Annotated in this window: 49 protein-coding genes and 3 tRNA genes (2 of these 52 only partly in view); 33 read left to right on the top strand and 19 right to left on the bottom strand. The window is 41.2% G+C overall.

The features are described from left to right. The 4 genes from ACH11B_RS07730 to ACH11B_RS07715 form a co-directional block, all read right to left on the bottom strand. On the bottom strand, positions 1 to 530 hold the 5' portion of the coding sequence (locus ACH11B_RS07730) for a helix-turn-helix domain-containing protein (RefSeq protein WP_377613205.1). The gene continues 283 nt to the left of window position 1, outside the view; only the first 530 of its 813 coding nucleotides appear in the window; the start codon lies at positions 528 to 530; its stop codon lies off the left edge, out of view. A 76-nt stretch (positions 531 to 606) separates the two neighbouring features. Then, positions 607 to 1,497, bottom strand: coding sequence for an oxidoreductase (locus ACH11B_RS07725; RefSeq protein ID WP_377613204.1), 891 nt, complete (start codon positions 1,495 to 1,497; stop codon positions 607 to 609). A 168-nt stretch (positions 1,498 to 1,665) separates the two neighbouring features. Continuing rightward, positions 1,666 to 1,737 (bottom strand) — tRNA-Arg (locus ACH11B_RS07720). 1 nt (position 1,738) lies between these two features. Beyond that, positions 1,739 to 1,987 (bottom strand): GIY-YIG nuclease family protein, encoded by a 249-nt coding sequence (locus tag ACH11B_RS07715; protein ID WP_377613203.1) that lies wholly within the window; start codon positions 1,985 to 1,987, stop codon positions 1,739 to 1,741. A 354-nt stretch (positions 1,988 to 2,341) separates the two neighbouring features. Here ACH11B_RS07715 and ACH11B_RS07710 point away from each other — a divergent pair, with 354 nt between their 5' ends. The 10 genes from ACH11B_RS07710 (at position 2,342) to ACH11B_RS07665 (ending at position 12,201) form a co-directional block, all read left to right on the top strand. Then, positions 2,342 to 2,980: a peroxiredoxin gene (locus tag ACH11B_RS07710; RefSeq protein ID WP_013664770.1), complete on the top strand. Its 639-nt coding sequence runs from the start codon at positions 2,342 to 2,344 to the stop codon at positions 2,978 to 2,980. A gap of 6 nt (positions 2,981 to 2,986) precedes the next feature. After that, positions 2,987 to 3,301: a thioredoxin family protein gene (locus tag ACH11B_RS07705; protein WP_013664769.1), complete on the top strand. Its 315-nt coding sequence runs from the start codon at positions 2,987 to 2,989 to the stop codon at positions 3,299 to 3,301. After that, entirely contained in the window at positions 3,282 to 3,542 is a 261-nt protein-coding gene (locus tag ACH11B_RS07700; protein WP_013664768.1) for a DUF6952 family protein, read from the top strand. The genes ACH11B_RS07705 and ACH11B_RS07700 overlap by 20 nt, the downstream gene beginning before the upstream one ends. Before the next feature lie 406 nt (positions 3,543 to 3,948). Next, positions 3,949 to 4,971, top strand: coding sequence for a low specificity L-threonine aldolase (locus tag ACH11B_RS07695; protein ID WP_013664766.1), 1,023 nt, complete (start codon positions 3,949 to 3,951; stop codon positions 4,969 to 4,971). Between the two features lie 30 nt (positions 4,972 to 5,001). Beyond that, positions 5,002 to 6,864, top strand: a complete 1,863-nt coding sequence (gene mutL / locus ACH11B_RS07690; RefSeq protein ID WP_377613202.1) for a DNA mismatch repair endonuclease MutL — start codon at positions 5,002 to 5,004, stop codon at positions 6,862 to 6,864. Positions 6,865 to 6,872: 8 nt separating this feature from the next. Next, positions 6,873 to 7,628, top strand: coding sequence for a rhomboid family intramembrane serine protease (locus ACH11B_RS07685; RefSeq protein ID WP_013664764.1), 756 nt, complete (start codon positions 6,873 to 6,875; stop codon positions 7,626 to 7,628). 32 nt (positions 7,629 to 7,660) lie between these two features. Continuing rightward, positions 7,661 to 8,512, top strand: coding sequence for a rhomboid family intramembrane serine protease (locus ACH11B_RS07680; RefSeq protein ID WP_013664763.1), 852 nt, complete (start codon positions 7,661 to 7,663; stop codon positions 8,510 to 8,512). Positions 8,513 to 8,521: 9 nt separating this feature from the next. Beyond that, entirely contained in the window at positions 8,522 to 9,658 is a 1,137-nt protein-coding gene (locus ACH11B_RS07675) for an endonuclease/exonuclease/phosphatase family protein (RefSeq protein WP_377613201.1), read from the top strand. Between the two features lie 147 nt (positions 9,659 to 9,805). Further along, on the top strand, positions 9,806 to 11,269 hold the full coding sequence (gene cysS, locus ACH11B_RS07670; protein ID WP_013664761.1) for a cysteine--tRNA ligase: 1,464 nt from the start codon (positions 9,806 to 9,808) through the stop codon (positions 11,267 to 11,269). A gap of 65 nt (positions 11,270 to 11,334) precedes the next feature. Further along, entirely contained in the window at positions 11,335 to 12,201 is an 867-nt protein-coding gene (locus tag ACH11B_RS07665) for a hypothetical protein (RefSeq protein WP_130854536.1), read from the top strand. Between the two features lie 70 nt (positions 12,202 to 12,271). Here the strand turns inward: ACH11B_RS07665 and ACH11B_RS07660 are convergent, their stop codons facing one another. Then, positions 12,272 to 13,666, bottom strand: a complete 1,395-nt coding sequence (locus ACH11B_RS07660) for a peptidylprolyl isomerase (RefSeq protein ID WP_377613200.1) — start codon at positions 13,664 to 13,666, stop codon at positions 12,272 to 12,274. A 699-nt stretch (positions 13,667 to 14,365) separates the two neighbouring features. Here ACH11B_RS07660 and ACH11B_RS07655 point away from each other — a divergent pair. The 6 genes from ACH11B_RS07655 (at position 14,366) to ACH11B_RS07630 (ending at position 20,749) form a co-directional block, all read left to right on the top strand. After that, positions 14,366 to 15,064: a phosphatase PAP2 family protein gene (locus ACH11B_RS07655; RefSeq protein WP_013664758.1), complete on the top strand. Its 699-nt coding sequence runs from the start codon at positions 14,366 to 14,368 to the stop codon at positions 15,062 to 15,064. A 74-nt stretch (positions 15,065 to 15,138) separates the two neighbouring features. Next, complete coding sequence (locus ACH11B_RS07650; RefSeq protein ID WP_130854537.1) at positions 15,139 to 15,639, top strand: hypothetical protein; 501 nt, start codon at positions 15,139 to 15,141, stop codon at positions 15,637 to 15,639. Between the two features lie 28 nt (positions 15,640 to 15,667). Beyond that, a complete protein-coding gene (locus tag ACH11B_RS07645) occupies positions 15,668 to 16,243 on the top strand; it encodes a non-canonical purine NTP diphosphatase (protein ID WP_377613360.1) in 576 nt (191 codons plus the stop codon). Between the two features lie 10 nt (positions 16,244 to 16,253). Further along, a complete protein-coding gene (locus ACH11B_RS07640) occupies positions 16,254 to 18,746 on the top strand; it encodes a PIG-L family deacetylase (protein WP_377613199.1) in 2,493 nt (830 codons plus the stop codon). A 2-nt stretch (positions 18,747 to 18,748) separates the two neighbouring features. Continuing rightward, positions 18,749 to 18,943 (top strand): hypothetical protein, encoded by a 195-nt coding sequence (locus tag ACH11B_RS07635; protein WP_013664754.1) that lies wholly within the window; start codon positions 18,749 to 18,751, stop codon positions 18,941 to 18,943. A 111-nt stretch (positions 18,944 to 19,054) separates the two neighbouring features. Further along, complete coding sequence (locus ACH11B_RS07630; protein WP_130854539.1) at positions 19,055 to 20,749, top strand: sodium:solute symporter; 1,695 nt, start codon at positions 19,055 to 19,057, stop codon at positions 20,747 to 20,749. A 46-nt stretch (positions 20,750 to 20,795) separates the two neighbouring features. On the opposite strand, the gene ACH11B_RS07625 is transcribed toward ACH11B_RS07630, so the two are convergent. The 4 genes from ACH11B_RS07625 to kbl form a co-directional block, all read right to left on the bottom strand. Beyond that, a complete protein-coding gene (locus ACH11B_RS07625; RefSeq protein ID WP_013664752.1) occupies positions 20,796 to 21,371 on the bottom strand; it encodes a TetR/AcrR family transcriptional regulator in 576 nt (191 codons plus the stop codon). Next, a complete protein-coding gene (locus ACH11B_RS07620) occupies positions 21,372 to 21,803 on the bottom strand; it encodes a hypothetical protein (protein WP_013664751.1) in 432 nt (143 codons plus the stop codon). It abuts the gene before it with no gap. After that, positions 21,784 to 22,827, bottom strand: a complete 1,044-nt coding sequence (gene pheS, locus ACH11B_RS07615; RefSeq protein ID WP_041387171.1) for a phenylalanine--tRNA ligase subunit alpha — start codon at positions 22,825 to 22,827, stop codon at positions 21,784 to 21,786. Before pheS ends, ACH11B_RS07620 begins: the two co-directional genes overlap by 20 nt. Before the next feature lie 152 nt (positions 22,828 to 22,979). Beyond that, positions 22,980 to 24,170 carry a glycine C-acetyltransferase gene (kbl, locus tag ACH11B_RS07610; protein WP_013664749.1) on the bottom strand — a complete coding sequence of 397 codons (1,191 nt, stop codon included), beginning with the start codon at positions 24,168 to 24,170 and terminating at the stop codon, positions 22,980 to 22,982. A gap of 181 nt (positions 24,171 to 24,351) precedes the next feature. On the opposite strand from kbl, the gene ACH11B_RS07605 reads away from it, so the two are divergent. The 5 genes from ACH11B_RS07605 (at position 24,352) to ACH11B_RS07585 (ending at position 30,202) form a co-directional block, all read left to right on the top strand. Further along, positions 24,352 to 24,837, top strand: a complete 486-nt coding sequence (locus ACH11B_RS07605; RefSeq protein ID WP_377613198.1) for a DinB family protein — start codon at positions 24,352 to 24,354, stop codon at positions 24,835 to 24,837. Positions 24,838 to 24,959: 122 nt separating this feature from the next. Continuing rightward, positions 24,960 to 27,419, top strand: a complete 2,460-nt coding sequence (locus tag ACH11B_RS07600) for a DUF5686 and carboxypeptidase regulatory-like domain-containing protein (protein ID WP_377613197.1) — start codon at positions 24,960 to 24,962, stop codon at positions 27,417 to 27,419. Positions 27,420 to 27,566: 147 nt separating this feature from the next. Further along, positions 27,567 to 29,099 (top strand): exodeoxyribonuclease VII large subunit, encoded by a 1,533-nt coding sequence (gene xseA / locus ACH11B_RS07595; protein WP_130854543.1) that lies wholly within the window; start codon positions 27,567 to 27,569, stop codon positions 29,097 to 29,099. 1 nt (position 29,100) lies between these two features. Beyond that, complete coding sequence (xseB, locus tag ACH11B_RS07590) at positions 29,101 to 29,319, top strand: exodeoxyribonuclease VII small subunit (RefSeq protein WP_013664745.1); 219 nt, start codon at positions 29,101 to 29,103, stop codon at positions 29,317 to 29,319. 22 nt (positions 29,320 to 29,341) lie between these two features. Next, a complete protein-coding gene (locus ACH11B_RS07585; protein ID WP_377613196.1) occupies positions 29,342 to 30,202 on the top strand; it encodes a TraB/GumN family protein in 861 nt (286 codons plus the stop codon). 67 nt (positions 30,203 to 30,269) lie between these two features. Here ACH11B_RS07585 and ACH11B_RS07580 read toward each other — a convergent pair whose 3' ends face one another. Further along, positions 30,270 to 32,414: a prolyl oligopeptidase family protein gene (locus ACH11B_RS07580; protein WP_130854545.1), complete on the bottom strand. Its 2,145-nt coding sequence runs from the start codon at positions 32,412 to 32,414 to the stop codon at positions 30,270 to 30,272. A 160-nt stretch (positions 32,415 to 32,574) separates the two neighbouring features. On the opposite strand from ACH11B_RS07580, the gene ACH11B_RS07575 reads away from it, so the two are divergent. Next, positions 32,575 to 35,250, top strand: coding sequence for a glycosyl hydrolase 2 galactose-binding domain-containing protein (locus tag ACH11B_RS07575; RefSeq protein WP_377613194.1), 2,676 nt, complete (start codon positions 32,575 to 32,577; stop codon positions 35,248 to 35,250). A 190-nt stretch (positions 35,251 to 35,440) separates the two neighbouring features. Then, the gene (locus ACH11B_RS07570; protein ID WP_130854547.1) at positions 35,441 to 36,190 is read left to right on the top strand and encodes a UDP-2,3-diacylglucosamine diphosphatase; all 750 of its coding nucleotides are present in this window, start codon (positions 35,441 to 35,443) and stop codon (positions 36,188 to 36,190) included. A 117-nt stretch (positions 36,191 to 36,307) separates the two neighbouring features. On the opposite strand, the gene ACH11B_RS07565 is transcribed toward ACH11B_RS07570, so the two are convergent. After that, positions 36,308 to 37,594, bottom strand: coding sequence for a sugar MFS transporter (locus ACH11B_RS07565; protein ID WP_130854548.1), 1,287 nt, complete (start codon positions 37,592 to 37,594; stop codon positions 36,308 to 36,310). A gap of 133 nt (positions 37,595 to 37,727) precedes the next feature. Here ACH11B_RS07565 and prfA point away from each other — a divergent pair, with 133 nt between their 5' ends. From prfA to tsf, 8 genes are all read left to right on the top strand, one after another. After that, entirely contained in the window at positions 37,728 to 38,801 is a 1,074-nt protein-coding gene (gene prfA / locus ACH11B_RS07560; protein WP_013664739.1) for a peptide chain release factor 1, read from the top strand. Between the two features lie 70 nt (positions 38,802 to 38,871). Next, a tRNA-Asp gene (locus ACH11B_RS07555) sits at positions 38,872 to 38,945 on the top strand. Positions 38,946 to 38,996: 51 nt separating this feature from the next. Next, positions 38,997 to 39,070, top strand: a tRNA-Asp gene (locus tag ACH11B_RS07550). Positions 39,071 to 39,225: 155 nt separating this feature from the next. Next, a complete protein-coding gene (locus ACH11B_RS07545; protein WP_130854549.1) occupies positions 39,226 to 40,590 on the top strand; it encodes an MATE family efflux transporter in 1,365 nt (454 codons plus the stop codon). 131 nt (positions 40,591 to 40,721) lie between these two features. Beyond that, positions 40,722 to 41,165 (top strand): 50S ribosomal protein L13, encoded by a 444-nt coding sequence (gene rplM, locus ACH11B_RS07540; protein ID WP_013664737.1) that lies wholly within the window; start codon positions 40,722 to 40,724, stop codon positions 41,163 to 41,165. 11 nt (positions 41,166 to 41,176) lie between these two features. After that, the gene (gene rpsI, locus ACH11B_RS07535) at positions 41,177 to 41,563 is read left to right on the top strand and encodes a 30S ribosomal protein S9 (protein WP_013664736.1); all 387 of its coding nucleotides are present in this window, start codon (positions 41,177 to 41,179) and stop codon (positions 41,561 to 41,563) included. An 18-nt stretch (positions 41,564 to 41,581) separates the two neighbouring features. Then, the gene (gene rpsB / locus ACH11B_RS07530; protein WP_013664735.1) at positions 41,582 to 42,406 is read left to right on the top strand and encodes a 30S ribosomal protein S2; all 825 of its coding nucleotides are present in this window, start codon (positions 41,582 to 41,584) and stop codon (positions 42,404 to 42,406) included. Positions 42,407 to 42,522: 116 nt separating this feature from the next. Further along, the gene (gene tsf, locus ACH11B_RS07525; protein ID WP_013664734.1) at positions 42,523 to 43,362 is read left to right on the top strand and encodes a translation elongation factor Ts; all 840 of its coding nucleotides are present in this window, start codon (positions 42,523 to 42,525) and stop codon (positions 43,360 to 43,362) included. A gap of 174 nt (positions 43,363 to 43,536) precedes the next feature. On the opposite strand, the gene ACH11B_RS07520 is transcribed toward tsf, so the two are convergent. The 7 genes from ACH11B_RS07520 to ACH11B_RS07490 form a co-directional block, all read right to left on the bottom strand. Then, positions 43,537 to 45,075 carry a YifB family Mg chelatase-like AAA ATPase gene (locus ACH11B_RS07520; protein WP_013664733.1) on the bottom strand — a complete coding sequence of 513 codons (1,539 nt, stop codon included), beginning with the start codon at positions 45,073 to 45,075 and terminating at the stop codon, positions 43,537 to 43,539. Positions 45,076 to 45,173: 98 nt separating this feature from the next. Next, on the bottom strand, positions 45,174 to 46,514 hold the full coding sequence (gene ffh, locus ACH11B_RS07515) for a signal recognition particle protein (protein WP_013664732.1): 1,341 nt from the start codon (positions 46,512 to 46,514) through the stop codon (positions 45,174 to 45,176). 134 nt (positions 46,515 to 46,648) lie between these two features. Then, a complete protein-coding gene (locus ACH11B_RS07510; RefSeq protein WP_377613193.1) occupies positions 46,649 to 47,500 on the bottom strand; it encodes a DUF2911 domain-containing protein in 852 nt (283 codons plus the stop codon). 152 nt (positions 47,501 to 47,652) lie between these two features. Further along, positions 47,653 to 49,395 (bottom strand): glycoside hydrolase domain-containing protein, encoded by a 1,743-nt coding sequence (locus ACH11B_RS07505; protein WP_377613192.1) that lies wholly within the window; start codon positions 49,393 to 49,395, stop codon positions 47,653 to 47,655. Between the two features lie 63 nt (positions 49,396 to 49,458). Beyond that, entirely contained in the window at positions 49,459 to 50,730 is a 1,272-nt protein-coding gene (locus ACH11B_RS07500) for a sugar MFS transporter (RefSeq protein ID WP_377613191.1), read from the bottom strand. A 323-nt stretch (positions 50,731 to 51,053) separates the two neighbouring features. Next, the gene (locus tag ACH11B_RS07495) at positions 51,054 to 51,572 is read right to left on the bottom strand and encodes a DinB family protein (protein WP_013664728.1); all 519 of its coding nucleotides are present in this window, start codon (positions 51,570 to 51,572) and stop codon (positions 51,054 to 51,056) included. Continuing rightward, positions 51,553 to 52,782 carry a HAMP domain-containing sensor histidine kinase gene (locus ACH11B_RS07490; RefSeq protein WP_013664727.1) on the bottom strand — a complete coding sequence of 410 codons (1,230 nt, stop codon included), beginning with the start codon at positions 52,780 to 52,782 and terminating at the stop codon, positions 51,553 to 51,555. Before ACH11B_RS07490 ends, ACH11B_RS07495 begins: the two co-directional genes overlap by 20 nt. A gap of 214 nt (positions 52,783 to 52,996) precedes the next feature. Here ACH11B_RS07490 and gltX point away from each other — a divergent pair, with 214 nt between their 5' ends. Both gltX and rsgA read left to right on the top strand, forming a co-directional pair. After that, positions 52,997 to 54,520, top strand: coding sequence for a glutamate--tRNA ligase (gltX, locus tag ACH11B_RS07485; RefSeq protein ID WP_013664726.1), 1,524 nt, complete (start codon positions 52,997 to 52,999; stop codon positions 54,518 to 54,520). Continuing rightward, positions 54,521 to 55,438 (top strand): ribosome small subunit-dependent GTPase A, encoded by a 918-nt coding sequence (gene rsgA, locus ACH11B_RS07480; protein WP_377613190.1) that lies wholly within the window; start codon positions 54,521 to 54,523, stop codon positions 55,436 to 55,438. A 17-nt stretch (positions 55,439 to 55,455) separates the two neighbouring features. Here rsgA and ACH11B_RS07475 read toward each other — a convergent pair whose 3' ends face one another. Further along, positions 55,456 to 57,671, bottom strand: the 3' portion of a protein-coding gene (locus ACH11B_RS07475; RefSeq protein ID WP_377613189.1) for a hypothetical protein. The gene runs 214 nt beyond the window's last position; only the last 2,216 of its 2,430 coding nucleotides appear in the window; the start codon falls outside the window, past its right edge; its stop codon occupies positions 55,456 to 55,458.

Genomic DNA, 57,671 nt, shown 5'->3' with positions numbered 1-57,671 from the left:
TCCAAATCGATCTTACCCGGTTCCGTGAAATCAAATAATATATTCTGCAATTCAGGTTTGGATTGTAGTAAAATCATAACCGCCTCATGTTGTTTCAAAACTTGAAGCTGTTGAGGGATCGCTTGATCGCTTCCGGTGTAAGGCATCAATGAATTCATGAAACTTTTACATAACGCTCCTCCGTTTAACCGCATCACTGCTTCTCCTCTGAACGGCTCTTCTATGGCTTTATACCCATATACTATACTAAAGTCCCTTAACATGGGCTGATCAAGGTAAATTGAGATCGATTTAAAAACACCTCCGACTGGCGGTTGTTTAACAAACTTCAAAAGTTGATTCCTTTTGATAAATCGAAAATCGCCTTCATTGAAAACATGTTCACTGTCTCCTGTATTTATTAGCAGTGTACCCGATAATTGATAACTGAATACGTGTTCCGGTGCAAACTGTTCGCCCTCACGGTTACGATTGAAGTAGCATGAATACGCAATTGGTGACGATCTTCCATTTGTTTTTGGTTCGGACATAGGCAATTTGTAAAATAGGCAGATAGTCGTCAACATAGCCGTAGCGATGAAACTAGCCGCCTATATATATACAATATTAATGTTTTCTTTGCAGATTACCGGTATACCACTGACCTTGAGGTGTATCAAGAAAGTTCTCAGAAGTGTCATGATCGGTAGATAAACTAACCTCCATCCATTCTTCCATTTCGGCCTGCCTGGTCTCATTTGCAATTTTCAGCATGCCGACAGCCTCACTGCCCAATACCAAATGTATAGGCGGCGTTGGATGAGAAGCCAATTCCACCATAGCTTTGGCAGCCTTTACAGGGTCGCCCATGGCAATGAATTTTCCACTTTTAAAAAAATCTGTCCGCTGCTTCACCATTAGGTAATCTTCGATCTCCCGCGCATAGGTCATAGAAGCACCGGCCCAATCCGTGCGGAAGCCGCCTGGTTCTACGCTGGTAACGTAAATGCCCAATGGGGCTACCTCTTTTGCCAATGCCTCTGTGAAGCCACTTAAGCCAAATTTAGCCGCTTGGTACATCGTTAAACCGGCATTACCTACTCGGCCGCCGATGGAACTAATTTGCAGGATACGGCCTCCTCCTTGACTGCGCATATAGGGCAACACGGCTCGAGTGATTTCTATCGGAGCATATAGATTCGTTTCTAGCTGACTCCGTACCTGTTCATCGGTATAGGCTTCCGCCGCACCAATGATACCGAAACCGGCATTGTTAACCAGCACATCAATACGACCAAAATGTTTTACCGCCTCAGCCATCGACTGTGAAACCTGCTTATAATCGGTCACATCTAAAGCTATTGGCAGTACCTGATCGGCATATTGCTTTAACAAATCATTTAGTTGATTAATATTACGGGCCGTTGCGACTACTTTATCGCCGCTAGCCAGCACTGCTTCCGTCAGGCTACGTCCCAATCCCCTGGAACTTCCTGTTATAAACCATACTTTTTCCATTGTCTTATATATTTAATACAATACAAAAGTAGGCTCTTAGTAGACGGTAGATTTTGTTTAAAAGTTCAATATGCTTTGTTCAAAAGCTCATTAACACGCATTTATTGAAGAGCGGGCATCAGCTTCAAACAAAAAAGCGGCTTATTTTGCAATAAGCCGCTTTTTTCGTAGCCCCGACGGGAATCGAACCCATATCTAAAGTTTAGGAAACTTCTATTCTATCCGTTGAACTACAGGGCCATTATTCAATTTGCAAAGATTTTAAAAATTCTTTACCTATACCAGATTTATAATATTTTTCTCTTTTTCTTGCCGTCAGTCGATTACCGACCTCCTCTTTATAAATCAATTGCCAAGGGATATATCCCTTCGTTGATTTAGTCCTTCCCTCGTTGTGCTCATTCAAACGTTTTTCAACATTCTGACTTAAACCAACATATATTCGCCCGTCCCTCTCACTTCTAATGGCGTATACATAGTATATCTCCATAGCTAAAGTTTAATAAACCTATCTTCGGTAGCTAAACTTCTATTCCCTGCCTGCCGGCAGGCAGGTATCCGTTGAACTACAGGGCCATTTTGGAACGCAAACTTAGATAAATTTCCGCTTATATGCAATTTACAAGACAATTAGCAGTAATACGATTGCACTTTGACATGCCTGCTCTTGGCGGGGCTTCTGACATTGCTTTTTGATTAACGTTTAAAAGATTTGACTATTTTATTTTGCAATACCATCGCGCTCTAAGTATAGTTTTTATTTATAACCCCATAAGAAAATAAGATACTTTAACCTAGCAGAAAGCCTTATCTTTGTGGCATCAAAAACGAAAAAAAATTTAATATGAGCTTAGTAGGTAAAAAATTCCCGAACATTACTGTTGACGCCATGGATCACATGGGCGATGATTTAAGAATTAACGTATTAGAAGAGGCTACTAAAAAAGGAAAGAAGGTATTGTTATTCTGGTATCCAAAAGATTTCACCTTCGTTTGCCCTACCGAATTGCATGCATTTCAGGAAGCTTTACCTGAATTTGAAAAAAGAAATACTATTGTAATTGGCGCATCTTGCGACACCAACGAAGTACACTTCGCATGGTTAAACACCGCAAAAGATAATGGCGGTATCGAAGGAGTAACTTACCCAATCTTAGCAGACACTACACGTAATTTAGCGAACGTATTGGGCATTTTGGATATACAAAAAGCAGCTTATGACGAAGAATTGGATTCGTTGATTATTGAAGGATCTAATGTTACGTTCAGAGCTACTTATCTAGTAGATGAAGATGGTAAAGTATTCCACGAGAGTGTAAATGATATGCCTGTTGGCCGTAATGTAAAAGAATACTTACGTTTGATTGATGCTTATTCTCATGTTCAACAATTTGGAGAAGTATGCCCTGCCAACTGGGAAGAAGGAAAGCAAGCGATGAATGCTAATCGTGAGGGTGTGGCTAGCTACTTATCCGCAAATTAATTTATTATGTTACAAGAATTAGAACAAGATAATTTGGTAGATATCGTTAACCAGAATGATGTCGTATTGGTTCAATACGCTGCAACCTGGTGCGGTAACTGCAAAATTATGAAACCAAAGTTTAAAAAATTGGCTTCAGAAAACGAAAATATACCGTTTGTTATTGTTGATGCCGAGAAGTTGCCGGAATCAAGAAAGCTCGCTAATGTGACTAATTTACCTACATTCGCGGCTTTTAAAGGCGGCAAACTGCTCAATCAAGTGCAGACAAATAAACTGGATGCCTTAACGCAATTAGTAAATGAAGTTACCAGTAATTAAGCATTTAACTCAATTCATTGAGGAAAATGATGAGGATTTTGTGATTGAAGCAATTGAAACGCTTGAATCTCTTACCGAAGTCTCCTCATTGAAAGATGAAGAGTTAGACGTTATCGGTGAGCTAATATCCAACATGTATGGTGCTATTGAAGTGAATAAATTAGTTCAAGAGCAAGGCATGGACAAAAAAGAGGCCCTGAACACTTTTATGAAACGTGTGTTGGGCTCTATCGATAAATAGCGTTTCATCTGCTAACGCAAAAAGCGGTACTGTAGTAGCAGTACCGTTTTTTTTTATGATACAAGCTGTCGCAAACGCGTTCCCGATTTCTCCAACAGCAATAAGTCTCAGGATATCAAACTTTTCCACAGAAATATGTTGAAAACCTGCTTTTCTGTTGAAAACTAATTTACATGAACGGTTTAATTTTCGTAAATTTACTAGTGTTAAAGGTTAATGCTTTAAGTCGCTTTTATACACCTCATAGTATTTTTGATTCACGCAGTGATGTGTCATTCAGTTAAGCCAACTTAAAGAACAAGATTTTTTAATTGTTAATTTCAAAGACCGCCGAGTAGTGTTCACTCGGCGGTCTTTGTGTTACGACACATTTAATTACCTTTGGCCTGAAAAACGCATTTCGAAAATGAAATCACTGGCAAGCGACAATTATGCAGGAGCTATTACGGAAGTAATGCAGGCGCTCCTGCATGAAAATCAAGATCATGCTGTCGCATATGGAAATGACAAAACGACAGAAAGGTTAAAAGACGAATTACGACTACTCATTAATTATCAGTTCAAATTGCACTTGGTATTTAATGGAACAGGAGCCAATCTATTGGCCTTAAGCCTATTGACCAAACCATACGATGCGATTCTTTGTGCAGAAACCGCGCATATATATGTCGATGAATCAACGGCGCCCGAAGGCCTGACCGGTTGCCGGCTTATACCGCTACCTATCGATGAAACAGGCAAGTTAACACCCGCTACCATACAACGGGCTGTGAAGCGTCGTGGTGATTTACATCACCCGCAAATTAAAGTACTGAGTATCACACAACCTACTGAATACGGAACGCTTTATACCTTAGACGAATTGAGAGGAATTCATCGCGTAGCAAATGAAAACGATCTTTTAATCCATATGGATGGCTCCCGTCTATTTACGGCCATCACAGCTTTGAATTGTACGCTACAAGATGTTGTACAGGCTAGTGGAGTTGATGCTTTATCATTGGGCGGAACAAAGTCGGGCATGCTTTATGGCGAGGCCGTGCTTGTTTTTAATGAACATATTCACGACAGTCCTTTTTTTCATAAACGCAGTATGCAATTAGCGTCTAAAAGTCGCTTCATCTCTGCCCAGTTTTTAGCCCTATTAAATCACGACACCTATAGAAAGTATGCCAACATTGTTTTGGAACGAACGCAACAGTTAGCTACCGTCTTAAGGAAATATCCCCAGATCATCATTACCAAACCGGTGGAAGTCAATGCCATTTTCGCCAAAATACCCCCTAATTGGATCAAGCCTCTACAAGAGACGCTTTTTTTCTACCTTTGGGACGAGCATATGCATGAAGTTCGGCTAATGTGTTCGTTTGACACCAGCGAAGAAGAAATCAGTTTGTTTGACAGAAAGCTTGCGGAGCTAACAAGGTAGTCTCATATCTAATTTGTAAATTCGCAGGGTATGTCAGATATCATTCAATTACTACCAGATGCAGTAGCCAATCAGATTGCGGCAGGGGAGGTAGTACAACGTCCGGCATCGGCAGTAAAGGAGCTGATAGAAAATGCTATTGATGCAGGTGCAGATAAAATTCAATTAATCGTAAAAGACGCAGGTAAATCCCTTATCCAGGTAATCGATAACGGTTGCGGCATGAGTGTTACAGATGCACGCCTTTGTTTCGAGCGCCATGCGACCTCAAAATTAAGAAAGGCTGAAGATCTCTTCGCTATCAGAACCATGGGATTTCGGGGTGAAGCCATGGCTTCTATCGCCGCCATCGCTCACGTTGAGCTTAAAACAAGACGACATGAAGACGAGCTGGGGACCTGCATTATGATAGAGGGATCCGAAATAATAAATCAAGAACCAACAGCAACGCCTGCCGGCACAAGTATTTGCGTTAAAAATTTATTTTTCAACACGCCTGCACGACGTAATTTCCTGAAAAGTAATCCGGTTGAAATGCGCCATATCATTGAAGAATTTCAACGGATTGCCCTAGCTCACCCTAAGATCTTCTTTAGCCTGCACAGCGATGGAAACGAGGTCTTTCACCTTCCTTCAGAAGGTCTAAAACAGCGCATCATACACATCTTCGGAAGTAATTACAACCAGCGTTTAGTACCTGTTGAAGAGTCCACAACGATCATTAATCTAAATGGTTTTATCGGAAAACCGGAATATGCGAAAAAAACCCGGGGCGAACAGTATTTTTTTGTCAATAACCGTTTTATAAAAGATCCTTACCTGAATCATGCGGTACTCAATGCTTACGAAGAGATCCTTCCTTCCGAAAACTATCCGCTATATGTATTGTTCATCGAGATTGATCCGGCGCAAATTGATGTTAACGTCCATCCCACAAAAACAGAAATCAAGTATCAGGATGAACGATCGATATACGCCATTATCCGTTCGGCCGTTAAGCGATCCCTAGGGAAGTACAACATTACGCCAACTTTGGATTTCAACCAGGAAACGGGTTTCAGCCATATGATTTCGCACAAGAAAACGGAAGATATTGTCCCGCCGACCATTAGTTTTAATCCGCAATTCAATCCCTTTGACACAGGCTCTCAGCAAAAGGAACGACAAGACAATTACTCTCGCTCTTTTGAGAAAAAGAGTGGCATTCCGCAGAATTGGGAAACACTCTATGAGATTACGCAGAAAGCCCACCATCAGCAGTTAAGTATTGATTCGGAAGATAAACAGCAGGAATCGGCAATAGAAAAAACCCAAGAGAAACCAGCCGGTAAGCTCATCTTTCAAATTCATAACCGCTTTATTTTGTCGCAGATCCGATCCGGTTTTATCCTTATCGACCAACAAGCGGCTCATGAGCGAATTTTATTTGAAAGGTTCTTACAACAACTGGAGACACACCAAGGAGCCAGTCAGCAAAGCCTCTTTCCGCAAACAGTTGATTTGAGCGTAGCGGATTTTGAACTTATCACCGACTTACTACCTGATATCCATGCATTGGGATTTCAAATTAGGGCTTTTGGACGGAACACCTTTATTGTAGAAGGAATCCCGGCTGATTTAGGCAGTGGACTCAGTGAATCACAAGTACTTGAGCAATTACTGGAAGCCTATAAAAATAATCAATCAACTTTAAAGTTAACCAAAAGGGAGAACCTGGCAAGGAGCCTGGCCCGCAATGCGGCTATTAAAAGCGGTACAGCCCTAAACATTGATGAAATGAATGACATTATCGATAAGCTCTTTGCCTGTTCAACACCTAATGTTTCTTTGAGTGGTAAACCCATAATTATTACCTTTACCCTCAAGGAACTGTTAGAAAAATTTGAAAAATAAACGAGAACATGTTTAATAACTCATCCGCTCAATTTGGTGGGATTCCGCCAGTGGTAAAGAACTTACTGATCGCAAACATCATCTGTTTCATTGGCGCAAATTTTGTATTTAAATATGCATATACAATCTTTCCCGTCTATTATTTTGATTCGCCCATGTTTCATTGGTGGCAGCCAATCACCTATATGTTCATGCATGGGAATATCAATGCCGGAGGTTTAGCGCACATCTTTTTTAACATGTTCGCCTTATACATGTTCGGCCCCATATTGGAACGGATCATGGGCTCTAAACGATTTGTTTACTTTTACCTTATTACCGGACTCGGGGCACTTGCACTTCAATTTGGCGTACAAGCTTTTGAGGTCTTCAATATTACCGGATCGCCTTCTGCTAAAAGCGTGTTGGATTTTAATTTTGAAACGGGGATGGTCTCAAGTAAAATAGACGGTATTTCAAAAGCTAACTTTGATACCCTCGCTTCCGTATACTTTACCCCTATGGTAGGCGCTTCCGGTGCTATATTCGGCTTATTGGTTGCATTCGGCTATTTGTTTCCAAATACCGAATTATACCTGATGTTTATTCCTATCCCAATAAAAGCGAAAATATTTATTCCGATTTATATTGTATTGGAATTATTTTTGGGTGTATCAAAATTCTCAGGCGATTCTGTGGCCCATTTTGCACATTTAGGAGGAGCCTTGTTCGGCTTTATTCTCATTAAGATCTGGGGAATCAAACGTCCGGGATTATGGGGTTAGCTTTAATATAAAGATCAACGAGATAGAAAATTATGAAGAGATCATTTTTTGGCGAACTTTACTATAAGGCATTTCGATCGGGAAATACGCTTAACTTCTTTATAGCCATCAACACGATTGTTTTCATTGTGATGGGACTTTTTTCGGTAATAGATTTCTTCGCAAAAACGCCCGTAAGTTCTTTTTTGGTTGAACAGCTCTCCTTGCCTGCCAATTTGAACAGGTTATTGTACCGGCCATGGTCTATCGCCACGTATATGTTTACGCAAGTGGATTTTTTTCACTTCTTATTTAATATGCTTTGGCTTTATTGGATTGGTCTTATCTTTCTTGATTTTCTAAATACTAGACAATTTACTTTTACCTATCTCGCGGGTGGTTTAGTTGGTGGCATTTTATTCTTAATCCTTTATAATCTGTTTCCTTCTTTAGGTGCCGGCTTTGCTGTGCTAATAGGATCTTCCGGAGCTGTATATGCGGTCGTCGTTGCTACCGCAACCTTGGTGCCTGATTATACCATTCGTCTGTTGTTTTTCGGAAACGTTCGTTTAAAATATTTGGCAGTAGCTTTTATCGTCTTAAATTTATTAGGCCTTGGAGGTGGAAACTTAGGAGGAAACCTCGCTCATTTAGGTGGAGGGCTTTTGGGATTCGTTTATATCTTACAGCTTCGTAAAGGCAATGACTGGAGCAGGCTAATCCAGGCTAAAAAGAAGAAGCTTCGGATTATAAAAAATGATGCCCCTCGAAAGAGCAAGGAAACCTTCACCAATCAAGAATATATTGATAGCATTCTGGATAAGATATCCCGGTCCGGATATAATAGCTTAAGTAAAGCGGAAAAGGAAGCCTTATTTAATGCGGGGAAGCAAGATCAAGATTAAATTTATTCCATGGGCGCAAAAATAAGGAAAGGGAAAAGAAAAAGAAGCCTGGGAAAATTCGTGCTGCTTGGTATTAATGCTTTGTGCGTTTTGTTGTTATGTCTAAGTTACCTAGCTCCTTACATCGACCCGCAAAGTTTTTGGCCGCTCGCTTTTTTTGGTTTAGGATACCCTATTTTCTTATTAGCTAATTTGGTATTCATCATTCTTTGGGCATTTAAAAAATCCAAATACCTTATTTTATCACTGCTTTGTATTCTCTGTGGCTACGTTCCACTAAAAAAGCATATAGGTTTTCGCAGTAAACCAGACGAGGCATCGATTAAGCGGCCCGACAGCAGTAGTATAAGAGTATTAACATATAATGTACATTTATTTCGGAAAGAAGATCAGGACGTGCAACCAAAAACGAAAACAGCCGTAACCGAACTTATCCAAAGTGTGTCACCGGATATTGTATGTATGCAGGAGTTCTATACAAGGAAAAAAGGAAAATACAACAGCCGGCAAAATATGGCTCCTGCTTTAGGACTTTCTTACAGCTATTTCCATCCTGTAGTTGAAAATGAGTACGAAGCTTACGGCCTCATTATTTTATCGCGTTATCCGATAAAAAATGCCGGATCAATTCCTAATTATCAAGGGAAACGAACATTAAATAGAGCTATATATGCCGATATCGTAAAAAATGGTCGTGCTTTCCGCGTTTACAATATCCACCTGCAATCTATCGGTTTTCAACCACAGGATTACGCTTTTGTAAAAGACGTAAAAAGTCGGAGTTTTGAAAATGATAATGTTGCATCTACTAAACGTATTGGCTCTCGCTTAAAACATGCTTTTTTTGAACGGAGTGAGCAAGCGAAGCGAATTAAGGAAGAGATTAATCGCTGTCGTAAACCGGTAATTATAACCGGCGATTTCAATGACACCCCTCTATCTTTTGCCGTGCACACCGTATCTAGCGATTTGAACAATAGTTTCGAGAAGAAGGGTGCGGGTTGGGGGATTACTTACAACGGTGAATTTCCAAACTTTCAAATAGATTATATACTTTCATCTAAGACCTTTGAGGTTAAGCATTATCAGATTTTGAAGAAAAAGTTATCCGATCATTACGCTGTTTGGAGTGATCTTTCCTTATAGCGAGTTTGAGGCAACGTCTTCTTATTGTCCTTTCTCGCCAACAGGATTCTAAAAATAGCATGGAATGAAAGGAAATTACTAAATTCGCAAAATCTACTTAGCGGTGTACCTTGTACCCATAAAACATATTCCTTAAAAATAAAACGAATGAGCAGCAATTTAGTCATTTATAATACGCTTAGCCGAAAGAAAGAAATTTTTGAACCCATAAACCCGCCCATGGTAGGCTTATATGTGTGTGGCCCTACCGTTTATAGTGACGTGCATTTAGGCAACTGCCGGACATTCGTATCCTTTGACCTGATTTATCGTTATCTGTTGTATTCGGGCTATAAAGTTCGTTATGTTAGAAACATAACTGACGCCGGACATTTAGAAGGAGACCGTGATGAGGGGGATGATAAATTTGCAAAAAAAGCGAAGCTGGAACAATTGGAACCAATGGAAATTGTGCAGAAGTATACGATCGGCTTCCATGATGTTCTACGATTATTCAATACGCTTCCTCCAAGCATTGAACCTACAGCTACCGGTCACATTTCTGAGCAAATCGAGATGGTAAAACAAATCATCGCAAACGGTTATGCCTATGAAGTAAACGGCACGGTATACTTTGATGTCGAAAAGTACAGCAAAAATAACGATTATACAATTCTTACCAATCGGCAGCTTGAAGACATGCTAAATAATACCCGTGAACTGGGCGGCCAGGACGAAAAAAAGGGAAGACTCGACTTCGCTTTGTGGATTAAAGCTAAACCAGAGCACATTATGCGGTGGCCATCGCCATGGGGCGTAGGCTTTCCGGGATGGCATATCGAATGTTCAGCGATGAGCAACAAATATTTAGGCCATCAGTTCGATATTCATGGAGGGGGAATGGACTTGGCAGCAACTCACCATACGAACGAAATTGCCCAATCGCAAGCTTGCAATCATACCAACCCGGCTAAATATTGGATGCATACAAACATGTTAACCGTTAATGGCGCACGTATGTCGAAATCTGCGGGAAACGGATTTCTTCCAAGGGAATTGTTCACCGGAGATCATCCCTTATTAACCCGTGGATATTCGCCTATGTCGGTTCGTTTCTTTATGCTGCAAGCCCATTATAGAAGCACGCTAGACTTTTCGAATGAGGCTCTGGAAGCATCTGACAAAGGCTATCGTCGGTTAATGAACGCCATTGCTTTACTACCCAAATTAAAGGCTTCAGCGTCTTCGGAAGTTGACTTTGAAGAAATAAAGCAACGTTTTATAGCTGCCATGAATGATGACTTCAATAGTCCGGTGCTGATTGCCGAGCTGTTTGAAGTTGTACGTATTATCAACAGTGTGTACGACAATAAAACCAAGATTGATGCAAAGGGCTTAGCGCAATTGAATACACTGGTAAACGATTTCGTATTCAATATCCTTGGATTAAAAGATGATCAAACGGAGAATAATGGGGATTTGGAAAAATTAATGGACTTCATTATTAAACTAAGACAAGAAGCCAAAGCTTCCAAAGATTACGCGACATCTGATTTGATTCGCAATAGTTTACAGGAAATGGGATTCCAACTGAAAGACAGTAAGGAAGGTACAGTTTGGAGCAAGTCGTAAATCCACAAAAAAAATTTTGGCATTAATTTGGCAGGGGAGAAGCCTTAAAAATATTTATAAAAAGAATGTTTAGATTTATTTTAGTTGCCCTAAGTATGATCGCCTTTTTAGGCAACACAGTGTGGGCTCAGCAAGAATCCTCCGATCAAATAAATCAACTAGTATCCGCCGAGTATAACATGGGCGTTTTAGCCACCAATAGAGGTGTTTTAGCAGCTTATAAGAACTATAGCGATGAAAGTACGGTGTTCTTCACCCCCGCACCGACTCAAGCCGAAATTTATTTTAAAAGCAAAGCTCGTGTACCGGATGTGATGACATGGAAGCCGGTTTACGCCAAAGTATCAAAAAGTAATGAATGGGGTTTTACAACGGGCCCTATTTCATGGCAAAACGTAGGATACAAGAAGAAATATGGCGAATATTTCTGTCTATGGAAATTGGATCGCAAGGGTGAGTGGAAAATTGCTTATCGTGCAATCAGCGAACATGGCGCACCAACAGAGCATGTACCTGCCATTCTGGAGAGCCCGGTAGACAATAAGTATCGAAAGTCTAGATCGAAGGCTCGACTAAAACAACGGGAAGATATCATATTAAGTACTGATCAGCTTTTTTCAACTATTTTGAAAGCTGATAACCAAACCGCTTTCAAGGAGTTCTTAACAGATTATGCCCGGATTTATATCCCTGGGTATACTCCGGTTATCGGCATAGACGACATTCGTGCCTTTTTAAAGAAAGCGGACATCAATATCGAAAGTACAGAACACAAAGTAGACCGTACTTATAGTGGTGAGTTAGCATATAGTCAGGGCGATGCCATCATCCGCCAGGGAAATAAAGTCACAAAATGCTATTATATTCGCATTTGGGAACTACAGGAAGATTCCATGTGGAAAGTGAGCGTTGATATGTATTTTGAGAAATAGTCTACACAAAATGGGTATAAAAATAACGGGGCGCATATCTATATGCGCCCCGTTATTTTTTTAATCAATTTTATTCTTTGACTTGTGCTTGCGCGTTATTTATTTCACTCTCTCGAACCCAATCTTTCAATTCTGCGCAGGTATTGAATTCATCATCAATTCTTATATAGGTAGTCTTTCTACGTTCTTCGAACCACTCACTGACTACACGATTCAGTTTATCCGCTTCCGCCAACTCTTTAATTTTCGCATAATCCTTTTCTAAAGAAGCTCTATGCGGTTCGGTGCGCGACTTAAGGTACAAGAATCTGTAGCCCTCTTTTTTAGTCTGCGGGTCGGAAAAAGCAAAGGGCTTCGAGTATTCGCCGGCTTTCAAGGTGTCAATAGCGGAGAAATCTGCTGCATCCAGCTGGTCTACAGGAATGTATGTAGTACGCGTTTGCTGATTCATCGCATTAAGCATCATCCCACCATTATATTTAGTCATCTCATCGCCGGAATATAGGGCTGCGGCGGTAGAGAATGGTATTTTATTGTCTTTAACTTGTGTGTAAATGCTATCAATCTGCTTTTTAGCCCGCTCCATGCTTTGCTCGTTCGGTTTTACGCCAATCAATATGTGCCGTGCCCTAACCTGTTCGCCTCTACGTTCAAGTACTTGTAAAAAGTGAAAGCCATATTCCGATTCAAATACATTGGAGATCTCACCTGGTTTTAGTCTAAAAGCAACCGAGGTAAATTCTTTTACCATACTACTTCTATCAAAAAAACCTAGATCACCGCCTGAAGAAGCTGACCCCGGATCCTGAGAATATAACCTTGCCATTGTTCCAAAGTCGTCTCCGGCTTTAATCCCCATCCGAAGAGATTCTGCACGATCATAAAAGGGCTGTTTTTCTTCTTTCGTCAATTTTGGAAATACGACGATCTCTCCGACCTCAACTTCCGTATTGTAATTAGGCAAACTGTCTTTAGGAATTTTCTCGAAATACCTTTTCACCTCCAATGGGGTAATCCCGGTTTTCTCTGTAATTTTCGCCTGCATTTTCTGTGCAATCAATTGCTCCTTGACAGCGGGCCTCATTTCTTCCTTGTATTGAAGCAACGAGCGGTTCAAGAATTTTTCCAATTGCTCCTGACCACCGGCTTGACGTGTCATATATCGTAAACGGTTATTGATATTATCATCCACCTCATCTTCGGTTACCTCGATCGAGTCAATTGCTGCCTGCTGTGTTAAAAGCTTGTTTGTTAACAGCTGCTCTAAAATCATACATTTGACCCCTGGATCAGCACGGTTACCCTCGGAAAGATATTGCGCGTACTGCATCTCTATATCCGATTGGAGAATAATATTTCCACCAACAACGGCCGCCACTTTATCTATTACCTGTACATCTTGAGCTCTCAGTGCTCCCACACACGCGAGGAAGATAAGTGTCAACAAACCAGCAAACTTCTTCATTTGTTAAATTCTATTTTTTATACTAAGCAGTTTTAATAGCTTGCTAAGTTACACAAATCCATTACACTCTATTCCATATTTAACGAAATTTAACAAGAAAATGGTTCACTGTTGACCCTTTATTTCCGATGACAACAATTCGCAGTGCGTAATGCTCTAATTTGATCGTATAAAAGAACGATTATTTTTGTCACTTTTATTCGTTATCGTTTGTTTTAAAAGGCACTCATGCTACTTCGTGGTTTCCGCAAAAAGTAACCAAAAACTCATCACTTGGAACTTTGCTATAAAAAGGTAGTGCCTCAACGTGCAAACCGCAAATTTCCTAGGCGATATTGTAGCAGAACGGAGGGCCTTTGCGGGCAGCCGACAAAGCCACTGGTGTGGGGTAAAACGGCCTTGGAGGATACCGATGCAACGAGCAGCAAAGCATTTGCACCTCTGTTCATGCTGCACTACCCAAGCGGATTGAGGAAGTGAAACGGCTCCAATACGCGCCGTTGATGCTTTGCCATCAGGTGCAAGGTAGCCTACACGAGCCTTGATTTTGCTCAACTTTTATCAAGAAAAGTTGAATAAAATAATCGTTCCTTTAATATTACAAGCTATTGTACGTTAAAAATGGCTGCCTAAGTAACAAGTTGCTGCTTGCAAAAACATAAACATTTTCATTATGTTTGAAATGTTAAGCATAAAAAAATGAATACATCGGCCTCTTACGAATACAGTTATCTAACATTTTTAAAGCAATTCCCCGTATTTATTTTATTACTAGTTTGCTTTCAGCTAATTGGTATCACGTGCTCGCTTATTTATTCGCAAGCCGAGTTATTCTTATGGGTCAATCGTCTACATGACCCCATGGCCGATCAGATTTTTATGCTCATTACGCATTTGGGTGACTGGCCCGTTACAGTGGCTATAGCTTTTATTTTCCTTTTCATTAATTGGCGTCACTCATTTTTATTGGTATCTACTATGCTCTATACCGGTTTCTTTACGCAGGTAATAAAGATGATTGTTAAGCACCCACGACCAGCTGTTTTTTTTGAGCACGGAGAAGCGATTTATACCATTAAAGATTATGTCTTACAAAACTCACTTAGCTTCCCTTCCGGCCATACCACCTGTATATTTTCACTTACCATCACTTTATCTTACATCTTTGTCAGCCAAAGACGCCAACCCTGGTTCTTTTTGATTGCTCTCTTGGTAGCCCTATCACGTGTATATCTATCTCAGCACTTTTTCAAAGACCTGTTAGCAGGATCGTTGATCGGCACTTTTTTCGCGTTGCATCTTATTTGGCTATTTGAGCGATCCGAGTGGTTTCATAAAAAAAACACGAACAGTAATCTACTGGAATTTTTAAAGAAAGGTAAAAAACCCGTTTCATAACTAGAATTCGCTCGCTAAGTTTGCATCTCGGTGTAGATTCTTCTATTTTCGTTTGGGTTTACCACAATCGTACTATGACGCAGTTGAATACTACCAATCCTTTTGCTTTACGTTACCTACTGGATGATTTGCTCTTCGATTTCGAAGCTGACTTTCCTGCAGCAACCGAGCAATCACCAAATATTGATCGCCCAACTTTCAACGTTCTTGGAGCCAATAAAAGCCGTATTCTCTATTTGGTAGAAAATATGACCGAAGGGCATTTCTCACCGGCGGCCTTGGATGCCTTTACCAAAACATTACACGCTTTAGGTCTTGCACTGGATGATGTGGCGGTTCTGAATCTTGCTCAAATAGAAGCGGGCGTAAATTTTGAAGACCTATGTAGTTATTTTGATCCTCAACGGATTATATTCGCCGGACCATCACCCGCTAAAGTAGGCATAGATGGCTTATCTCTTAATATAGCGTCTTCTCAACAATCCATCGAATTACTTTACACCTATTCTTTTGAGGAAATGTTAACAGATACAAATAAGAAGAAGCTCTTTTGGCAAGCCGTAAAAGCCTTTTAAACACTAGCAATTTTAACACATGGAAGATATGCAACAACTGGTTTTTGCAACGAACAATAAACATAAACTGGAAGAAGTTCAAGCAATGGTGAAAGGTCTATTCTCCATTCAATCCTTATCAGAAATACAGTGTGAGGTCGATATCCCGGAAACCGCCGACACCTTTGAAGGCAATGCTTCGCTTAAAAGTGAATACATCCTAAGTAATTATGCCCGCGATTGCTTTGCCGACGATTCCGGGCTGGAGGTGGAAGCGCTAAACGGAGAACCGGGTGTTTACTCCGCTCGCTATAGTGGTTCGAGAGACATGGAAAAAAACATCGACTTGCTATTATCCAAATTAGCTGACAAAACCAATCGGAAAGCGCAGTTCAGAACCGTTATTTCCTTGCGATTGGGAGGAGAGCACCATTTCTTTGAAGGTACTGTTAAGGGCTCGATTACACAGGAACGTATTGGATTAAGAGGATTTGGATACGACCCAATTTTTATTCCGGATGGCTACATAAAAACTTTTGCGGAAATGTCGGCCGACGAAAAAAATCAGATCAGCCATCGGGCGGTCGCCATACAGAAATTAGTTACCTTTCTCAAGAATCGTTAAACATTGCCGTATGCCTCGTAGACAATTGCTTCCCCTGCTTATTATTAGTTTGATTACGCTATTTGTCCAACCCTTGTTGGCACAGAACGCATCCACTAATAACGCTGCATCTATCAGATTGCGAATCCAAAAATTAAACACGCTGGGCAGTGTGCTTTACTTTGCAGCACATCCTGATGATGAAAATACACGGCTGATCGGCTGGCTAGCAAATGAACGGCTTTATCGAACCGGTTACTTGTCGTTAACACGCGGCGACGGCGGACAAAACCTTATTGGTACCGAACAAGCCGAAGAGCTTGGTTTGGTACGGACTCAAGAGCTATTAGCGGCGAGAAGGGACGATGGCGGAGAACAATTTTTCTCGACAGCCAACGATTTCGGTTTTTCCAAAACTTTTGACGAGACTTTTCAAATATGGAATAAAGAAAAAATTTTGGCAGATGCTGTTTGGGTAATCCGGAACTTTCAACCTGATGTTATTATCACTCGATTTCCGGGCGACCCAAGAGCGGGACATGGACATCACCAAGCCTCGTCTCTCTTAGCACAGGAGGCCTTTAAAGCTGCAGCAGATCCATCTCGTTTTCCGGAGCAGCTAAAATATGTAAAACCTTGGAAGACCACTCGAATTCTCTGGAACACCTATAATTTTGGCAGCGCGAATACAATTAAAGAAGGACAATTTCGAGAAGATTTAGGACAATACAATTCTTTTATTGGCAGAACCTACGGTGAGATTGCCGCTATCAGTCGAACCAACCACAAAAGTCAGGGCTTTGGCACCACCGCTCAAAGGGGCGAAATGTATGAATATTTTGAAAGTTTAGGAGGCACCCCTCCCCGGAAAAGTTTATTCGACGACATCAATACCAGCTGGTCGAGAGTTCCCGCTTCGAGAAAAGTACAAGAATTGGTGCAGCAGTTACAAGAGCATTACAATTTAGCGCATCCCGAATATTCTATTAAAAAGCTTACGGAACTTCTTACCGAGCTAGAGGGCTTGGGAAATAATTATTGGGCTCTTCAAAAAATAAAAGAAGTAAAAGGGCTTATTTTGGATTGTGCAGGGATCTGGGGCGCCTGCTTAGCCGATGACGAAAAATACGCGCTCGGTGAAACTGTTCACGCGAGCACTCATTTGGTGGTACAAAAACCCGGGTTATCTGTTTCGCTTTTGGCACTAAAAAACGGTGATCAAACCGAGTCTTTTTTAAGCGGTACAACCAATTTATCGTATAATCAGCCGCAACAAATAAAAACCACCTTTGAAGCAAAAACAATTACGCAACCCTACTGGTTAGCCTTTCCGCATCAACTAGGTTCATTTACGGTAAAAGATCAAAAGCTCATTGGGAAACCGGAAGCCGGCAATCTTCTTCCACAGGTAATTGCCACCTTGTCTATCGAAGGAAAAGAAATAGACTATATTTTTCCCGTCACCTATTCATATAATGATCCCGTACGTGGTGAGGTAAATAATCCGATTGTTATAGCCCCCCCCCTGACCGTCAATCTCAATCAAAAAGCGATCATTTTTAATGGAAATGAACCAAAGCAAATCGAGGTCTCTTTTACGTCTAACGGTCATCACAGCCAAGCGGATATTACGCCCGTGCTTCCGCAAGGCTGGCGGATGGAACCGGCATCCTTTTCGGTCGATTTGGAAGAAAAAGACGACGAATTGGTCAAACTAGCAACCATTTATCCATCATCTAACGCTTCCATGAACGACTCTCTCTCTTTCGAGGTTCGTTATAGAAATGGCCAAAATGAAATAGCGAAATCGATACGGACCATTCGCTACGACCACATTCCACGAATCAACTGGTTTCCGCCGGCAAGTGCTCGTTTAAGTAAAATTGAGACCGGGGTATCTGCCAAGCGCATTGGCTATTTACCTGGAGCCGGTGACCTCGTTGCCGCATCATTGCGTGAGATAGGGTTACAGGTGGATGTTTTATCCGAAAACGATATTATGCATCAAGATCTTCAACAATACGATGCCATTATTACAGGGATTAGAATCTATAACGTGAATGATCGTATCCGTTATATACAACCCAAACTACTGGATTATGTAAAAAATGGCGGTACGCTTGTAGAACAATATAATGTAAGTGGCGGACTGAAAACCACCCAAATTGGTCCATACCCCTTTACTATCACCAGAGAGCGTGTTACTAACGAAAATGCACCGGTTCGCCTCATCGAACCGCAACATCCCATTCTTCAATATCCCAACAAAATAACGGCGGACGACTTCGGAGGCTGGATACAAGAACGGGGGTTATACTTTGCATCCAATACCGATAGTCATTACCAATTACCTTTGGCTATGAATGACTCGGGTGAAGCAGAGAGCAAAGGGTCACTTTTAGTAGCAAAGTATGGAAAAGGTAAATATGTTTACACATCTCTTTCTTTTTTCAGAGAATTACCGGCAGGAGTGCCCGGTGCTTATAGATTATTTGTAAATTTGCTCGCAAAAGAAAACAATTAAACATGGAAAATCAAGAAAAGAAAATCAACACAGACTCTTTATTCTATCTTATCGGTGCTTTTTTTGGCGCTTTAACCGGAGGCTATTGCGCCGAATCTTTTTGGGGCGTAGTAGGCGGATTGGTTATTGGTCTGTTTATCGCTATGTTTTTCTTGAATGCTTTAGTAAAGCGCAGAAGTGAGGAAGAACCTGCCTAAAGATAAAGGCCTCCCCCCTTTTGTAAATAGCTGGCATCAATTCTACTGGATAGTGTTGATTTGGCTATTTGCGCTGATTCTATTGTTTTACTTATTCAAAATAACTTTTGAATGAGTTTAATCGATTGGATCGTACTTTTCAGCACGCTGTTGCTGATTGTTGTCTACGGCGTATATAAGAGCCGTGGCAGCAGCAATATTGATGGCTATCTATTAGGGAATAAAACACTTCCTTGGTATCATATAGGCTTCTCCGTAATGGCTACACAAGCCAGTGCCATTACGTTCCTTTCAGCTCCCGGACTTGCTTATTCCTCGGGTATGAGCTTTGCACAGTTCTACTTCGGCGTACCCTTGGCGATGATCGTACTGAGCATCACTTTTGTCCCTATTTTTCACCGAATGCGGGTCTTTACCGCCTATGAATACCTGGAAAAAAGATTCGACGTAAAAACACGTGTCTTCACTGCATTTCTGTTCCTTATACAGCGCGGTGTATCCACCGGCATTACCATTTATGCTCCTTCTGTTATCCTTTCGAGCATTTTGCAGATAGATGCTACTTATACGACCTTGTTCATTGGCTGCTTGGTGGTGATGTATACGGTATGGGGAGGAACGAAGGCCGTCTCTTATACCCAACTGCTGCAGATGGGTATCATCTTTATCGGCTTGCTTTCAGCGGGTGTAATGGTTGTCCACCTATTACCATCCGATATCGGTTTGGTAAAAGCCCTGCATATAGCGGGAAAATCCGGGAGAGCCAATGCGATTGATTTCTCTTTCGACTGGAATAACCAATATACTTTGTGGAGCGGTTTAATAGGCGGTTTTTTTTTACAATTGTCTTATTTTGGCACCGATCAAAGTCAGGTTGGACGCTACCTGACCGGCTCCTCGATACGCGATAGTCGACTGGGTCTACTAATGAATGGCCTTGTTAAAGTTCCGCTTCAATTTCTGATATTAATGATCGGCGTCCTCGTTTTTGCCTACTATCAGTACAATCAGCCCCCTATTTTCTTTAATAAACTGGAATTAAACAAAATTGAAAAAAGTCCCTATCAATCTGAATTACAGCAGATCAAAGAGCAATTCAATACGGTTTTTCAAGAGAAACATCGTTTAATCAATAAATTGAGCAACGCGTTGGACACGCATTCTGATGCTGAAATTGCCGACATCAGAAAAGATTTACATAGCGCCAACCAAAAAACGACCGAAATCAGGGAAGAACTAACCCGCCTCATGCAAAAGAATGACCCGAAAGCAGATACGAATGATAACAATTATATCTTTCTTAATTTCGTCACGGAAAAGCTTCCCAAAGGGCTCGTAGGCATCTTAATAGCCATTGTTTTTTTAGCTTCGATGGGATCAACCGCGAGTGCGCTCAATTCGCTGGCATCAACATCTGTTATTGACATCTACAAACGATTTATTCATCGGGATGGCAGTGCCAGTAATTATCTAAACGTGTCGAGGCTTATGACCTTATTTTGGGGTATATTTACGATTATCATTGCACTATATGCCAATCGTCTTGGTAATCTCCTTGAAGCGGTCAATATTCTGGGGTCCTTATTTTACGGCACCATCTTGGGCATATTTATTGTTGCCTTTTATATGAAACGCGCGAAGGGAACTGCGACCTTCATTGCTGCTATTTTTGCCGAAATTTTAGTCATTATTTGTTGGCGCGCAGATATGATGGCCTTTTTATGGCTTAATTTAGTCGGTTGTGTCTCGGTCATGTTCTTTGCCACCTTAATCCAGGCTATAATACCTCGCATATCAAAAAATTGATGCCTTAAAACGAAGAATCTAAGTCCTAAAAGTACCCGAGTAAGGGTTAACTGACGGTTGCTTTCACTAAATAAGGTAGTATCTCTTTTTGAAAGGAAACAAAATACTTTCGAACATCGGCCACACTTACGGCCGTAAAAGCGAACGAAAACACAATACTTTTGCTCGACTTAATTAAAAATACTAAGTTTTCTTTAGGTATACCGGGATCAATAATATGGCTCTCGTTAAAAGAACTGATCAGTAAATTCTCCAAATCGTCAGAAAGCGTTTTTAAATACTCTTGTGCATTGGCCGACTCTCGAATGAAATCCCAGCCAATAAATTCATTACAGATGGTATAGGTTAAACGACTGACCTTCAAAATAAGATTACTTAAATACGTGCCTTGATCGGTAGCCGTACTTGGGTTATGTATGAGTTCGTCTACGCCGACCTGAATATAATCCATTAGGATGGCGTGTAAAACCATTTCCTTGCTATCGAAGTATTTATAAATGGTAGCTTTGGCTATTTTAGCCTTTTTCGCGATCTCATTGACGCTGGTTTTGTTATAACCATAGCGTCGGAAGAGATCCTTTGCCGACCGTTTGATACTTTCTTTAATTTTATCTGCTTCCATTTAATTAATAACTCTTATAAGATTCCCATCTCTCCTCACCTGGTAAGGTTTTAACGGTCGCTCAGCCGGAGCCTTTGAAGGCATACCGCTTCTGATATCATATTTCGCACCGCTGCATGGATCTACCAAAATAATACCGGTGTCATCCACATTTACAGCACACTTTTTTTCCGGATTAACTGTACTGCAACGATCGTAGGCTACATAACCGCTTCCTGTATTATAAACAATTATACCGGCAACACCACCGGTTTCCGACACGGCGTAGCCTCCCGCCACCTCCAGTTCGTGGTATTGGGTGGTAGAAAACGTTTGGTTAACAACCACCTCAGGAATCCCATAATAGTCTTTTCCACAGCCGCAGACGATAAAGATCAGCAACGGACATATCTTCCAGAGGAAGCTCTTTGTCTTAAATTGTCTCGGTTTCAAATTGTCTTAAAAAACGTATATCATTTTCAGAAAACAAACGCAAGTCTTTGATTTCATACTTCAAGTTAGTTATGCGCTCAATGCCCATTCCAAAGGCAAAGCCTGTATATTTCTTTGCGTCAATCTTACTGTTTGTTAACACATTCGGATCCACCATACCACATCCTAGGATTTCAACCCAACCGGTGTATTTACACATATTACATCCCGCTCCTTTGCAAATGGTGCAAGAAATGTCCATTTCAGCAGACGGTTCCGTAAAAGGAAAATAAGATGGACGGAAACGAACTTTGGTTCCTTCACCAAAAAGTTCCTGAACAAAATGGTATAAGGTCTGTTTTAAATCAGCGAAAGAAACACCTTCATCGATATATAAACCCTCTATCTGATGGAAAAAACAATGTGCTCGAGCGGATATTGCCTCATTTCTATAGACACGTCCCGGCATAATAGCACGGAAAGGAGGAGTCCCACTTTCCATCATTCGTACTTGCACCGATGAAGTGTGCGTACGGAGTGCAATATCATTACCTTCTTGTTTCCTGATAAAGAAGGTATCCTGCATGTCTCTTGCGGGATGTTCTTCCGGAAAGTTAAGCGCCGTAAAATTATGCCAATCATCTTCAATTTCCGGACCCTCGGCCACAATGAAACCAAGTTTTTTGAAGATTTCCACAATCTCTTTTCGTACAAGGGACAAAGGATGGCGAGTACCAATTTCAAAACCAGGTCCGGGCAAGGTCAAATCCTGTTCTTTCGAATCCTTTGAAGAGTCGGCAGAAACCTCGAATAAATCCTTTGTTTCGGCATATCTTGCTTCTGCCAATTGTTTAAATTCATTCAACACTTTGCCCAAAAGCCGCTTTTCTTCACTCGAAACATTTTTGAACTCTTCAAACAATCCTTTGACGATCCCTTTCGCTACCAAAAATTTCAGTCGATAGTTTTCGACTTCTTGTTGTGAATGAGGAGTCCAATTATTTATCTCTTCTGTATATTGATTAATTTTTTCCTGTATACTCATTTTTAACTCTTTATAAAATAAACAAAGCCCAGCCAATGGGTCGTTTATTTTTTGCAAACTTAGATAAAATGCTCGAAATTCACGAACAGCAGCGAAGCACCGGCCTTCCTGTTTGCATTAATTAATTCCATACAATTATCAATTTATCTTAACTAGTTAATTACACCCAATTGCTTTCCTACCTTGGTAAAAGCGGTGATTGCTTTGTCTAGATGTTCCTGTTCATGAGCAGCGGATAATTGCACGCGGATCCGGGCCTTTTCTTTAGGAACAACAGGATAATAGAATCCGATTACATAGATCCCTTCTTCCAGCATTTTAGCGGCAAACTCTTGTGCTAATTTAGCATCGTAAAGCATCACCGGAACAATGGGATGGAATCCAGGCTTAATATCAAATCCCGCTTCCGCCATCTTCTCTCTAAAGTACTTGGTATTGTATTCTAGTTTATCCCGTAATGCCGTCGTTTCGCTTAACATATCCAGAACTGCGATAGAAGCGCCGGCAATGGCCGGTGCCAGTGTATTGGAAAACAAATAGGGTCTTGAACGTTGACGAAGCATATCGATGATTTCCTTTTTCCCCGAAGTAAATCCGCCGGAAGCACCACCCAAGGCTTTTCCCAAGGTCCCTGTAATAATATCAATGCGGCTCATAACACCAAAATGCTCGTGTGTACCTCTTCCTGTTTTACCGATAAAGCCCGTGCAATGCGATTCGTCAATCATAACCAAGGCTTCGTATTTATCCGCCAAATCACAGATCTTATCCAGCGGAGCGACCACCCCATCCATCGAGAAAGCACCATCGGTAACAATAATACGATGTCTAGCGCCTTTTGCAGCAATTAATTGCTTTTCCAAATCCTCCATATCCGCATTCTTGTATCGGAAACGTTGTGCTTTACATAGGCGAACGCCGTCTATAATAGACGCATGATTCAATTCATCAGAAATGATGGCGTCTTCTGCTCCAAATAACGGTTCAAAAACACCCCCATTCGCGTCAAAGGCTGCCGCATACAGAATGGTGTCCTCCGTCCCAAGAAACTTAGCTATTTTTGCCTCCAGTTCTTTATGTATATCCTGTGTCCCGCAAATGAATCGTACGGAAGACATGCCGTAACCATGTGTGTCTATTGCTCTTTTTGCAGCATCAATAACTTTTGGATGAGACGAAAGCCCTAAGTAATTATTCGCGCAAAAATTCACAACTTCCTTGCCTCCACTTACTTTTATATCCGCGCCTTGAGGAGTCGTGATAATACGTTCCCGCTTATATAAGCCTGCCTCTTCTATTTCGGCCAATTCTTTTTGCAATACAGGTTGAAGTGTTTTATACATAAATTCAGTGATTTGCGGTAAAAATACAGATTTAATGATAAAAGCTGAAAAGATGATAGAAATGATTATCTTTCGGTAATCGATCTAAACATATAGCGACTCCGATTAGCTATATGTTAAATCTGTGCCGGATTTTTTATCTTTGGAATACTGTAAACCATTATATTTTAAGCCTTATTTTATGAGTAATCTGTTAATACAAAATCTAGTAAAGCAATTACAGGATGTTCAAGACGGTGACCTATGGTTAGATGAAAACTTCATAAAAAAAATTGATACATTAACACCGGAGCAGGCGCTCACTCGGCCCATTCCCGATATACACAGTGTTGCCGAAATCGTTTCACATCTGTTGGAATGGAGAAGGGATTGTATCCGTAAGTTGCAAGGCCAAAAAAGCACATTGACCATAGAAAGCAACGAAAACTGGCGTTCGAACAATGAGTTAAAGCAGATAGGATGGAAAAAACTGAAAGATGATTTTTATGCTTCTCAATACCACTTGATACGCTTGATTGAAATACGGGATGATGCCTTTCTCGCTCAGGAATGCGGTACATACACCTTTCAAGCGCTGTTGGAAGGGATGATACATCACGACCTTTACCATTTAGGCCAAATAGGAATTTCCATTAAACTACTAAAAGTTCATAGTCTTTTAAAATAGCCAATACGGCCTTTAATGCCTATCTCGCCTAGTGCTTAAAGCGTTTAATTAACATACTTTAACAAAAATAAATGTAACCTTTCAGGCTTGCAGACCATCTTAAGAGCATATCTCATATGCTGATGAATCGAATCGTTACCCTTATTTTCTTTCTGTTTACAAATATTGCCGTAGCTCAACAACTAACTTTAAAAGGATCGATACGCGATGCCGATGGCTTTCCGATACCATTTGCGACTATTGTTAAAGAAGGCTCTTCGATTGGCACCTCGGCAAATAAAGAGGGACATTTTAACCTATCGCTACCGGAAGGCCGACACCAATTAAGTATTTCGGCAGTGGGCTACAAGCAAAAAACAATCACCGTGAAACCGCCTCAACACGACAGTCTTATCATTCACTTAGATGGGGAGATTTACACATTACAGGAGGTAGTTATCGGAAACCGGGAAGACCCCGCTTATTCCATCATTAGAAAGGCAATGAAGAAAAGGTCCTATTATTTAAAAGAAACAGGCCCCTATCACGCACATGTATATATAAAAGGCTTGCAACGTTTACTTAAAGCACCAAAGAAATTCTTTGGTGTTGATATGAACGAAATTGGAGAAGAAATTGGCCTGGATTCTGCAAGAAGAGGCATCATTTATTTATCTGAATCGGAGTCCAAGATTACCGTCAATCCGCCCAAGGATTTCAAGGAAGAGATGATCAGTTCCAAAATTTCAGGCGATAATAAAGCCTTTAGTTTCAATAGGGCCTCTGAGCTTCAACTTAATTTTTACGAGAACTACCAACATATTGTTGAAGGTTTGAGTAACAGGCCCTTTATTTCTCCCATTGCCGATAATGCTTTAGCATATTATCGATATCAATATCTAGGCACCGCAGAAGAGAAAGGGAAGACGATTATCAAAATTAAAGTAATTCCTAAAAGAAAGGCAGAGCCACTTTATAAAGGCAATATATATATTATTGAAGGTGAATGGCGTATTCATAGTGTGAATTTTCTACTTGATAAGGAGTCGAGCATCAACTTTGTCGATTCGTTGAATCTCAAACAGCTTTATACAGAAGTAACGGAAAACAAATGGATGCCTTCTAATATCCAATTGGATTTTAAGGCTGGTCTACTTGGCTTTCAAGTTGGTGGTTATTTTACGGCTATTTATCAAAACTATACCTTTATCGATGCGCCCGATAAGAGACTTTTTCGGGAGGTATTATCTATAAGTGGAGACGTGAATAAGAAAGACAGCCTGTATTGGGCGAAGAACAGGCCAGTTCCATTAAGTCCGGAAGAACAAAAAGACTATATAGCAAAAGATAGTTTATATCGTTTTCATCAATCGAAAGCGTATTTGGACTCCATCGACAGAAAGAATAATCGCTTCAAACCACTGACATTTCTAACGAGTGGGTATACCTACCGCAATCGTTATAAGAAAGAATCCATTCGCTTTAACGGCCTCTTAACATCAATGCTCTTTAATAGCGTTGAAGGTTTGGCGATTAATTACGGTATAAATTACAATCGACAACTCGACAGCGGGCTAAATCGATATTTTCGTATAAATGGACGCATTCGATATGGATTTGCAAACAAACACCTCAATGGTATCGTGAGCACGGATCTTCCTGTTAAGAATCAAACCTTCGTACTATCTGGCGGTAGGGATGTCCTCGATCTAAACAACCAGGGTTCACTTCCCACTTTATTAAATAGCCTGTACACCTTATTTGTCGGGGAAAATTATCAAAAACTCTACGAAAAAACCTTTGCTTCCATAGCGTGGAGCAATACCTTGCCGGGCAATATTAAAATCAGCCTGCAAGCGGAATGGTCAAACCGCCATTGGCTACCCAATGCTAGCGATTTTACGTTCCGGGATCGCAATTCAAATAAGCTTACCTCCAACAATCCCTTACAACCGGACGCCGACGTTCCGCTTTTTACAGACAATAAATCCACAAAAGTCCGGGTCGGTTTAAGTTATGACTTTTCAAATCGTTATGACATGTACCCAACGGGCAAACGTTATCTGGTTTCTAAATATCCAACCTTTGGTATCCAATATATTAAAGGCATTAAGAATGTCTTAGGCTCAGATGTCGATTACGATTTGCTTACCACAAGTGTTCAAAAAAACAATATGGGCCTAGGTCTATACGGCAAGGTGTCCTTTTCAGTTACCGCTGGAAGCTTTTTTAACAATAAGCAGCTTTTTTATCCGGATTACAAACACTTTAATGGAAATAGAATCTTACTCGTTGACCAGCAGCTAAGTTCCTTTTTAGCCTTAGATTATTATCAGTACAGCACCCCATCCAATTTCGTGGAAGCCCATATGGAGTATAATCTCGGCGGTATGTTCGTCAGTAAGGTGCCCCTATTACGAAAGCTGAAGCTTGAAGAGCTTATTGGATTGCATTACCTACACACGTCTGAATTAAGTAATTACAGTGAATTGCATGTTGGTTTACAATGGAAAATGATCCGACTAATGTATGCGCATTCAAGAAGTGCTGCCCAGCCCCTCAATCAAACAAATACATTAAGGATAGCCTTAAAACTATTTTAGTGGGGAGGTCGTTAGTCGAAGCGTACTTCATACAATCGACGCTTTTAGACTGGTATTTCTGCAAGCTATATAAGAATCTACACTATAGCGTAGTGTAAAAAATCAACTCCTCTTCGCGAATGTCGTGCATTTTATCTAAGTTTGAGTATGCCCGAAATAATTGCAGATAAAACTATCTTTTCATTGGCGGAGGTAGCTCGCAGCATCCAAAAAACAATAGCAGACCGCTATAAAAGCTTGTATTGGATAAAGGCTGAAATGAACAAACTAAATCACTATTCTCATTCAGGTCATTGTTATCCCGAGCTGTTGGAGAAGCTAGAGGGAAAGGTCATTGCAGAAATTCGGGCAACATTATGGAAAAGCGACTATGAGCGTATTAATCAGCGTTTTGTCGAAATCATTAAAGAGCCATTAAAGAATGGGATCAATATACTTTTACAAGCATCAATTAGCTACGATCCTGTACATGGATTGAGCCTACATATTGTCGATATCGACCCTTCGTACTCGTTAGGAGAATTGGAACGAGAAAAACAGGCCAGTATTGCTTTGCTGAAAGAAGAGGGCCTTTTTGAGGCAAACAAACTGTTGCCTTTTCCTTTACTGCCTAAACGTATCGCCATCGTTTCGGTAGAAACGAGTAAAGGCTTAGCCGATTTTTTAAAGATTATCGATCATAATTCTTTCGGTTATCGTTTCGAGTACGAGTTGTTCCCGGCTCTTTTGCAGGGTGAAAAATCCGTGATCTCCATCATCGATCAGCTAGCCAAGATCCGTTTACAACTGCAACGTTTTGATGTCGTTGCGATCATAAGAGGAGGTGGAGGAGAGGTTGGTTTAAGCTCTTACAACAATGTGTTATTAGCGAAAGCCATTGCCACTTTTCCTATCCCTGTAATAACCGGAATTGGCCATGCGACCAATGAGACCGTTTCAGAGCTAGTTGCCTATAAAAATGCCATCACGCCCAGCGCGTTGGCTGATTATCTTTTACAACATTTTCACAACTTTGCTCGCCCGGTAACCTATGCGGAACAGGTACTTCGATTGAAAACGCAGCAGCTCTTCGATAATCAGCAACAATTGCTAAATAACAACATCCGCTATTTTAGAATGGCGAGCTTGAATATGTTACATGAAAACAAGCATCAATTAGCGAATTTACGTAACCGTACACTTCAACAAAGCAAATATCAACTGGCCCAGGAGAAAGGATCGTTTCAACGCCTTAAAAGCCAATTATCCACGCAGTCAAAGCGCACTTTAATGGAAGAAAAACAGGCCATCACTTTTCTAGGACAACGATTGAAACGTGAGAACCTCCATTTAAGCAAGCGTTCAAGACAGGTAATTCGGCAAATCAGAGATCAACTAATCCGCCAAAGCCATCAGATCGCAAAAAAGCACCATGCAGCTCTCACAACATTACATAAAAATCTAGCCCCTGGCACCAAGAGATTATTAGTGGAAGCGACTAAATCACTGGACAATCAAGAGCGCCACCTATCTATACTCGACCCACAACATGTACTGAAAAGAGGGTATAGCATCATGCTTTTTCAGGGAAAAGCTGTAACTGATGCGCAGGTCTTGAAGGTGGGCGATAAGGTAAAGACGATTTTAGCATTTGGCGAAACAGATAGTCAGGTTACTTTTGTAAACGAAATAAAGAAATAAAATGGATAAGCAATTAAGCTATACATCAGCATTTGAAGAACTTCAGACAATCGTGGAAGAAATCGAAGATGGAGAAATTACGGTAGACGAGCTTTCAAACAAAGTGAAGCGTGCGGCATTGTTAATCAAAATCTGCAAAAGTAAACTAACTGAAACCGAAGCAGACGTCAATAAGATTTTGGAGGATCTGGACAATGAAAATTTGAAGGAAGATGAATAGAATGCATCAAGAATAAAATGTTATGAAACGATTTGTTCTATTAATCGGGCTCCTATGGTTTTCTTTCGTTATTACATCGAAAGCACAAACATCAACAGATCGGACGACGCTTTGGGAATTCACGGGAAATGGCCTTTCGACCCCCTCTTACCTGTTTGGCACTTTCCATCTTTTATGTCCGGATGATTTAATTTTTACAGAGGCCCTCAAGCAAAAGCTCGAAGCAAGTCAACAATTATACCTTGAGCTGGATTTTTCGGATCCTCAGATCGGTATGAAAATGATGGAAAATATGCGCATGCGAGGCAAGACATACCATGATTTATATGATAGCCTAACCTATCGCCAGGTAAGTGACAGCCTGGAAAAAATAGCGCATATTCGTCTGGAAACGCTAAATAACATGAAGCCCTTTGGCCTATATTCCATTGTTTTAATGGGTGCATTACAATGTCAGCCCGCTAGCTGGGAATTGCAATTGGTGGATTTAGCAAAAGCCAAAGGTATGAATATCGCCGGCTTAGAAACGGTAGAGAGCCAGGCTGCGCTTTTTGATACGATTCCTTATAAAGTTCAAGCAGAACAACTAAAAGAAATGGTATTTAATTTGGACAGCATGGCTACGGAAATAAACGAGCTTATCAACCTTTATAAAAGCCAGGATATCCACACCTTGCACAGTCGAACAATAGCTGATCCGCTCATGCAGGATTATTTAGACCTAATGCTGTACAATAGAAACGCCAATTGGATTTCCATTATAGAAGAAAGTGCAAAATCTCAAGCCACCTTCTTTGCTTTTGGGGCTGGTCATTTGGCTGGGGATAAAGGTGTTATTAATCTTTTGAGAAAAAGAGGGTACACAGTAAAACCCGTGTATTGATAAACAAAAGAGGGGATCTAAAAACGAATTTTTAGCTCCCCTCTTTTATTAGTTCTATATTTCACATTTATTCGCTATACCCAACCCCCATATTCTGAAACATAAAAGCCCATTTATCGGCTTGTTCCTGAATAATCATAGCTGTTGGTTTACCTGCACCGTGTCCGGCCTTCGTTTCGATTCGAATCAATACCGGATTGGTTCCCTTATTGTATTCCTGCAAGCGCGCCGCAAATTTGAAACTATGAGCAGGCACAACTCGGTCGTCATGATCGGCTGTTGTTACCATCGTTGCCGGGTATTCAATCCCTTCTTTTAATGCATGATAGGGCGAATATTTATACAAATAATCAAACATTTCTTTATTATCATCCGCGGTTCCGTAATCGTAGGCCCAACCAGCGCCGGCCGTAAATTTGTGATAACGTAACATATCCAGAACACCCACCGCAGGGAAGGCGACTTTATATAAATCCGGTCGTTGCGTCATAGCGGCGCCGACAAGTAAACCACCATTGGATCCACCGGAAATTGCCAGACGCTCTTTTGATGTATAGTTTTCTTTAATGAGGTATTCGGCGGCGGCTATAAAGTCATCAAACACGTTCTGTTTCTTCAATTTAGTTCCTGCTAAGTGCCATTTTTCTCCATATTCGCCGCCGCCACGCAAATTGGCTACTGCATAAACACCTCCTTGTTCCAACAATAAAACTGTTGATACACTAAAGGAAGGCGTTAGACTGATATTGAAGCCGCCATATCCATATAACATCGTTGGATTGCTACCATCAAGTACGATCCCTTTTTTATAGGTTATAATCATCGGAACCTTCGTGCCATCTTTAGACGCATAAAACACCTGTTTGGATTCGTAATCCTCAGGGTTGAACAACACATCGGGCTTTTTGTATATTGTCGACTTACCAGAAGCTATATCATATTTGAAAATGGTGGGTGGATATACATACGATGTAAATGAATAGTAAAGCTCCTTTTCGGTCTGTTTTGCCTCAAAGCCATTGGCCGTACCAAGTCCAGGTAATTCTACGATTCGCTCTTCTTTGCCACGCCTATCAAATTGTTTTACTAAAGACGTAGCATCTTTTAAGTAAATGGCGAACAATTTGCCGCCGCCTTTCTTTATGTTCAGCACATTTTCGGTTTCCGAGATCAAATCTTTCCAGTTGGCGGGTTTTGGATCGTTAATATCAACTGTTACCACTTTATAGTTTGGTGCCCCCAAGTTTGTTAAGATAAATAGCGAGTCTCCTTCGTTATCGATTATGCTGTGTTCTTTGTCAAAATTATCTACTACCTGAACGATTTTAGAATCCGGCTTGCTTAGATCCTGGATATACAATTCATTGCCACTTGTGGTATTTGCTGCCGTGATAACCAAAAACCTTTCATCCTCAGTTAAATAAGCCCCGATATATCGCCTCGGCGTACTTTCGCCACCAAAAATCAGTTCATCTGAACTTTGGGGAGTGCCTAGTTTATGGAAATACAATTTATGATATTGTGTCAAACCCGACAGCGCGCTCCCCTCTTTCGGTTTGTCATAGCTACTGTAATAGAATCCTTCATTGCCTTTCCAAGCCAAGCCTGAAAATTTAACATCGATCAATGTATCACCTACGACTGATTTATCTTCTGCTTTCCAAACAATTACTTTGCGCCAGTCGGAACCGCCTTCTGAAACCTGATAGGCTACTAAACTTCCATCTTTACTGAAATTGATATCTGCCAAAGATGTGGTTCCGTCGGCCGAAAATTTATTGGGATCCAAAAACACCTCACTCTTACCCTCTTTTTCTTCTCGGTATATAACCGATTGATTTTGGAGTCCGTCATTCTTAAAGTAGTATGTATAATTGCCTTCTTTGAAGGGAGCCGATATTTTCTCGTAATTCCACAATTTCTCCAAACGTTGCTTGATGGCGTCTCGGAAGGGAATCTGAGAAAGGTAGTCATTTGTCACTTCGTTTTGGGCTAACACCCATTCTTTGGTATCCACCGCTGTATCGTTCTCCAACCAACGGTATGGATCAGGAACTTTCGTGCCAAAATGATCGTCAACAAGATCAATCTTTTTTGTTTTTGGATAAGGCTTTAATTTCATAGCTGTAGCTGGTTCGATGGTTTTTTGATTATTGTTGCATGCCATCAAAAAAGATGCTAGCAGCAACAATCCTGAGTACGTTTTTACCATGTTGAATAAATAAAATTTACATTGTGAATTATTTGTTCAATATTACAAATAAAAAAGCCTCTTTTGAATACGGAATCGATTCCTTTCCTTATTTTTACAATAAATCCTTAGGTTTGCCAAGGAAAAAGCTTCCGCCAAACTGTTTTAATAAAACTTACAAATGAATACCGCTATACCGTCGACTAAAACGATTTATTTACTAACTCTTCTCACGCTTTTCTCCTTATTTTCCTTTGCACAATCATACGAATTGAACAAAGGTTGGATATTCAGGAACTACAAAGAAGTATCCTTGTCGGGTGAGAAACTTTCTGATCCTTCTTCAGTCATTCAAGGCTGGAAGCCGGCCACTGTACCGGGAACAGTATTGACCGGTATGCTGAATAATCAGGAGATTCCGGATCCTTTTTTTGGCATGAATAACAACAAGATCCCGGATATTTATACAGTTGGCAGGGATTATTACACCTATTGGTTCGTGAATGATTTTGAAGAAGGCATTCCAACCGGCGATAAACAGGTATGGTTGCATTTTAGAGGAATCAACTATAGTTGTGAAATCTTTCTCAACGGTAAAAAAGTGAATACTAAACCCTTCAAAGGGATGTATATCCGCAAGCGATTCAATATTACAAAGCTCCTTGCTTCAAATGGCAAAAACAGGTTAGCCGTCATTGTGTACCCACCTGACGTTGTAGGCAATCCAAATGGCGGACAAGGCGGAGATGGCACCATCGCCAAAAATGTTGGGTTACAATACACTGCTGGTTGGGATTGGATTAAACCTATACGGGATAGAAATACCGGCATATGGGATAAAGTAACGATTGAAAAAACGGGTGCTATTTCCATTATCGATCCCCATATCATTACGGAAGTTCCCGGAAAAAGGGAAACCAGTGGCATCCAGCAACCTGCCATTATTAAAGTTTCCACAACTTTGCGCAACGCGGCCAATAGACCTATAAGTGGCGCGCTGCAGTATCGCTTAGATGGACAATTAGTTAAGCAAAGTGTTACTCTTCGTCCTCAGGAAGAAAAGGAAATAAAACTCCCGGATTTAATCTTAAAGAACCCAAAGTTATGGTGGCCATCGAATTATGGACAACCCTATTTGTATCCCATGGAGCTAAGTTTTGTACCCAATGCAGCCAAAACCACTAGTGATAAAAAAGATCTGAAAATAGGTATCCGGGAGATTCAAACCTACTGGAATCCACATACACGTAGCCGGGAGGTAGCGGTTAACGGTCAAAAAATATTCATCAAAGGTGGCAATTGGATCATTTCAGATGCGATGCTTCGCTTCTCAAAAGAACGTTATGACGCCGAAATTCGCTTTCACCGGGATATGAATCTAAATCTTATTCGAATTTGGGGTGGTGCGTTGGTGGAGCGACCGGAATTTTACGAAGCTTGCGATCGTTATGGGCTACTTGTCTTTCAGGATTTTTGGATGTCCGGCGATTGTAACGGACGATGGGAAGATCCATTGAAGAAAGACGATCAATGGACAAGGCGACAATACCCGGATGACCATCAATTATTTCTTGAATCTGCTGCCGATATGATCAAAATGATTCGAAACCATCCCTCTTTAGCATTTTATTGCGGTGGTAACGAAATCACACCTCCTGATGATATTTTAGTTCCACTCCGGGATTCCATCTTGCCGAAATTGGATGGCACCAGATGGTTTGTTGATTATTCCAATTCAGATGCTATGTCGCAAAACGACATTGGTGGGAACGGCGATGGCCCATACGGAATACAGGACATCAAAACATTTTGGGCTGATAAAACCTGGCCCTTTAATTCGGAAGTTGGCTCCGTTGGTGTGGGCGACCTGGAATCATTGAAGCGATTTTTACCGGAAGAAAATCAAATTGCACCCTTATTCACGGGCTTTAACGCCGAGGGTCGAGTACAGGAAACCGTAGACTCGGTTTGGCAATATCACACCTATATTGGCTATGGTGAACATATAGCGCCTTATGGAAAAACAAACAATTTGGAAGATTTCGCAAACAAGGCGCAACTAGTCAATTATAATCAATACAGGGGCCTGATGGAGGGCTTCAGTGCCCATATGTGGGATTGGTATACGGGTACAATCATCTGGAAGACGCAGAACCCCTGGACTTCCTTGCGCGGTCAAATGTACGACTATTACCTCGATCCAAATGCTGGTCTTTATGGCTTAAGGAGTGGCAGCGAACCATTACATGCTATGTATAATCCAGTAGACGGTTTTGTTTCCATTGTCAACAACCATTTTGAAAAACGTAACAATATAATGCTTGTTATTCATGCATACGACATGCAAGGGAAAGCTTATCCAATAACAAAGGTATTTGCATTTATGGAACCTTCATCTGTTAAAAAAATCATGTCCATCAAAAAGCAAATCGACGAATTGGCAAAAGACAAAGGGGCTTTTTTGCGTCTACAGTTAATGGATGCAGGGCAACACCTATTAAGCGACAATTTCTATTGGTTGCCTGATGCGAAAGGTTATTATAGCGGTTTAACAGATATGGCCAACTGTAAGCTCGATATTCAAGTCAAACAAATCACACCTGGAGAATATGCGGTCACACTGGCCAATAATGAACACGATAATATTGCCTTTTTCAACCGGCTTGCTTTGGTCGACAATCGTACGCATCAACGGATCTTGCCAACTTTTTATAGTGACAATTATTTATCGGTAGTCCCCGGTGAAAAAAAGACGGTCATGATAAGTGTTGATCCTGCGCTAACTCGAGGCAAACAAGTTGTTTTGACAAACGCAGGTTGGAACGTGAAACAAACAGCGGTACTGATTTCCGAATAACAGCTCACTGTAAAACGAAGGTTTTATTTCTTTCTCGCTTTGGCTTGATAATTTTTAGTTTCATCTCACTTGCCAAAAACTTGATTAAGGGAAGCCTTCCTATAATCTTAGTCTATTATACAGATAAGCAGAAGCCATATCCCAAAAGCAAGCTTTTTAAATAAGCTTGCTTTTGGTTACCTTCGCGTCGATGGTAGAAAACAAAAAGATATATTTCGCCTCCGATTTTCACCTAGGCGTGCCAACCTATGAGAAAAGCCGTGAACGGGAGGCCCGACTGGTTCGCTGGCTTGAATCCATTAAACATGATGCCGCCGAGCTTTACCTTTTGGGAGATATTTTTGATTTTTGGTTCGAATATGCAACAGCCGTACCGAAAGGATTTGTTCGCTTTTTAGGCAAGCTCGCAGAATTAGCAGACAGCGGAATCAAGATCACGTTCTTCAAGGGCAATCACGACATGTGGATGTTCAGTTATCTTCAAAAGGAGCTTGGGGCTAAAATTATAGCAGACGAATTGGTTATTGAACGGCAAGGAAAGCGTTTTTATCTGCATCATGGAGATGGCCTGGGCCCAGGGGACGCTAAATACAAGTTTCTTAAAAAATTCTTTAGAAGTAAATTTTGCCAATGGCTCTTTGCCCGCATTCACCCCAATCTAGGAATTGGTATCGCGCTGCGGTGGTCGCAAAACAGTCGAATCGCCAATAATAAGAAAGAATGGCGCAAGGAAGCTGAACAAGAATGGCTGATTGTATATTCCAAAGAAGTATTACAAAAAGAACATTTCGATTATTTGGTTTTTGGTCACCGGCATCTACCCTTAGACATCGATCTGGGGAACAACAGTCGATACATCAACCTTGGCGAATGGGTAAACTACAACACATATGCTGTTTTTGATGGGCATAATTTGGAACTAAAAACATTTGAAGGGTGATAGGTAACACGATAGCTTTACATGGTTACGGCCTTAACCGAATATCCGGCGCCACTACCAGCCTATTAGCAGATAGTGACGCCTCCTTATCATTTTCATACGTTAACACATTATTCGCTATATATCCGCTTGCAAGGCGGGTGGTGTTTTTATCTTTTTTCTCGACCGCAGATATAAAACCAATCCGGCAAAAATAATGGTCAATACAATGGGGATAACGAGTGTAATTCTAATTACCTCCGGTCCTGCTAAACTTTTAGCCTGATTGAGTGCCTGATTCATCGATGTCCCTTCCGCTGCACTCAAATAGGTAGCAAGATCAGCACCGGCAGGAAGGTAATTTAGTACCAACCCATCGTAAAAGTTCCCCATAAAAATACTATAAATAGATACGGCGAACATTCCGGCGCCTCCCATTAGATTTAATCCTAATGCGCCGGATTGAGGAATATGTTCTGCGACGAAGCCGATCATCGTTGGCCAGAAATAACAAACCCCTATACCAAAAACAATAGCCGCAAAAAATATAGCATTACCGGTTAAGGTACTGAGAAGGTATAGGCCTATTGCCGAAACCATTGCTGATAAAAGCAACACACCCTGTGGCGACAAGCGATGTACGATAGGTCCTGCCAAACCTCTCCCCACTACCATTACACCGGTAGTAAGTGTTAATATGAGGATGGCATTATTTGTTAAATTTTTCAACAGCACGTCTATCCATTGCCCGGTAAACAACTCAGTTACTGCCGTACCAAACATACAGATCAACATAACGATAAATAGAGGAGATAGTACCGCTTTGTACATATCGGTTGTAGAATATCCGGAAGCCACACGCTCTGTAACCGGAAATTTTAAAGAGGAAAACAGATAACCATAGACTAGGGTAGGAATGATCATAATCGCCACCTGCCACTGCCAGCCAATTTCCAGCGTATTCAACAATAAAACGATGAGGGTACCAATAACGATCCCACCAGGGAACCACAAGTGAAAATGGTTCAATTTAACTGTTTTATTATCAGTATACAGTGAAGCAACCAAGGGATTACATGCCGCTTCAACCGTACCATTAGCAATACCTATCAGTAGTGTTGAAATAAACAGTGTCCAATAACCGGCTGCAAATACCGTTAATAATATTCCTGACAAATGCAGTATAAAGGCTACCACTAGTAGCTTTTTCATTCCGATAGCATCCACCACAAAACCGCCGATAATAATCGCCAGAGGGAAACCCCAAAATGCAGACGCCGTAATGACACCTAGTTCCGCTGTGCTCAAATGAAAATCGATAACTAGCTGATTCATGATACCTGCCCTTATACCAAAAGAAAGAGAGGTTACCAGCAAAGCTAAACAGCTTGCTACAAAAAGTTTGTTGCGTTCAATCGCTTGCATAATAAGGCTTTTAAGTTTATAATTACCCAAAAGTAAGTTTTTTTGGCTAACTATCGCAATTGCATATGAAAAGCATTTTATCTAAGTTTGTAAACTTTTTGCCCAACGGGGTGAAAAAGCAAATCATACTAGTATGTTAGAGAAGTTAGAAGCGATAAAATTACGTTGGGAAGAAGTAGAACGTGAATTGAGCAATCCGGATACGGTAAACGACATGAAGCGTTTTGCAAAGCTTAACAAAGAATATAAAGACTTAGGTAAAATCGTTGATGAATATTATATCTACAAAAATATCATCAGCAATATAGAAACCAATAAGGATATACTAGCCAATGAGAAGGATCAGGAACTGAGGGAGATGGCCAAAGAAGATTTAGATGCCTTACTTGTTCAGAAAGAAGAAAAAGAAGAAAAAGTAAGACTTATGATGATTCCCAAAGATCCGGAGGATGCCAAAAATGCCATTTTCGAGATCAGAGGGGGGACCGGTGGGGACGAGGCTGCTTTATTCGCAGGTGATTTATATCGTATGTATACTAGGTATTTTGACCAGAAAGGGTGGCGGGTCGAAGTAATGGATGTTACGGAAGGTACTGCAGGAGGATATAAAGAAGTTATCTTAAAAGTAAGTGGTGAAGACGTTTATGGCCAATTAAAATATGAATCAGGCGTACACCGCGTACAGCGCGTACCGGATACGGAGACTCAAGGCCGAGTACATACTTCAGCCGCTTCTGTCGCAGTACTACCCGAAGCAGAGGAGGTGGATGTGGAAATCAATCCTGCTGATATTGAAATGCAAACATCCCGCTCGGGAGGTGCCGGTGGTCAGAACGTTAATAAAGTAGAAACGAAGGTGCAATTAACGCACAAACCTTCGGGGATTGTAGTTGTATGTCAAGTAGAGCGCTCACAGCTAGCGAATCGTGAGCTAGCGATGGAGATGCTACGGACTAAATTATACGAACTGGAAGTACAAAAGAAACACGGGGATATCGCAGCCAAACGGAAAACGATGGTATCTACCGGCGATCGCTCGGCCAAAATACGCACCTATAACTATCCCCAAGGGCGGGTAACCGAGCATCGTATTGGTTTGACCATGTATAACCTTCCGGCTATTATGGATGGTGACATTCAGGAAATTATCGATGCGCTTCAATTTGCTGAAAATGCTGAAAAAATGAAAGAAGGCGGTCTCGAATAATTTTTTTAACAAAAAGATTTTAATTTTAAAAAAACGCGCTATATTTGCAGTCCTCAAAAGAGGGGAAGTAGGTCCGGTAGTTCAGCTGGTTAGAATACATGCCTGTCACGCATGGGGTCGCGGGTTCGAGTCCCGTCCGGACCGCTGAGAAGAAAGTAATAGGCTTTCGAAGTTCTTTATAAAATTTAATGTTTAGGTCCGGTAGTTCAGCTGGTTAGAATACATGCCTGTCACGCATGGGGTCGCGGGTTCGAGTCCCGTCCGGACCGCTTTCAATCTCTGCTTATTTTATGCAGGGATTTTTTTTTCTCCTATTTTTCTCCCGAGTATAAAGATAATGGATAGGAGAAACGTCATCATACAATAAAACTGAGGTCATATAATACGCTTGTTGTTACAACAAGCTTTTTCTTTTTCTATCAATATGCACGGATTAGGATTGCTTCGTAATGAGGCGGGCAAGACTTTGAAACTTGCAGGCCCTATAATTTTAGGTGAATTGGCACAAATGGCATTAAGCCTTATCGATACTGCCATGGTCGGCTCTGTTAGCTATAAGCAACTTGCAGCTGCGGCATTGGTAATGAGTGTCGTGAACATCCCTTTTGTCTTAGGGATAGGCATGACGATGTCCGTTTCTCAAATGGTAGCCATGGCCCACGGGCGAAATGACGCCCAAAAGGTCTCTCATTATTTATACAATGGGTTTATCCTTTGCTCATTTACGGCCATCATCATTTCACTCGGATTAGAATGCAGCAAAGATATCTTGTTCCACTTAAAGCAGGATCCGGAAGTAGCCGAAATGGCCGTCCCTTTTTTAAGAATTATCGGAATATCCATTATTCCCATGATGCTGTTCATGACCTTAAAACAGTTCACCGACGGCTTGGAATATACACGAACAGCCATGACGCTATCCCTTATTGCTTTGCCTCTCAATGCATTTCTTAACTGGCTACTGATTTTTGGAAATTGGGGGCTGCCAAGGCTAGAATTGGTAGGAGCGGCATGGGGAACCTTAATTACCAGAACGCTTATATTTTTAGCATTAACCTTTACAATCCTTAAACATAAAACTTTTAAACGTTACATGGCCGCTGGTCGTACACACTGGAAATTCAGTTGGCATACGATCAAAGAATTGCTGAGGATCGGTATACCCAGCAGTTTACAAGCCGGTATGGAGGTTGGGGTTTTTGCTGTTTCCGCTATATTGGTTGGTACCATTGGCGCTGTCGAACAAGCAGCGCATCAGATAGCCATGAACTGTGCCGCTTTTACCTTTATGGTATCCATGGGATTGGCTCAAGGAGGTTCGATCCGCGTAAGCAATGCTTACGGTCGAAACGATTGGAACCATATTCTGACTATTGGCAAGAGCAGTATCCTGACGGCGCTTTGTTACGGCGTTCTCTGTTTTGTAATTTTCATATCCTTTAACGACTTTTTACCAATGCTTTTTAATGATAATGTAGAAGTGGTAAAATTAGCTTCCTACTTACTGATCTTTGCTGCTATTTTCCAAATATCCGACGCCACGCAGGCGATCTCCGTTGGACTATTGAGGGGAGCGAAAGATGTGAAAATTCCGACCTTCCTGGTAGGTATTGCATATTGGGTAGTGGGTTTGCCCATAGGCTACTTCCTGGCCTTTAATTTAGATATGAAAGCTCCAGGTATCTGGACAGGCTTAATTATTGGCCTCAGCTTAGTGTCCATTTTTTTATCAATACGATTTTTACGATTGAAAAAACATATTGCAATCACGGACGGTATGTCGTTGTAAAAAGAGAAAACTTACTCAGTATCAATATATTTTTTAATAATATTTTTAAAATACGAATTTTTCTGTCTACCTTTGCAGTCCTTTAAAATAAGGAAAAAAGTATATTGTTTAATTAATTCAAAATCAAGCAAGTGAATACGTTAAGTTACAAAACTGTCTCAGCCAACAAAAACACCGTTAACAAAGAATGGATCGTTGTTGACGCTGAAGGTGAGATTTTGGGGCGCTTGTCATCTCAGATTGCCAAGGTAATCAGAGGTAAGCACAAGCCTACGTACACCCCACACGTAGACTGCGGAGATAACGTCATTGTTATTAATGCAGACAAGATTAAGTTGACAGGAAACAAATTAGGCGAAAAGCAATATGTTTCTTACACTGGTTACCCAGGTGGTCAGCGTTTCATTTCTCCCAAAGAATTATTGGCAAAGCACCCTACCCGTGTGATTGAGAAGGCGGTACGTGGCATGCTTCCTAAAAATCGTTTAGGTCGCGCTTTGTACAGAAATTTATTTGTGTATGCAGGTCCTGAGCACCCTCACGCGGCACAAAATCCTAAAACAGTTAAATTCTAAAGAGAGAAGAAATGTCAACAACAAACACTTCAGGAAGAAGAAAAACCGCTGTTGCCCGTATTTATTTATCTGCTGGTAGCGGCAACATTACCGTAAATGGTAAAGATTACAAAGAGTATTTCCCTACATTGCCATTGCAATATATTGTTACTCAAAGTACAGAAGTTGCCGGAGTTGCCGGTAATTTTGATGTAAAAGTTAACGTAGCTGGAGGAGGCGTAAAAGGACAGGCAGAGGCCGTGCGTTTAGCAATTGCTAAAGCATTGGTAGAGCTTAACCCAGAGGTGAAATCTGCATTACGTGCCAAAGGATTGATGACTCGCGATGACCGGATGGTTGAGCGTAAGAAACCGGGACGTCGTAAAGCACGTAGAAGATTTCAATTTAGTAAACGTTAATTTAAGGAGGATCAAACAATGGCAAGAACAACATATCAGGAATTACTGGATGCAGGTGTACACTTTGGTCACCTTACCCGTAAATGGGATCCGAAAATGGCTAAGTACATTTTCATGGAGCGCAATGGCATCCACATTATCGATTTGAACAAAACTTTAGCAAAGCTTGAAGAAGCCGCTTCAGCTATTAAGCAAATCGTAAAATCAGGACGTAAAGTATTATTTGTAGCTACAAAAAAGCAAGCTAAAGATATCGTTGCTGAACAAGCAAAAGCAGTAAACATGCCTTATGTTACTGAGCGTTGGTTGGGTGGTATGCTTACTAACTTTGCTACTGTTCGTAAGTCTATCAAAAAGATGTCTAACATCGATAAGATGACTAAAGATGGTACTTACGACGTATTATCAAAGAAGGAGAAGTTAATGATTCAACGTGAGCGTATTAAATTGGAAAACCTATTAGGTGGTATTGCCGATTTAAACCGCTTGCCTGCTGCGCTTTTCATTATTGATGTAAAGAAAGAGCACATTGCAGTTAGCGAAGCGCTAAAATTGAACATTCCTACCTTCGCAATGGTAGATACAAACTCCGATCCTACCAACATCGATTTCCCCATCCCGGCGAATGACGATGCTACGAAATCAATTACGTTGATTACAAACGTAATCAAGCAAGCGATTATAGAAGGATTGGAAGAACGTAAACGTGATAAAGAAGAGGAAGCAGAGAAAGAAGCTGCAGCAGCAAAGGCGAAAGTTGATAGTGGGGAAGAGCCGGCAGCTGAAGTTGCTCCTAAACGTGAACGTAAAGCAGAAGCTACGGAAGCAAAAGACGGAGAATAATTAAATCCAAGTATGGGTTAGGGGTCACCTCCGGTAAGCTTGCTGAAGTTATGCTTACCGTGCGGAACTCGTAACCCATAACTTATTTATAAAGCATATTAAAAAAGGAAAATAAAATGTCTACAGTACAAATTTCTGCATCAGACGTAAATAAATTGCGCCAACAAACAGGTGCTGGTATGATGGATTGCAAAAAAGCCTTAGTGGAAGCCAACGGCGATTTTGAGGCCGCAGTTGATTACTTACGTAAAAAGGGAGCTAAAGTGGCTGCTAGCCGCCAGGATCGCGACTCTAACGAAGGTGTTGTTATTGCAAAAACAACTGCTGATGGCAAACGTGGCGTAGTTGTTGAAGTAAACTGCGAAACAGACTTTGTTGCAAAAAATGCTGATTTCATTGCTTTTGCTGAAAGCGTTGCCGATGCCGCTATCGAAGCTGCTCCGGCTACTTTGGAGGATTTGAAAGCATTAAGTATCAATGGAGCAAAAATTGCCGATTTATTGATAGACCAAACAGGTAAAATCGGAGAAAAAATTGAGGTTTCTAAATATGAGGTGGTGACTGCAGATAAAGTCGTTCCTTATATTCATGGTAACTATCGTTTAGGTGTATTAGTAGGCTTAAGCGCAGACGTGGCAGGTGCAGAAGATGCAGGTAAAGATGTGGCTATGCAAATTGCTGCGATGAATCCCGTTGCTATTGATAAAGATGGCGTTGATGCTCGTACAATTGAACGTGAATTAGAAATTGCAAAAGAGCAAATCCGTGCTGAGGGAAAACCTGAAAATATGGTGGAAAAAATTGCTCAAGGTAAATTGAACAAATTCTACAAAGATTCAACTTTATTGAATCAAGAGTTTGTTAAAGATAACTCAAAAAGTGTTGCTCAATTCCTTGATAGTGTTTCCAAGGGATTAACAGTCACTGCATTTAAACGCGTGCAATTAGGCGCTTAATTATTTTAGTTGTTGGTTGCTGGTTATTAGTTGTTAGTAACCCAATCGGCAATAATCATTCTTCAGAAAAGCCTTTCTTTAAATTCAGGAAGGCTTTTTCTGTTTCAATGGACCTAGTCACTTATTTAAGAAGTTAGTTACGGATAACCAGCAACTAATAACAAATAACGATTACTACCCTGCCCAAGCTTCTCTGTCTAAGCTTCTATAATGGATTGCTTCAGCTAAATGATGCACTTCGATTTCCGGATTTCCATCAAGATCGGCAATGGTTCTGGCGACCTTCAAAATACGATCGTAAGCTCGAGCTGAAAGCCCCAATTTTTCCATCGCATTTTTTAACAGTGTTTGCCCAGCGGCATTGACTTTACAGAGCTCACGTACTTTCTTTGTATTCATTTGGGCATTATTATGCATTTTGTCTTCTCTCTTGAATCGCTGCTCTTGCATCTCCCTTGCTCGTATTACGCGACTCCTTATTGTTTTACTCGATTCTGCACGTTGCTTCGCTGTTAATTCCTGAAAGTTTACGGGTGTAACTTCTACATGTAGATCGATCCGATCAAGTAGAGGACCCGACACTTTACTTAAGTAGCGTTGAACATGCATAGGTGAGCATACGCAGTCTTTATCCGGATGGTTATAATACCCGCAAGGACAGGGATTCATGGAAGCGATTAGCATAAAACTAGCGGGATAATCTACGGTAAACTTAGCGCGGGAAATAGTGATTTGTCTTTCTTCAAGAGGTTGCCTTAACACCTCTAAAACAGAACGCTTAAACTCGGGGAGCTCGTCCAGAAACAACACACCGTTATGTGCTAATGAAATTTCGCCCGGTTGGGGGTTCCCTCCACCACCAACCAATGCCACATCGCTAACCGTATGATGTGGGGCACGAAAGGGCCTTATCGTCATGAGCGAGCTAGAAGCGGCTATCTTCCCGGCCACTGAATGTATTTTAGTCGTTTCCAACGACTCTGATAAACTTAACGGCGGCAGGATAGACGGTAATCTTTTGGCTAGCATCGTTTTACCGGCACCGGGCGGGCCAATCAGGATAACATTATGCCCGCCTGCTGCCGCAATTTCCAATGCGCGTTTGATATTCTCTTGCCCTTGTACATCAGCAAAATCGGTGTCGTAATTATTGGCGTTATTTAAAAACTCGGCTTTCGTATCAACGAATATTCGCTCAAAGGTCTTCTCTTCATTTGCAAAAGCAATCACTTCACTGATATTTTCCAGGCCATATACCTCCAGATCTCCGACTACAGCTGCTTCTCGAGCATTGATCGCCGGTAACACGATACCTTTGAATCCCTCCTTTTGCGCTTGGATAGCAATTGATAAGGCTCCCTTAATGGCTTGTAGGCTACCGTCCAGTGATAATTCGCCCAGTAAAAGATATTTATCAAGCTTATGTGCATTAATTTGGCCAGAAGCTGCCAAGATACCTATAGCCATCGCTAAGTCATAGGCTGATCCCTCCTTCTTAATATCAGCGGGTGCCATATTGATAACGATTTTCTGCCTCGGCATTCGGAGACCGGCGCTGTGTAGAGCGCTCTCTACTCGAAATGTACTTTCTTTTATAGCACTATCAGGCAGTCCGACGATGAAGTATTGTGTCCCCGAGGATATATTGACCTCAATAGTAATTGTTGTGGCCTTAATTCCATAAACTGCGCTGCTAAAAGTTTTTACTAACATATTTTTAGGTTTAGTACAGTTAAGAAGCCCCAAGATAATAAAAAAGGCGGTATCACGAAAGAGATACCGCCCATTTAAGCCATTTTATACTGCCTGACCTATTTTCCAAAAGGCGTACGGGGCATTCCTCGCATCATTTTAGCAGCTAAGGAAGGATTTGAGAATTGCTTCATCATTTTCCGCATATCACTGAATTGCTTCATTAATTTATTAACGTCATTGATATCGGTACCCGAACCCTTTGCGATTCGCATACGTCTTTTCTGGTCGATTGCGTCCGGATTTTCCCGTTCATATGGCGTCATCGATCCAATAATAGCCTCGATCGGCTTAAAGGCGTCATCGTCAATATCAATATCTTTAATAGCCTTCCCAACACCCGGTATCATTCCCATCAAATCCTTCATATTTCCCATCTTTTTGATTTGCTGGATCTGACTAATAAAGTCGTTAAAATCAAACTTATTCTTACGGATCTTTTTCTGTAAAGCGGCCGCCTCTTTTTCGTCGAACTGTTGCTGTGCACGTTCAACCAATGATACTACGTCACCCATCCCAAGGATACGGGACGCCATACGGTCAGGATGGAACACGTCCAAAGCATCCATCTTTTCACCGGTACCGATAAACTTAATTGGCTTGTTTACAACCGATTTGATCGAAAGCGCCGCACCACCCCTTGTGTCACCATCTAATTTAGTCAACACAACACCGGTAAAATCCAAGCGGTCATTAAAAACTTTTGCTGTATTAACGGCATCTTGACCCGTCATGGAGTCGACAACAAACAAAATCTCATGCGGATTCGTGGCTTCTTTAACAGCTGAAATTTCGTTCATGAGTGCCTCGTCAATGGCTAAGCGACCCGCGGTATCAACAATAACTACGTTCTGCCCATTACGTTTAGCCGCAGCAACTCCCTCTTCGGCGATGGCGATAGGATCTTTAGACTCCCGATTCGTGTATACAGGTACATCCACTTGTTGGGCTAATACCTCAAGCTGATCGATTGCCGCAGGACGGTAAACATCACCCGCAACCAACAAAGGTTTTTTACCTCTTTTCTCCTTTAGGTATTTCGCCAACTTCCCGGTAAAAGTTGTTTTACCCGCACCATTTAACCCCGCAATTAATATAACCGTTGGATTTTTACCAAGCTCCAGATCTGTCGCAGTGCCACCCATAAGTTGGGTAAGCTCATCATTCATGATCTTGGTTAACAACTGACCCGGAGAAATGCTCGTGAGGACATTTTCACCTAAAGCCTTTTGCTTCACTTCATCGGTAAAAGCTTTAGCTGTTTTATAGTTAACGTCGGCATCCAGCAAGGCTTTTCTTATTTCCTTTACGGTCTCCGCTACGTTAATCTCGGTAATATTTCCCTGCCCCTTTAGAACTTTAAAGGCCCTGTCTAACTTATCCTGTAAACTATCAAACATAGATTAAGTAAAAATTCAAAAGTAAAAAATAAATTCTATCTCAGATCAACTAATCCACCTTTGTAAGGCGGATAAAAAGACTTCTAAGTGCCTGTCACTTACTTAACATAGTAACGGGCCACAAAGATACAGAATTATTTTGCCTTCTCTATAATTTGACTATTAAGACGGATGTACTCGTCGCTTTTTGCCTTCTCGGCAACCTGCTTACCCAATTCTGCAGTCGCCTTAGCACCGGCTTTATCTCCTTTTTTCAGTTGTATTTGTGCCTTCCAATAGTACGGATAAGGCAAGGCCGGATTCGCTTCTACCGCTTCGTCCGCCCAAGTAAGCGCTTTATCCAAATCCTTATTGTTATTTAAATAGTATTGTGCAGCTGCTAAATAGGGTTTTTTATCGCCCTTCATCGCCTCATCAATGGAAGCCATAATTTCGGCATCTTGATTTACCTGTATAGGAAAGGTAACTTTTGTGTTCTCCCATGCGATAGCTAACGTTGCTTCGGTGGCTGTAACTTCCGGAAAACTAATAGTAAAAGTTTCAACTTTACTTTTTGTTTGCTCCAGCTTCACATTAAAACGCAACACATCGTCCGCCTGCTTATATTCATAAGCACCCCATTGTTTGCTATCCTTATTCAAGATGATGGTCCACTCGTTTTTATTAGGGATCGTAAACAAGCCATAGGTGCCGGCAGGTATCGTTTTTCCGTTAATTATTACATCCCCGCTAAATGTAAGCGTGGTAGCACCGTTTGCACCTGTACGCCAAACAGCACCATAAGGTTCTAAGCCACCAAAAATCTTACGCCCCTTTACATTTGGCCTTGCATAGCTGATGGTAATCTGACTGATACCTAAGTCTTGTGTAATGATTTGTTTGCTACTTGCCGCAGGCATTTTTAATCCTTGAGAAAAAGCGTTGTCTATAGTCAGTGTAGACAAGGCCAGCATAAGCATGACAATATTCAAAAAATTTCGTTTCATAAAATGTGTAGGATAAAAAGTATGGTTACCAATAATGCTATTTTGTCCCGAAGATAAGTATTTCTGCCTACTTCCTGCCATGAAAATTTATCAGTAACGCATCATTTAGCATTGGTAAATAATGGCCAAAAAAGATCGAGCAATAAATTCATTTAAAAACTATTCAATATAGCTTTCGCCTCGTTGACGAAAGTAGAGGCCGGTGTTTCAGATAGCGCATCCGTTTCAAACGCTTTGATTTTCATTTCCAACTTTTGAAGCTCTTCGTTTCGCCCCTCCTTTTTCAACTGTGCCCGTATTATCTTCGCCTTTTCGTAATCTTGTATTCCTTCCACCAGTCGTTCAAACCGAATGGAACTCCTAACTCCCGGATAAACCAGCCAGGCATCGCCCGCCAACCATGTACCATAACGTGTATCTTGCAAAGGACGGGGCCCCCAGCAGTTAAAGGCCCAGCGCAAGTAGCCGTCAAAATCCTTGTTGAGCGCATACCATGCCAGCCAGGTGGATTCAGCATAAGAGGATGATGTAAACGTATTAGGGAAAGGTTCGGTACAACAAGTATAAAACGTGGTTGTAAAACCGCTGCGCCGCCGTTTATTAATTAAATCGGGACTTAATTCATGTCGTAAAGCAACACAGTAGTCCAGCAACTGATCGTACAGCTCCGGATGGTCGGCTCCCGCAAGTGAGATATTAAAGTTTGGATCTGCTTCTTTGATGACTGCAATTGCTTCTAACATATCCTTCATCGCGCGCTCATCCATTGCAATGGTTGTCTTATCAAACCAGCCCTTGGACTTGAGATGCTTTGCAAAATCTATGAGCATACCTTTCCAATGATTTTTATACGCTGTCTCTCCAGGCTTGGCTTCCAACACTTGCTTCTTTCCGCTCGCTTCATCAAAGTAATAGAATTTCAGGTTCCAGGGAATCATACTATAACAATTTATAAATTTCTTGATTCCCAAACTCATCATAAACTCTACCCATTTATCAAAAATGCTATAATCGTATTCCCATTGCCCATTTTTCTTTTTCGTCCATTTAATCATACTCTCATATATATCGTATGTTTGTCCGTTCCATGGATCATAGATAATACTTGCTGTAATAGATTTTTGCCCTGCCTGCGCCAACATTTCCATATACGGTCTCATCGCATCGAAATGTGCTTTCGTCCAGGGCTTCACGCCATAAACCCGGGCAACGGAATACGGATTTTGCCATAAATCTAAATGGTATGACCAATCTTTGGCTTCGGGAAGAATCCGATTCAATACGTTGATTTCAAAGGGTAATATTTTCGTTTCTTGCGCAGACTTGATGATCAGCTGTCCTCGATAACTGCCAGATTTGGCCTCTTGTGGAACTTGTATACTAAGCCATATAGGCCGCGTCGTATTTTCCACTAGCGGAAGGACCGTACTCGTATCTATTAAATCGGCTACAAGGGAGGTATCTAAACCCTTGGGAATACCGCATCCCGACTTAAGATCTCCCAAATGATCCGTTAGTACATAGCGAACATATCCTATCTTTATTTTATCAGGGGCAATGCGGCTTCCCTGATCATCTTTTAATTCAGAAACCGTTAGGGAGATTTGCTCTATGGGCGTTTTTGACCATACCAAAGCTTGTGCATGCACCTTTTCGCCTCGCCAAGCCCTTTCCTTCCATTGGTCTTTCAATTGGCTTTTTTTTGGTGGCGCTGTATGTTTAAAAGCATCGTCTACAGAAACAAAACTTGCGTTTAATCCGTTTTCAACCTGAAGCCAGTCACTAGCCGGAGCAGGATAGGGATCCTTAAGTTCCTGAATAATAGCTCGATTTACTTCTTGTGCTTGCGCATAAGCTATACTTAGTATAGCGATAAACAGGCAAATTTTCTTCATAATTTAGTTTAATGAAAAGCCTTCAATGAGGGTATCATTGAAGGCTTGGTATGTATGTATTCGTTATTTTTTAACCAGCTTATGGCCGGCAATCGCGTAATACCAAATTACCAGATAGCAAGGAACCATAATCCAATAGGCTTGTTGGGGATTCCAGGCATCGGCTAAGGCACCATAGCCAAGTGGAATTAAGGCCCCACCGCATATCCCCATCACCAATACGGAAGAAGCCGCCTTGGTAAAACGTCCTAAACCGGCCAAGGCCAACGGCCAAATTGCGGGCCAAACCAGGGAGTTGGCCAAGCCCAGTAAAGCCACACAAGCTACTGATACATATCCGCTGGTAAAAATAGCGCCGAGTGATAGGAATAATCCCAACAAAGAGCATAATTTCATTGCGGTTTCTTGCTTAAGATACTTCGGTATACATACGATACCTATAATGTATCCGATGACCATACTGATCATGGTTCCCAACGTAAAATATTTAGCTGTTTCCAAGGCGATTCCTTGGGATGAACCATAGCTAATGATCGTGTCGCCTGCCATTACTTCTACCCCTACATAAAGAAATAAAGTAAAAACACCCAAGATCAAATGAGGAAAATCAAATAAACTATTTTTACCTTCATTCGTAGTTGCAACCGTTTCGTCCTCCGCATCTGTATCTATTTCTGGAAGACCGGAACGATAAATTAAAAGGGCAAGCAGCGCAAGGACCGCTATTATAGCGATATAAGGAAAAATTACGCGTGAGGCCAACTCATTAAGTTCAGCTATCTTCTGCGCTTCCGGCATCGTTTCTATTCTAGCGGTCAGCTTATCTGCATCTTTGAGCATAACCGTACCTAAAATAACCGGAGCCAACCCCCCGGCTAACTTATTACATATCCCCATAATACTAATCCTTTTTGCCGCACTTTCCGCAGGACCAAGGATAGTTATATAAGGATTTGACGCTGTTTGCAAGATGGCAAGACCACTCCCCTGAACAAATAAGCCCAATAAAAACAGGGCATACGTCCTTGTCATGGCAGCGGGAATAAAAATAAGTGCACCGATTGCTACGATTATCAATCCCACCGACATCCCGTTCTTAAACCCAAAAATTTTCAATGTTTTGGTGGATAAAGGAGCCATTACAAAATATGCTATATAAAAAGCAAAGGCTACGAGGTAGGATTGAAAATGATTGAGTTCGCAAGCAATTTTGAGATATGGAATAAGAACGGAGTTAAGCCAGGTAACAAATCCAAAGATGAAGAATAATGCTCCGATAATAACAATCGGGTTTACACCGCTTTTCGTGACATTAGCGCTGGGATGTTGGTTCATGTGAAAGTGAGTTTAAGTATCTTGTTTCAATATATAGATTGAATATGAAAAAATTTAACATTGTATTTACAAGGCTAATAAAATAATTCCATATTTTAAACAAAAACATTCATGCAAACGGTTGCTTAAGTTGGATGTTTCGATGAAATTAGTGGCAAAAAAAGAAACGCCTCAATTTCACATCGGGGCGTTTCCAAAAACCTAAACCTTATCACAAAACCATTACCTGGCCTTATTGATATGATAAAAACACTTTAGGTGTTAAATAGTTTTAAAATTAGCTTTAAAAGTTGTCGAATATATAGCAAAATCACCAACAGGCATTACACCATAGTATCCAAATACCTTTCTTTGATAATATTTTTATGGTGATTGAGATGTCCGGCAACGATATAGAGAAAAGCCCGAACGCTGATTAAACGATCAGAGGCCAAACCCCTTCGATTCAGTTCGGTTTCGTTAAAGGTATTGAACAAGGCCATGTTCGATTTCCGTAATAAAACAAACTCCTCCGCTAAGGAAGCCAAACTTCGTTCATTAAAGCGAGCATTTAAAACAAAGTCTTCTTGCTCAAAGCCGGGGAGCGCTTTGGTGTCGTTCCGAGCAAAACGAAGCGCTCGATAGGCCATAATCCGCTCCGTATCCAATACATGCCCAACCACTTCCTTTATGGTCCACTTCCCTTCGGCATAGGCATATTCGGACCGCCCCGCAGGAATGGCCTCTAAAAATGCAGGAAAACTAGTAATTTGCTCATTTAGTACGTGCATGACGTCGCCAAAAACGGTATCAATGTAAGTAGCATAAAAGGCCGGGAATTCATCAGATTTTAGCTGGCTCATAGGTTAAACTGCTTTTTAATACGATTCTAAAGGTAGTTCCTTTTCCTACTTCCGAATCCTTAACAAAAATTTGTCCTTTATGGTAATTTTCAATTATTCGCTTAGTTAAGGAGAGACCAAGGCCCCATCCCCGCTTTCGAGTTGTATATCCCGGTTGAAAGACTGCATCGAATTTATTTCTTGGGATACCTTTTCCTGTGTCGCTAATATCAATAAATATCTGCTCTTTAGCAATATTTTCACTGATAATTATGTTAATTTCACCTGCCGATTCGATGGCATTGGCTGCATTCTTTAAGATATTTTCGATCACCCAGTCAAATAAAGGAACGCTCAATTGCGCCTCGACAGTTTTATCGCCTGATACGGAAAATTTGATTTTATCACTCGTGCGAACTTTAAAATAACGCACAAAATTACTGACTACCGGGTAGACAGCATGATTCTCAAGCACCGGTTTAGAGCCGATTTTAGAAAATCGGTCTGCTACAATTTCCAGACGTTTCACATCATTTTCCATCTCTATCAGCAAGGGATCTTCTTCCGCATCAAATTTCGCCTTCATCAACTCGAGCCATGCCATAAGTGACGAAATCGGTGTTCCCAGTTGGTGTGCGGTTTCTTTGGCCAACCCCACCCATACTTGATTCTGCTCCGATTTTCGCATGCTGTTAAATACCGTATAAGCGATACCGAGAAATATAGCAATGAGCGTTAATTGAACATAGGGAAATACACGCAATTGGGTGAGCAACAGGGAGTCTTTATAGTAAACATACCATTTTTCTCCACCGGACAATTCAATTTCTATCGGTGGGTGCCTTTCTTTCATAATGGCCAGTTGATAATCGAAATATTCAGGATCATACTTCGGGAGGTTTGTTCCTTGATTTTCTCCGGTCACGTTGTACAAGGTCTTTGTTGAGTCGAGACCGCGATAGTAGATAATGCTGTCTTTTGAATCGGTAATGATCGCCGGTACCTTTAAGCTATCCCGAACGCTATAGATATAGGTTATGTACTCATCGTTCACATCCGGCATGGCGTACATATTTCGCGTACTAATTGCCCAAACAGATGCCTTCGTGCGTTCTGCTTCCGAAAGGTTTTGGACCAGAAAATTTGTATACCAAAGGGATGCCGTTGCAATAATTGCAGCGAATATGAGTAATAAAAATTTCCACCGTTGACTATGCTGATATGGATTCATTTAATTCGTTATTAGTTCATTGTTATTGGTTGTCCGCCCTCGGTTTAAGTGATTTAATACAAGGTTAACCCTATAAACCTAAAATCAATAAACAACAACGACCAACTAATAACTAGAAAGGTGCAAAGTACAAATTTTATGCAAAATGATTAATAAAATGGATATGACACTGTGAAGATTGCATATCCAAAGCCTTTTATCTAAGTTTGCGCTTATGTCTATAGAGAATAAAGTTAGGGTACGGTTTGCACCCAGTCCGACGGGTGGCCTACATCTTGGCGGTGTACGCACTGTTTTGTTTAACTATCTTTTTGCTAAAAGCCAGGGCGGTGAGTTTGTATTAAGAATCGAGGATACCGATCAAACGCGATATGTACCCGGCGCTGAAGAATATATTCTGTCTTGCTTAGCTTGGTGCGGCTTGACACCCGATGAAAGTCCTGTACATGGCGGGCCCTATGCTCCCTATAGGCAAAGTGAACGGAAAGATCGATACCGCACCTTTGCAGAACAATTGGTAGCAAGCGGTCATGCTTATTATGCGTTCGATACACCGGAGGAGCTGGATGCCCAACGCCAACTTATTCCGAATTTTAAATATAGCCATGAGAATCGACTGCAGTTACGTAACTCACTCAGTTTGGATGCAAAGGAAGTAGAAGAACTTTTGGCCACCGGCACGCCGCATGTCATTCGTATAAAGATGCCTGTAGGAGAAACGATCGGCTTCCATGATATGATTAGAGGGGCAGTCAATTTTGATACTTCTTTAGTAGACGACAAAGTACTCTTGAAAGCAGATGGCATGCCTACTTATCACTTAGCTGTGGTAGTAGACGACTATCAAATGAAAATCACACATGCTTTCAGAGGCGAAGAATGGTTACCTTCAGCCCCGGTTCATTTATTACTATGGGAATATCTTGGCTGGAAGCAACAAATGCCGCAATGGGCTCATTTTCCATTGATTTTAAAACCGGATGGAAATGGAAAGCTTAGCAAGCGCGACGGAGATCGGTTGGGATTCCCGGTTTATGCCATGAATTGGACCGATCCAAAAACGGGCGATCTCACCAAAGGCTTTCGCGAGCTTGGTTTTCTTCCGGAAGCTTTTATTAATATGCTGGCGTTACTCGGTTGGAATGATGGCACCGATCAGGAGATTTTTACGCTTGACGAACTCATCGACAAGTTTTCAATTGAGCGAATCAGTAAAGCAGGAGCGAAGTTTGATTTCGAGAAAGCGAAATGGTTCAATCATGAATGGATCAAGCGTAGCGGAAATGAAAAGCTTCTTCCGATGGTTAAAGGTGTCTTGGAGACACACGGCATAAGGGATGTGGCAGATGATTATCTGATAGAGGTATTAGCATTAGTAAAAGATCGCCTCACTTTTATTGAGGATTTTTGGGAACAAGCTTCTTTCTTCTTTATACCACCTACCACCTACGATATAGAAGCTATACAAAAAAAATGGAGTGATGAAAAGACAAACTTTTTTAACACCATTATTCCTGCACTCACTACCTTTGAACCATGGGAAACAGAAGCGCTGGAACAATATTATAAAGATGCGATCCTATCCAGTGGGTTAAAATTGGGGGAGCTAATGCTCCCACTACGCATTATGCTGGTTGGCGGTAAATTCGGACCTCATGTATTCGATATAGCAAAATTGCTCGGCCGAGATGAGACGATCGAACGGATGAAAAAGGGATTCGCCGCTATTTTAGGATAAATGAAAGGGCTTGTTACAAAATCTACCGGCAGTTGGTATACCGTTTCAGCGGGAGGAACAAGCTATGAATGTCGCATAAAGGGCAAATTCCGCACGAAGGACATTAAAACGACCAACCCGATCGCTGTAGGTGATTGGGTTGAAATTGAACCTGAACCCGAGCAAGAAACTGCTGTTATTATCCAATTATACGACCGAAAGAATTATATGATTCGTAAATCGGTCAATTTATCGAAACAGGCGCAAATTATTGCAGCCAATTTAGACCAAGCTTACTTAGTAGTTACTTTAGCTTCACCGCCAACTTCGCTGGGTTTTATTGATCGATTTTTAGTGACAGCGGAAGCCTATGATATCCCAGCCGGTATATTGTTTAATAAGCTTGACCTTTTTAGCGAAGAAGGTTTGGAAATACTAGCCGACTATCGATCAATTTATGAACATCTCGGTTATCCTTGCTTTGAAATTTCGGCTTTAAAAGGCATTAATATAGATGCTATAGAGGCGTCTTTGACGCATAAAGTAACGCTGATTTCGGGACATAGCGGCGTTGGAAAGTCAACACTCATTAATCGACTCATACCGGAAGCTTCTCTCCGTACCGGAAAAATATCCGATTGGTCAGATAAGGGAAAACATACAACAACCTTTGCCGAAATGCTGCCTTTAATACAAGGCGGTTATATCATTGACACTCCCGGTATTCAGGAATTTGGCGTAATCGATATTGAGCAACAAGAGCTCAGTCATTTTTTTCCTGAAATGCGTGCACTGATGAACCGGTGTAGATTTAATAATTGCAGGCATATCAACGAACCCGGCTGCGCCGTATTAGGAGCACTGGAAGAAGGAGAAATCGAAACAAGCCGCTACGAGAGTTACCTAAGTATATACCATGGGAATGATAGCAGAGCCTAATAGCCGATAAAGAATAGCTATTTGGATCTAGCGCTTATAAAGTCGCTCAAATAGCTGCATTCACCCAGTGCTTGATTATAAAACGCAGTCCCTTTATAGTATTTTTCTAACTCAACAAAATATTTATTTTTCATGCTAAATAACCACAAGGGATCAGGTTCGCCATAATTATGGCTCGAATAGTAATCATTCACTGAACGATAACCATATTTCTTTTGCTCACATTTGGCCAGCATAAAGGTACATGTTGCTTTAAAATTTACATCCTTACTTAAGGATCGTGCCTTTTCATACCAAATGATCGCTTGTTTTGCATGCTTATAGTCGTCATCATAGTAATTCGTACCTGATACATAAGCATCTAAATGGCTCCAGCTATAGCTGATAAGATACCAAGAATTACCAAAGATTCCCGTTTGATAAACACCATTAGCCATCGCAAAGTAGTATTTAGCTGCATTTTTCGGATTTGATTTTATTTTCCGTTGCCACATGGCCATCTGCTCAGCAAATTCCTTCTTATTTAATCCCCTGTCTGCATAGGCCTTCGGGTAATCGTTAATCGTGGTTAAAAATGGGTCAGCGTGTAATGCAGCGTCCTCACTCGAGCCATACCAATCAGATGCCACCCAGAATTTATAGTTTGGACTTAGCTTGTCGAAAGCAGCGACTGCCTTATCGTATTCATGTGTTCGGAGATAACCGGTTCCCAAAAGCTCATAATAATCATCATTTGGAAGAGCAGGCAGTACTTTCACTAAATAATCCGACAACCCATCTTTCGGGGTATTTTCTTTTAATGTCTTTATACGTAACAATGATGTAGGCGTTAATTGTTGTCGCCAAAAATTAATCGTTTCACTAGAGCTGTATTTAAAAAGCGAATCACGCGTATGGCTCTGATTCCATTCTAAATCGCCTTTTACCATCAAAATAGCGGCCATAGCCGTATCCTGCAGTGCTAGATATTTTGGAGCTAATAAACTTTGATAAAAATGCCTCGTTGTTCGACTAAAGCGTAAATCTTTTTGCCCATAAAAGCTATCAACCTTATCCTTCCGCTCAACTATGCATTTCTCATCCAGCCATTTTAAAGCCGGTACCAGCGCATTTGGGTTAAAATTATCTCCCTTTTTTATATTACTGGCTTGTACCAATAATTCTGTAATGCGGTATTGATCCTGTAACTTGGGTGATAGATGTTCCGGATTTAATTGTTGTAAAAGATCAAAAGCTCTTTTATTTTCTCCTTGCATCCAACTGATGTACGCTGCCGCAATCGTCGCGAAGGCTGGTTCTCGGTATTTTTTGTCACTTGCTAAGTGAAGCGAGAAGCGAAATAAACTATCGGCATAACTTTTAGCTTTCAGCTGCGACGAATCGCTTCCGTAATAATAATTCCGATATCCGTAAACATCATTGCTGAGGGGTGACTCATTTAGGTACCCTTCCAGCTTATTCATTTCCCTTATTAATAACACCCCGTTTAAAACACTGGTGGGAGCCAGCTTATATACCGTATCAAGCGTATGGAGATTCAAACTCGGATTGTTAAAACCCTCTATGCTCCAAATTACTGCCTGTTCTTCTTTTGATTTTGCCAAGGCAAGAACCGATGGCGTGCTCACGTCAATGTAGTGATAATTCTTATAAGCCTGGATTCTTCTTTCCGGATTACTTTCAAAAACCTTCGAAAAAAGAAAAGCCGCTTGTTCTTTGTCGCCCAACCACCTTAGGGCCCCGGCTTTTAAGGCCAAGGCCCACCCCCCTACCGCGCTCCGATAAGGCAGCGGTTCGATATAGTCTTCATAGACCGCCAAACATTTTTCATAGCGTGCTGAATAATGGTACATTCTTGCCGCTTGGTAAGCATATCGTAAACGTAAAAATTCGTCGCGCTTAACCTTCTTCAATCGCTTTATGGCCTTTTCAGCCAACGAATCCATCGATGTTGTATCTCGAGGTGCCGGATCCCACATATCATATGCATAGGCAGAAGCCTCCTCACAGTCTTTGGCAAATAAATAATAATCGAATGCGCTCTTATGCTTCGCAATAGCTTGTAAAAAAGTATTATCTTTCAACGTATCTGGCAGGGTTATGCTTTTTTTCGTCCTCCAAGCACTGATCAACGAGTCTGTCTTGTTATCTGCTCGATACATTACGGAAAATACATCCGTTGCCTTTACATCTCCGCCCAAATATTGAGCCCACTCATCACAATTTATCTGGC

Source organism: Olivibacter sp. EAT-5, from assembly GCF_044784325.1.
Taxonomy (GTDB): domain Bacteria; phylum Bacteroidota; class Bacteroidia; order Sphingobacteriales; family Sphingobacteriaceae; genus Olivibacter; species Olivibacter oleidegradans.
The sequence above is the reverse complement of the archived record's forward strand: the minus strand, read 5'-3'. Positions and strand labels throughout refer to the sequence as shown.

Excerpts from the sequence above, each read along its gene's own strand:
- ACH11B_RS07725 (WP_377613204.1), bottom strand. The coding sequence starts at position 1,497 with ATGGAAAAAGTATGGTTTATAACAGGAAGTTCCAGGGGATTGGGACGT.
- ACH11B_RS07715 (WP_377613203.1), bottom strand. The coding sequence starts at position 1,987 with ATGGAGATATACTATGTATACGCCATTAGAAGTGAGAGGGACGGGCGA.
- ACH11B_RS07710 (WP_013664770.1), top strand. The coding sequence starts at position 2,342 with ATGAGCTTAGTAGGTAAAAAATTCCCGAACATTACTGTTGACGCCATG.
- ACH11B_RS07705 (WP_013664769.1), top strand. The coding sequence starts at position 2,987 with ATGTTACAAGAATTAGAACAAGATAATTTGGTAGATATCGTTAACCAG.
- ACH11B_RS07700 (WP_013664768.1), top strand. The coding sequence starts at position 3,282 with ATGAAGTTACCAGTAATTAAGCATTTAACTCAATTCATTGAGGAAAAT.
- ACH11B_RS07695 (WP_013664766.1), top strand. The coding sequence starts at position 3,949 with ATGAAATCACTGGCAAGCGACAATTATGCAGGAGCTATTACGGAAGTA.
- mutL (WP_377613202.1), top strand. The coding sequence starts at position 5,002 with ATGTCAGATATCATTCAATTACTACCAGATGCAGTAGCCAATCAGATT.
- ACH11B_RS07685 (WP_013664764.1), top strand. The coding sequence starts at position 6,873 with ATGTTTAATAACTCATCCGCTCAATTTGGTGGGATTCCGCCAGTGGTA.
- ACH11B_RS07680 (WP_013664763.1), top strand. The coding sequence starts at position 7,661 with ATGAAGAGATCATTTTTTGGCGAACTTTACTATAAGGCATTTCGATCG.
- ACH11B_RS07675 (WP_377613201.1), top strand. The coding sequence starts at position 8,522 with ATGGGCGCAAAAATAAGGAAAGGGAAAAGAAAAAGAAGCCTGGGAAAA.
- cysS (WP_013664761.1), top strand. The coding sequence starts at position 9,806 with ATGAGCAGCAATTTAGTCATTTATAATACGCTTAGCCGAAAGAAAGAA.
- ACH11B_RS07665 (WP_130854536.1), top strand. The coding sequence starts at position 11,335 with ATGTTTAGATTTATTTTAGTTGCCCTAAGTATGATCGCCTTTTTAGGC.
- ACH11B_RS07660 (WP_377613200.1), bottom strand. The coding sequence starts at position 13,666 with ATGAAGAAGTTTGCTGGTTTGTTGACACTTATCTTCCTCGCGTGTGTG.
- ACH11B_RS07655 (WP_013664758.1), top strand. The coding sequence starts at position 14,366 with ATGAATACATCGGCCTCTTACGAATACAGTTATCTAACATTTTTAAAG.
- ACH11B_RS07650 (WP_130854537.1), top strand. The coding sequence starts at position 15,139 with ATGACGCAGTTGAATACTACCAATCCTTTTGCTTTACGTTACCTACTG.
- ACH11B_RS07645 (WP_377613360.1), top strand. The coding sequence starts at position 15,668 with ATGCAACAACTGGTTTTTGCAACGAACAATAAACATAAACTGGAAGAA.
- ACH11B_RS07640 (WP_377613199.1), top strand. The coding sequence starts at position 16,254 with ATGCCTCGTAGACAATTGCTTCCCCTGCTTATTATTAGTTTGATTACG.
- ACH11B_RS07635 (WP_013664754.1), top strand. The coding sequence starts at position 18,749 with ATGGAAAATCAAGAAAAGAAAATCAACACAGACTCTTTATTCTATCTT.
- ACH11B_RS07630 (WP_130854539.1), top strand. The coding sequence starts at position 19,055 with ATGAGTTTAATCGATTGGATCGTACTTTTCAGCACGCTGTTGCTGATT.
- ACH11B_RS07625 (WP_013664752.1), bottom strand. The coding sequence starts at position 21,371 with ATGGAAGCAGATAAAATTAAAGAAAGTATCAAACGGTCGGCAAAGGAT.
- pheS (WP_041387171.1), bottom strand. The coding sequence starts at position 22,827 with ATGAGTATACAGGAAAAAATTAATCAATATACAGAAGAGATAAATAAT.
- kbl (WP_013664749.1), bottom strand. The coding sequence starts at position 24,170 with ATGTATAAAACACTTCAACCTGTATTGCAAAAAGAATTGGCCGAAATA.
- ACH11B_RS07605 (WP_377613198.1), top strand. The coding sequence starts at position 24,352 with ATGAGTAATCTGTTAATACAAAATCTAGTAAAGCAATTACAGGATGTT.
- ACH11B_RS07600 (WP_377613197.1), top strand. The coding sequence starts at position 24,960 with ATGAATCGAATCGTTACCCTTATTTTCTTTCTGTTTACAAATATTGCC.
- xseA (WP_130854543.1), top strand. The coding sequence starts at position 27,567 with ATGCCCGAAATAATTGCAGATAAAACTATCTTTTCATTGGCGGAGGTA.
- xseB (WP_013664745.1), top strand. The coding sequence starts at position 29,101 with ATGGATAAGCAATTAAGCTATACATCAGCATTTGAAGAACTTCAGACA.
- ACH11B_RS07585 (WP_377613196.1), top strand. The coding sequence starts at position 29,342 with ATGAAACGATTTGTTCTATTAATCGGGCTCCTATGGTTTTCTTTCGTT.
- ACH11B_RS07580 (WP_130854545.1), bottom strand. The coding sequence starts at position 32,414 with ATGGTAAAAACGTACTCAGGATTGTTGCTGCTAGCATCTTTTTTGATG.
- ACH11B_RS07575 (WP_377613194.1), top strand. The coding sequence starts at position 32,575 with ATGAATACCGCTATACCGTCGACTAAAACGATTTATTTACTAACTCTT.
- ACH11B_RS07570 (WP_130854547.1), top strand. The coding sequence starts at position 35,441 with ATGGTAGAAAACAAAAAGATATATTTCGCCTCCGATTTTCACCTAGGC.
- ACH11B_RS07565 (WP_130854548.1), bottom strand. The coding sequence starts at position 37,594 with ATGCAAGCGATTGAACGCAACAAACTTTTTGTAGCAAGCTGTTTAGCT.
- prfA (WP_013664739.1), top strand. The coding sequence starts at position 37,728 with ATGTTAGAGAAGTTAGAAGCGATAAAATTACGTTGGGAAGAAGTAGAA.
- ACH11B_RS07545 (WP_130854549.1), top strand. The coding sequence starts at position 39,226 with ATGCACGGATTAGGATTGCTTCGTAATGAGGCGGGCAAGACTTTGAAA.
- rpsI (WP_013664736.1), top strand. The coding sequence starts at position 41,177 with ATGTCAACAACAAACACTTCAGGAAGAAGAAAAACCGCTGTTGCCCGT.
- rpsB (WP_013664735.1), top strand. The coding sequence starts at position 41,582 with ATGGCAAGAACAACATATCAGGAATTACTGGATGCAGGTGTACACTTT.
- tsf (WP_013664734.1), top strand. The coding sequence starts at position 42,523 with ATGTCTACAGTACAAATTTCTGCATCAGACGTAAATAAATTGCGCCAA.
- ACH11B_RS07520 (WP_013664733.1), bottom strand. The coding sequence starts at position 45,075 with ATGTTAGTAAAAACTTTTAGCAGCGCAGTTTATGGAATTAAGGCCACA.
- ffh (WP_013664732.1), bottom strand. The coding sequence starts at position 46,514 with ATGTTTGATAGTTTACAGGATAAGTTAGACAGGGCCTTTAAAGTTCTA.
- ACH11B_RS07510 (WP_377613193.1), bottom strand. The coding sequence starts at position 47,500 with ATGAAACGAAATTTTTTGAATATTGTCATGCTTATGCTGGCCTTGTCT.
- ACH11B_RS07505 (WP_377613192.1), bottom strand. The coding sequence starts at position 49,395 with ATGAAGAAAATTTGCCTGTTTATCGCTATACTAAGTATAGCTTATGCG.
- ACH11B_RS07500 (WP_377613191.1), bottom strand. The coding sequence starts at position 50,730 with ATGAACCAACATCCCAGCGCTAATGTCACGAAAAGCGGTGTAAACCCG.
- ACH11B_RS07495 (WP_013664728.1), bottom strand. The coding sequence starts at position 51,572 with ATGAGCCAGCTAAAATCTGATGAATTCCCGGCCTTTTATGCTACTTAC.
- ACH11B_RS07490 (WP_013664727.1), bottom strand. The coding sequence starts at position 52,782 with ATGAATCCATATCAGCATAGTCAACGGTGGAAATTTTTATTACTCATA.
- gltX (WP_013664726.1), top strand. The coding sequence starts at position 52,997 with ATGTCTATAGAGAATAAAGTTAGGGTACGGTTTGCACCCAGTCCGACG.
- rsgA (WP_377613190.1), top strand. The coding sequence starts at position 54,521 with ATGAAAGGGCTTGTTACAAAATCTACCGGCAGTTGGTATACCGTTTCA.